Below are 57,671 nucleotides of genomic sequence, written 5' to 3'. Positions count from 1 at the left end.
AACAGGCGTTCATCTGGACCGTGGTGATCGATGCACTGAAAACCATTCTTCCTCTGAGCCTTGCTCTCTACCTAAGCGTCTCCCCTGTCATCCTTGCGGCGATGATTGTGGCCACGGTTGCTGGTCATATTTGGTCGATTTGGCTGAAGGGCCGCGGAGGCAAGGGGGTTGTCGTCTATCTTGCCTGCACTCTTGTCCTCGAGTGGCCGGGACTTTTAATCTTTGGAGGGGTCGCATTACTCGCCAAATCCCTTTCCGTCTCTTTTTCAAAAGTGATGCTTGGGGCCATGATCATCCCTGTGGTCAGTGCTTTTTTCCGAGGGAATCCGGCTGTAAGCTTCGGACTTTTGATTGGATACGGATTGGTTGTCCTTTCCCATTTATACTCTGTCCATCCAGGCAGTAAGAAAGAGGAGGAACATCTATGAAACAACCATTCATCTATAAAGTGGCATCCACCGATGAAGAATACGAGCAGATCCATCAATTGAATTACGCCACCTTCGTCGAGGAGATTCCCCAACATGACCGAAATGAATCTCGTAGACTCACAGATAAATTCCATAATGAAAATACATATATCATTGCTAAAAAAGGAGAGGAAGTCATCGGCATGATTGCTGTCAGAGGCGATCGTCCCTTTTCTCTCGATCATAAACTGCCAGATATCGATGACTATTTGGAAGAGGGGTCTGTTCCCTGTGAAATCCGTTTACTATCGGTGAAAAAAGAATACCGGAAGCGGACGACTTTCTTCGGTATGATTGACCAGCTGGCCAGCTACTGCCTGAAACAAAAATTCGATGTCGCGCTCATTTCTGGTACAGAACGCGAGCTCATCTTATATCGGAAGCTGGGCTTTGAACCATTTGCTCATACTGTAGGGACGAAGGAAGCACTGTATCAGCCCATGAAGCTGACGAAGGAGAATTTCGTCAAGGCGACACAGGCCTATCACCGCATACTCGCACGTTACGAGCCGATTTCCTTTTTATCCGGACCTGTTCCGATGGATGAAGATGTGGCTCAGTCATTGAGCAGAGCGACTCAATCCCACCGTTCAGATGAATTTTTGGAGCTGATGACAAGTGTACAGTCTCTGTTGACTGAGAAAACGAACGCCCCTCATGCTTCCATCCTTGTCGGAACGGGGACGCTTGCCAATGATGTGGTGGCCCAGCAAATCAAGCAGCTTGACGGGGAAGGACTGATTTTATCCAATGGAGAGTTTGGAGAGCGGCTGATCGATCACGCCACAAGAGCAGACCTCCCTTTTCACACCATCCAAAAGAAATGGAACACGGCCATCTCCATGGAAGAAATCCGTTCCGTGTTGGATGAGCGCCCTAACATCCGCTGGATATGGACGGTCCATTGTGAAACCTCTACCGGCTATTTATACGACCTGAAAGCACTGAAAGAAGCAGCAGCCGATTATGGTGTTCACTTATGTCTTGATGCATGCAGCTCCCTCGGCGTCGATGAGGTGGACCTCCGTGATGTGTACCTGGCTTCAAGCGTGAGCGGGAAAGGTCTCGGCTCTTATCCTGGTCTTGCCATCGTCTTTCATCATCACAAACCGTTTCCGAATTCCACGATTCCAAGGTATTTGGACTTAGGCTTATACGCATCAAAGAAAAGTACACCCTTCACTCACTCATCAAACGCTCTTTTTGCAATGAAGAAAGCACTGGAGCTTGATGCATCAGCAAAGGTTGAGTGGATGCATCTGCTGCGGTCGGAATTGGAAAACCAAAGTTGGACGGTTATTGGCGACAAGACGTATTCGAATGGGATCGTCACCATCGCCCTTCCCTCTAAGCTTTCTTCCGTCACGTACGGAAATCGGTTGAAGAAGCAGGGCATTCTAGTCAATTATGAAAGCAGCTATTTGCAAGAGCAGAACTGGATGCAGATTGCCTTAATGGGAACGGTCTCTCATGTAAACATCACCCGGTTGCTTGATGCCATGAACCGCTTGAAGGAGACCGAACAGAAAAGAGTTTCTTCATGAAGGCGTACACAGGGCTGATCGCCTTTTACTGGGTCAAAATCGTGCTCCTTATGTACATCGGTTTTCAGCTGCAGCCGACCCATTGGCCCGGACACCTTGTGATGATCCTGACTATTATCGGTCCTGTCATGCTTCTTTTCAGTGTGCCGCTTTTTACACCGGACCGGTTCAGGAAATGGGTATTACCAGCACTCCTGTTTCTCGTGACGTTCTGGTTGTACGCCCACCTTCTGTACTATCGTTTTTATGAAGACTTTATGACCTTGACCATCCTCCTTCAAATCGGGAATGTCGGTGGTTTGAGCCGCAGTACGTGGGAGCTCTTTTCCCCGTGGGATCTGCTTTTATTTATTGATATTTTTGTGTTCGGCTGGTTGTTGTTCAGAAAAGAAACCTTTCAGACGCCTCCGAAAAAGGGGTACCTTGCAGTTGCAAGCTTTCTGACCATCACCATGCTTGCGGCCGGTCTTCTCTACAAGCCGTATGTGCTCACGGAGAATTACAACCGCACCCAATTTGTGCAGACGATGAGTTTGTTTACCTATCAATGGTTCGATGTCGGGCACTCCATCCGCTCCCCGTTGTTCAAATGGTTGTCCGACCCCAGCGATGCAGAGCCGATGCAGGCTTATATCAAAGAGCAGGAAAAGGAAACAACCGGATGGTTCGGGGAAGCCGACGGGATGAATGTCGTGTATATAGGGCTTGAGTCCGTACAAAATTTTGTCCTGGACTTGGAAGTTGATGGCGAGGAAGTCACCCCGTTCTTAAACGAAATCCAGGACGAGAGCTTTTATTTTTCTAACCTATATGAACAAACCGCCCAGGGAAAAAGTTCCGATGCCGAGTTCATGCTTGATACCGGCCTCTACCCGCTCGATGGCGGTTCCGTCTTCGTCCGCCGTCCCGACAATGCGTTTCACGGTCTGCCGGAGATTCTCGGAAACTACCAGTCTGCCGTCTTCCACGGCAATGAGCGATCGTTCTGGAACCGTACGGAAATGTATGACACGTTAGGCTACGACCGCTTTTTTTCAGAAAAGGATTATAAGGTCACCGAAGAAAACTCCGTCAACTATGGCCTAGAGGATCTCCATTTGTTCGAGCAGTCGGTACCCAAATTGAAGGAATTGGATACTCCCTACTTAGCTAAATTCATCACGTTGACGAACCACTTCCCTTTTTTGCTGCATGAAGAGGACCAGACGTTTGAAACGGACGTGACCTCAGAACCCGTTGTGAATCGTTATCTTTCAACCGTTCACTACTTGGATTCCTCTCTTGAAGCCTTTATGGAGAGATTAAAAGAACAAGGGATGTATGAAAATACGATGTTCGTCCTTTATGGGGACCATTACGGAATCTCCACAGAATATGAGGATGGTCTATTTGAACTGCTCGACCAGCCAGAGACGACCTTTTCTCACATCAAGAACCAGCGCGTCCCCGTTCTGATCCATATTCCGGGACTAAAAGGAGAAACGTTCAATAAAGTTGCCGGCCAAATCGATATCCGTGCGACAGTTCTACACCTCCTGGGAAAACGGAGCGCAAACTATATGAGCTTTAGCGAGAACTTGTTGACCGGTGAGCACGACGCCTTTGTCACCTTCCGAAACGGAAATTACATCTCTGAATCTACCATGTATATGAAAGGACAGTGCCTCGATACTGAAAAAGGGACTCCCTTATCCAATCAGGATTGTGAAGAAGGAAGAAGCAAAGCCAGAAGCGAACTGCAGCTCTCTGATCAAGTGATTAAAGGAGATTGGCTGCGGTATAAAGATTAAGGAGTCATGGGACCATGACTCCTTTTTTCTTGCGCGCGTTCCACCGCTCCTTGCGCGCGTTCCACCGCTTCTCGCGCGCGTTCCCTGCTTCTTGCGCGCGTTTCACCACTTCTTGCGCGCGTTCCCTGCTTCTTGCGCGCGTTCCACCGCTTCTCGCGCGCGTTCCCTGCTTCTTGCGCGCGTTCCTGCTTCTTGCGCCCGTTCCTCTGCTCCTTGCGCGCGTTCCACCGCTTCTTGCGCGCGTTCCCTGCTTCTTGCGCGCGTTCCCTGCTTCTCGCGCGCGGCTCACTCTTCTTCCGCGCGACTCACTCTTCCTCCGCGCGACTCACTTTCCCTGCTCGCGGCTCACTCTTCCTGCATGATATACATTTTCCCACCCCAGCCCATAGGTAAGCCTCTACACATCATCCACCGCCCTCATGAATAGGATAGGTACAAGGACAGATGTTTCACTTCGCAAAGGAGGAACCGTATGATCCAGGTATCCGGGAGGCCCTTTCAACCAGATGATTCGTGGAAAGCAGATACAACGGAAACGACGATCATAGAAGCCTTACAAAAAACTCCTAACCTCTACTCTTTTTCATCAGAAAAGGAACTCATGTTTGAAATCAAAAGCAGAAAGAACATCATTGTGAGCGCAAAAGAAATGAACAATGGAGAATCATCCTTTGCCACTTTTCGCACGGCACGCTGCAACCCTGAATATTGGCAGCTAACGACCGCTGGCGGATTTTTGTTGAGAAGGCAGGTTTCCCCTGCTGATGCCATCCGGGATATTTTCACAAACAGTGCTCAATATAAATTCGAGTGTGCGACCGCTTGTGTCATCAACTTTTATCACGGTCTCCTCAAAACGATGGGCGCCTCTTCCTTCAACACGCTCTTTCCAAACCTTTATTTATACAGCTGGCATACCGATGACGACCTCGGTCTGTATTCCTTTTTTGCCAACCATTATGTTCCTGGAGATGTTGTGTATTTCAACAATCCTGATGTGAATCCAAGTACTTCATGGTTCAGAGGCGTCAACGCAATTGCCATCGGAGACAATGAATTCTTCGGACATGGATTCAGTATACGGACTTCTGAAAAAATGATTGAAGGCCTGAATACAAAAAGAAAGCCCGACAGTCAGCAATCCGCTTACTTGTCAGGCTTGATCACCCGTCCTTCCTTCCAGTCATTATCCAGGTTCTCAGGCGGACGGACGATTCACAAAACAAGACCCTTCCTTGTCCACCACAACAAGACTTCCGTGTCCTACAGGCAGTATTTGTATGAGTTAAGTTATAAACCGAAGTATTGAGATTCACGTTGGCTTGAACAGCTCACGATTTTATACCTTTCCATGATGAACACTCCCCACGGGTAAAAATACTCACTCACAACGGGGAGTGTATCTTTTATGCCGAGGTTTATTTTTGAGGAAGCAGGGTATAAGTGAATCATTACTTATGACCCAGGAGACTATTTATGAATAAAGATAAAGAACTATTAGATCGAATTTCCATGAGAGAGAAAGATGCCTTTGATCAGCTGACTCAGAAGTACACCTTTTACCTGCACCGTTTAATCAGCAGGAGCATCCATAACCCCCGGGAAGCGGAAATCCTTCTGACTGAGATCTTCAAATCTATTTGGAAGAGTCCCCAACACTATTCGCGGGAGAAACATGTTTCTGTAGGCATAACCAAAGCTTGTCTACAAATGGTGGACAAAAAGGTCGGAAAGAGCCCGGTGGGTCAGAAGCCGTCTCCCATGCAATAGGATAGTCAAGGAGCCTTTAGTTCCTCATCCTTCCCGTTAAAGATCCTGTCCGTTAAAGATCCTGTCCGTTATGAATGGAATGGAAAACCCGCTTCTTCATTCCGGATGGCGGGCCTCCTTTTCCCCTCCTTTTACCTGCTTCTCCTTTCCCCTGTAACACTTTTATTTCCTCATTGCATGTTGGACAATGATTCAGATGTTTTTTAAACACTGTTCTTTCCTTTTCATCCAATTGATTCCTTAAATAGTGGACGATTTCTTGGCATAGCTCCTCATTCAATAGTATTCCTCCGTTCTTCCTTTAAATATTTCCGTAATTTCTCCAACGCGAGTCTTATCCTTCCTTTGACCGTTCCAAGGGGAATGCCTTGCTTCTCTGAGATCTCGTTCTGAGAGGCTCCCTCCATATAAGCGAGCTGAATCACCTCCCGTTGATCCGCAGGCAACCTTCTAACCGCTCGTCTCAAGTAATCATGATCCTCTTTGACTGTCAGACTTTCTTCCACATTCCATTCCCCCTCCTCTTCTGTGTCGTTTGAATTCCACTCCACTTCCGTCACGTTCCTTTTACGGACAAGGTCGATCGCAGCGTTTCGAGTGATTGTTAAAAGCCAGCTTGAAAATTTCCCACGTCCCGGATGATAAGCTCCTTTCCGGCTTCCTTTCCACAGCTTCATAAATACATCATGCATGACCTCTTCGGCGCCATGTTCATCATTCACAATTTGAAAGGCGAAGTAGTACAGAAGCTTTTCATAACGGGTGTAAAGGATCTCAAGGGCTTGTTTATCTTTAGAAAAGATTCTTTCATACAAGTCTAGATCTGTCTGTTTACTCATCTAAAGTTCTCCTTTGATGCCGTGTTACCTTTACAGCTTTTGAAACCTGTAGCCTGCACGGTTCACACAGCATACGATGAAAGAAGCCATTTAGATCATTTTTCTGCTACATAAAATGAAAAGAAATCCCGCCTTGTGATTTTTCAGCTGTCCTAAACTGAATGAGCGCTTATTTGGAGTCGATTTTGAAGAAATCATTTGGAAGAACACCTCTTTGGTACACCCGTGACATGCACCCATTTTTAAGGTTGACGGGCTCAACTTTCTGTTAGGCGAGTACAATATAGTGACAAAGAAACAAAAGGAAAGGGATGTTTTCACATGGAAAATGTTAATGCTCCGTACACGATGGGCGCTAACGTAAACGCACCGTATATGGGGGCAAATATGCCTCACATGCCGTCTGCGCCTATGTACCACTGCCGTCCACGTCGAAACAATTTTGTTTTGATTGTGGTATTGTTCATTCTTTTGATCATTGTCGGCTGCAGCATTAAGTGGTAAACCCTTGATGAATTGTCCATGTTTATCAAAACGCATGGACGGAAGCCTGACAAAAATAAAAACCTAAAAAAGGACGATGGCTCTTCATGAGCCATCGTCCTTTTCACATTCTCTTACTTCATATATTTATATTCCATCAAACTGTTCAAAATATAGATCTCCTGCAACAGTTCTTCCCCGACGTTCGTCTCCAGAACCTTCTTCCTCTCAAGCTCTTTATCTACCAATCGCTTCACAGATAATACATCCGTTCCATCCCGCAGCACTTCTTCCTTTGAGTTGAAGCGTTTATGGGCGACCAGCTGCATGCCGAAGGAATTATACAGCAGCGTATATCCGGCAATGCCTGTGGTCGATTGATAGGCTTTCGAGAAACCTCCATCAATCACGACCATCTTCCCGCCTGCTTTGATCGGATCTTCCCCTTCAATCTCTTTGACAGGCGTGTGGCCGTTGATGATATGGCCCTGGTCAGGATTGAGCTCGAATTCTGCAAGGATCTTCCGGCAGACATCTTCATCTTCCCTCAGATAATAGTAAGGATTTTTTCTCTCTTTGTGTGTCGTTTTATCAGCGATGAAGTAGCGCTCGAACGTCGTCATTTCCCTTTTTCCGAACAAGGATGAGTACTGCCCTGTCCATAAATACCAGACCATATCGGTCGCTAGGTCATCGGTTTCTTTTGGATTGGCGAACGAATGACGCAGGTAATGCTCAAATATATCGAGAAGCTCACGTCCGGCATAGGATTTGTCTTCAATCGTCATTTTTTCCATATTTCCTTCTTCATCGACCGGGATGCACCCGTGAATCAGCAGGTTGCCATTGTATTTCAAATACAGGCTTCCCTTTTTCACAAGGAACTTCATGTGTCTGGCAAGCTTTTCTGAATGCTGGATAGAAAACAACAGCTTCTCGATGACCTGTTCTTCTTCCTCCAGGAGACGGTTCGGGTCTTCGGGGTCAATGGTTGAGAAACAAGGATTTTCAAGCGGATACCTCTTGTCGTGGAGAGTGATTTCCTCCCGGTCATAGTCCACTTTTTCAAGCAGCAGGCGCTCAGACATGTGGAAATACGGGCGCCTTTTAATAATCGAACTCTCAAGCTTGAACTGGATCATCGCGATGGCCTGATGCATTTTCGTAATCTGTAGCTGCTCATGTTCCGATGGTTTATCATCGGTATGGATTTTAGGTCTGAACGCCGCATGATCGCCGTAATATTTCTCCGCGAGATTGAGGAGCGGCCTCAAGTTAATGCCGTACGCATCCTCAATGATTTCCAGATTGTTATAGCGGGCGCAGATGCGGAGGATGTTAGCCAGACACACTTTCGATCCGGCAAAAGCACCGATCCATAACACATCGTGGTTGCCCCACTGGATATCAACCGATGGGTAATGGATGAGTGTTTCCATGATTTTATCCGGCTCGGGTCCCCGGTCGTAAATATCGCCGACAACATGTAGGTGGTCTACTACTAATTTTTGTGTAGCGTAAGCAAGACCACTGATCAGCTTGTCCGCCTGACCGAGAGAAATGATCTGTTGAACGATTTTCTTATAGTACGATTCTTTATTTGTTACATCATCCGTCTTGTAGAGCAGTTCTTCTATGATATAAACGAATTGCGTCGGCAGGGCCTTACGCAGCTTGGAACGTGTGTACTTGGAAGAAGCATAGGAAATGAGTTTGATCATCCGGTCGATCGTGTGCGTGTACCACATTTCCAACTCTTCATTATTATCAAAACCGTTCTTGATCCGTTTGATTTTTTCTTCCGGGTAGAAAACGAGTGTCGCGAATTCGTCCAGTTCCTTCCCAGCCATCTCCTCTTCAAAAAGATCCCTGATTTTTTCTTTGACTCTCCCTGATCCATTTCTCAATACGTGCTGGAACGCCTGGTATTCCCCATGAAGATCACTGACGAAATGCTCCGTTCCTTTCGGCAGGTTAAGGATCGCTTTCAGATTGATAATTTCCGTGACGACTTTTTCTTCGCTGTCGTATTTTTGAGCAAGTAAGTCTAAGTATTTTGTATTCAAGGTATGTATCCCCTTTCAAAATTCACTACGAGATCCTATTTAAAGACGAACGCTCTGACAAGCCTTGTTATTCTTTTTAATTATTTCAAACGATTCTGTCTAAGACAATACTATTTGATAAAAAAGAGGGAGATCCCAATTAGGAAAGTCCCTCCATCTGTTAATTAAGCATTGGAATTCGCTTGAACCTCATTGTTCTTTGCAAATTCATCCTCTTCAGGGTTGACCCGTTTCCAAATGAGATTCTGGAAGACAATCCCCACGCAACCAATACCTATTAAACCAATACCAATGATTTTAAATGCCGTCGTTACACCAAACTGGTGAATGAGCAGGCCTCCCAGAAGCGGACCGATGATGAACAATAAACTCAAGGTAGAGTCCACGATGCCGGATACCCTCCCAATCGCTTCTTTAGGAGGCTCTTTTTGAATCAGATAATTGACGGCAGTAAAGGCGAGGCCATTGCCGATTCCACCCAGGAGCCCAAGACCGATGACTACAAATAGTATGGTAGAGGTGTTAAGAAAACCGAATCCCCCAGTCATGATACCGATAAGAAGGCTTCCTGTGCCGAAAAACCATCCGTATTTCTTAATTTCATCCAATCGATTCAAACCAAGGACAACGAGCAACGACCCAATCCCGATGGCTGAAATAACCCATCCGGTGAGCTCTGCTCTTTCAGGAAAGACCTCACTGAACAGGGTGACGAACTGCGCATCAATCATCTGAATCGTCAAAGTAGTGACGATTCCGTATAAGAGGCTGGCCGTCAGAATCCGACTGGTCAATACATAGCTCCAACCTTCCTTCCACGATGTCCAGAATCCAACGGTTCCACCTGGAAATTCTAGCTTTTCTTTTGCCTCCTCTTTATTGGGACGAATGAACAGAAGAATGACTCCTGAAAGAAGAAAAGAAGCACCATTGATCGCGATTGAAAAAGATGGTGAGGAAGCGGCAGTCAAGGAGCCACCAATTAACGGCCCTACCACTTTCACGAGTTGAAACAGGCTTCCGTTTATCGTTACCGCCTTCATGATGGCCTCTTCATCCACGATCCTTCTCAACAACCCCTGCTGGGCAGGTAAACTGATGGCCCCCGCCGTATTCCTTAGGAAAATCAAAGCAAGAGCGAGAAATGGAAAAGGAGTAAAAACGAGCACCAATGTCAGTATCCCTCTCATCCAATCGGAATAGACCAGGATTTTCAGCTTATCCCGACGATCGGCAAAAACACCAGCGAACTGTCCGAGCAATATGCTGGGAACGGCGTACATCACTGGGATCAAAGCAATCAGTAAAGGATCCGCCTGCCACGTGTATCGAAATAAAATCAATACCGCTACGAAGTCAAACCAATTTCCCAAATTAGAAAGTGCGTTCGCTGAAAAAAACGTAACAAAGTTCCTGTTTTTCCAAATGGAGTGTTTCTGTTTCATCTTTCATACCTCCCCGTCGTTCTTGCAAAAAGGATAACGGAGAAATATCAGAAGAATATCAGAGATTATTATTTTTTCTCAAATGAACATCCAATTGGTGTTCAATGCGCGTTTTCAAATCAGAAAATCTGTATTCATCTGCGAGTTCCTGCCACATCTCTTGGTATGTAAAAAGTAAACGGCTCTCCGGCCGGAATTCTTTGATGAAAAAGAGGATGACGTTCAAGCTGATCAGTAAACCTGGGATATACTTCGCTTCCTTGAACAGCTTGAATCCTTTTTGAAAAAAACGATCTGCTTCGGTTTCTTCCTGATTCCAAAAGCATTGGAGTCCTGTTAAAATGACAAACGTTGCTTGTTCCCGAGAGTAAGGATACTTTTCCAGCATCTCCCTCACTTCCTTCATCTTTTCCTCTATGGACGATTTTTCGTTTTTTAAAAATACTAAATAAAGTTCGGTTAATAGAATGAAAGGATACATATTCTGCAGCCCTCGATGTTCGATCTCATCCTTTGAAGCGCTGAGCTGGTGTTCTGCTTCTTGAATCCTTTTTGTAAAGATCAAGAGACTCAACCGGTTCAACAATCGTATTTCTGTCCTGTGGAATTCGGGGAGTTTCTCTTCCTCTAATGCCCTTGTGAAATAATCCAGACTTTTCTCTTGATCGGGTTGAATGTACGAATAGATATGCAATAAATAATAACAGCGATCCCAAAACGCACGTTCATTCCTCAGAAACCACTGAAAATCCCCCTTCATGAAGTGGAGGTAACACTGATTTTCAACATCGAGTTCAAAACCGAAGATATCCTGGTTCTCCTCCAGCACCTTCAATGCTTTTCCCTGCCCATAAAGATGGTACTTATGAAAAAGCACTTTCGCACTGGAAGCAACTTCCTGGTCCTGCGTGAGTGGGCTTTTGTGAACTTCCTCATCCACTTTTAGCAGGTATCCTTTTCCCCTTACTGTAGCAATGTTCAAGATAGAAGCGAGCGGTGTCAGCTTTTTCCGGAGCCGATAGATATGGTCATCCACGGTGCGGTCTGTCGGATTTTCCATCGACCACACCGCATCAAGAAGGTCCTCTCTTGAAAATACTTGAAACGGCCGCTCCCATAAATACTGCAGCAACTGATATTCTTTTGGGAGCAAAGATACTTCTTCTGAAGCATGTTTCACTTTCAGCTCATGATCGATCCATTGTAATTTTTCCATTTGTTCCACCTTCACTTTTTCGGCTCAGTCCTTGAAACACATTCCATTCCAATGAGCTCTGAGACTAGAAAGCACCATTTTCATTCGGTGAGTCCTCCGGCAGCGGCTGCCCGATGTCCCACAACTCCACGATTGTCCCTGCTTCAAAGCGCATGATATGGACTACGGCTACTCCTGTATCTTCCTGCTGTTGTTTAATATGAGAATGAACGACGACCATATCTTTTTCTTCGATCGCACGATGGACTTCAAGCGTCTTACGAGGATTTTTGGCGTCGTCCTCTTCCATTGCGCTCATCAGAGAATCTTTATCACCTTGGAAGTAAGGATTGTGATGGGAAAAATCAGAATTGACATACCTTTCATACGCTTCCCTTACCTCTCCACCTGCCACTTGCACCAAAAATGATACCGCTCGTTCTTTGTTGGAAAATGCCTTACTGTTCTGTTGAGCATTCATAGATACGCACCCTTTCATCAATAGGTCATCGATTAAGTTATGTACCTCTCAATTATTTCAAACGCTTTCAAAATACTCAAGATGTATGAAAAAAGCGCAACCTTTTTAGAGGTTACGCTTTCTGCATGATTTGTTTATGAGCTAAAAGGGGACGGGCACACCCATTTAGGAAAGGAGGTTCACAACCGTTCTTCCTCTTACTTTTCCTTGTAAAATATCAGCCAGGGTATCAGGAAGTTCTTTTAGTGAAACTTCCTTTTCAATTTCTCCTAAATCATCCGGCTTCAAATCCGTAGCCATCCGCGTCCATAGTTTCTCTCTCAATTCTTTCGGACAATAAACAGAATCGATGCCGAGCAGATTCACTCCTCTTAGGATGAATGGGAACACCGTTGTCGGCACTTCCACACCTGCAGTCAAGCCACTCACAGCAACGGCACCGCCATATTTCGTGTTGCTCAGAACAGAGGCCAGTGTTTTACCTCCCACGGGATCGACCACACCAGCCCACTTCTGCTTACCGATCGGGCGGATTTTCTCAGGGGTGACTTCTTCCCGGGAAATGATCTCTTGTGCGCCCAACGTTTTCAGATATTCATGCTCCGATTCTTTTCCTGTACTAGCCGTCACATGGTACCCGCGTTTGGCAAGCATGGAAACAGCCATACTTCCGACACCGCCGGTAGCTCCGGTCACAAGAATCGTTCCGTCTTCCGGCGTTATGCCGCTTTCTTCAAGACGGTGGACAGATAGCGCTGCTGTGAAGCCTGCTGTACCGAAAGCCATCGCTTCTTTCAACGTCATATTCTCCGGCAAAGGGACGACCCAATCGCCAGGGACACGTGCATATTCACTGTATCCACCATAGTGGGAAACGCCTAATTCATAGCTCGTCACGATCACTTCGTCACCTTCCTGATAACGGTCATCCTCGGACGAGACAACGGTCCCGGCAAGGTCGATCCCCGGAACGAAAGGATAGGACTGAACGATTTTGCCATTCGGAATACTTGCCAACCCATCTTTATAGTTGACGCTGGAATAGTGGACGTGAATCGTCACATCCCCTTCCGGCAGATCTTCCAAAGTCAACGATTCCACATTCACTGAAAAATCTTCCTCTGTTTTGTTCACGACAAGTGCATGGAATTCTTTTGTCATTCGAACATTTCCCCTTTCTGCTTCCTCATTTAACTAGATTATAAATCTATCATAGACCATTTTATACTGACCGGTCAATTTATTTTGACCGGTCAGTATAAAAGATTCGAATATCCTCTCCTTTTCTTGTATAATAAACAGAGCATCCAATGGAGGTTATATTAGAAAATGGCAAAAAAAGCAGAACAGAGACGCAAACAGATATTAAAAGCTGCCTTCCAAGCCGCAACCGAAAAAGGCTATGAATCCGTCACCCTGCAGGATATCGCCAATTATGCCGATGTCAGCAAAGGAGTCACGAACTACTACTTTAAAAATAAATCCGATGTTTTCACGCAATTGTTTGAATGGATCACAACCCGCATCTATGAAAAAGAAGCCGCATCCGTTGGTGAACAGGAAACGGCAATTGGGAAACTTGAAGCATACATCGACCGCGTGTTCATCAGTCCAGAAGAAAATAAAAATTTCTATCGTGTCTACCTGGACTTTTTATCCCAAGTGAAAAATAACGATTCGTATAAAGAGATCAATCAAAAATTCTACGAAAACTGCTGGTCCATCGGCCGAGAGATCATCCATCAAGGATTGGAAGAAGAAATCTTTGAAGTCGATGATGTGGAACAAACAGCGATCAGTATCCGCTGTATGATTGACGGAAGTTTGATTCAATGGCTGATGAGAGATGACGATCTACTGCATGACTATTACCGGACGACCTGTTATGAGTCCATTCTGAAAATCCTTCAATACAAAAAATAAAGCGACCGTTAGTCGGTCGCTTTTTATAATATTGCCCGCAAGGTATTATTTTCCTCTATATCTTTTGATTTACCTCTGTTCCGTAACGGACTCCTTTAAACTATTTTAGTTCTTCATCCGTTCCTTTTCTGTCGACAAACGTTTCATACAAATTCGCAGACCGGTTTTCCTCTAGACTGCTTTGATAAAAATCAATTTTTTTATTTAATAGATCCAGGTTTTTCTTGTAGATCTCTATCTGCTTTTTCACTTTATCTCTATGGTTGGTCAGGATATCAATCATTGCCACAGTACCTTCTTCTCCTGATTCCCACAATTTCGTATAGTTCTTCAGGTCTTCCATAGACATGCCTGTTTCTTTCATGTGCAGGATAAACTCTGCCCATAATTTATTATGTTCGGAATAATTACGGACATTGTTCTTGTCACGATCAGGTACAACTAACCCCTCTTTTTCGTAATATCTTAACGTATGTTCACTGACACCGATCAATTTTGAAAGTTCTCCAATACGATACCCCATGGTTTACACATCCTTATTGTCTTTTTCACTTACAGGACAACTTTATAAAAATGTTCCTGCAACCGTTCTTTTTGTTTTCTACCTATACATTACTACTTAGAGTTAACTTTAAGTCAAGGTTACGGCCGAATGTTCCTTTTACATTTTATCCCTTGCCTTAAAGTGTACACGAAGGTCTATACTTTTCCTTGAAAACTTGATTAAAAGAATTGGGAGGTTAAGAACATGGCAAATGAAGAGTTGCGGAACAGCACGATCTTTCCACTGGGACAGAAAGTCGAATCAGATAACTTCATCGGTGACGCTTACTTGCAGATGGTGTTTACAGATGAGAAGCCACTCAATACAGCTATAGGAAATGTAACCTTTGCTCCGAGAGCCCGTAATAGTTGGCACTCGCATACAGTGGGGCAAGTCTTATTGGTTACAGGCGGGCAAGGCTGGTACCAGGAAGAAGGAAAACCGGCCCAGTTCCTCGAAACCGGCGATGTGGTGAATATTCCTGCCCACGTAAAACACTGGCACGGGGCGACAAACGAAAGCTGGTTTGTCCACTTAGCCATGACACCAGGAGAAACCGAGTGGATGGAACCTGTCGATGACGAGTGGTACGACCATTTGTAAAAGCAAATAAAAAACGGAAAAAGTCAATCTTATCATGTAGAGGTTGGCTTTTTTCTCGTCAGCTGTAACCAGTTGCCTTAGAGTCCACTCCAAGGGGTAAAATGGGAGTAATGATCTTATTAATGAAAGAAGGAGGACTCCTATGGACATCAACGGATTTTTAGACCATTTGAATAAAGGCAGGACTGTAGAAGGTGGATCAGAGGTCCATCAAGTCATGCACCAAGTCTCACAGGAAGCATTGAAAGTAACTGCTGAGCTGAACGGGAAGTATCATCCTCCTGAAAAAGTTCGGGAGCTATTTTCCGAGTTGATTGGAAAACCCGTCGACAGCAGTTTCGCCATGTTCCCTCCCTTTTCCAGCGATTGTGGCAAAAACATCGAAGTGGGGAAGAATGTCTTCATCAATTCCGGCTGCCGCTTTCAAGACCAAGGAGGGATTATCATAGGAGATGGAGTGCTTGTGGGACATAATGTCGTATTGGCCACGCTGAATCATGACGTCCATCCTGAGAAGCGCAGCACGCTCCACCCCGCTCCTATTAAAATCGGAAATAATGTCTGGATCGGTGCAAATGTTACCGTGCTCCAGGATGTGACCATTGGTGATGGAGCCATCATCGCTGCAGGCTCCGTCGTTACGAAAGATGTTCCATCGAACGTTATGGTCGGAGGAGTCCCTGCGAAGGAACTGAAAAAAATTGATACTTCTCAGGAGTAAAAAATAGAAATCGGTCTCCTGAAGCGATGGGAAGCTATCTAACGAATTTATGAAAGCGTACAAGTGAAATAGTTTAGAAGACAGGTGCTGATGCGCCTGTCTTTTTTTAAAGAAACTGGCAGGATTATATTCAAATAAAAAGAGACCGATTTCTCGGCCTCTTTTTGCTGTTCCAAAATCGATGTTTTTTAGTGAAACTTTCAGATTTAGACTATTACAACTTCCCACCGAATACAGGCATGACACTCGCCTCACCGTAATCTTTGATGGTTTCGATATTTTTCAGGAAATCCATGTCCTCATCAGAAATGGTGAAATCTACATCTGCATTATTCTTCATATGTTCCGGATTTGCTGTTTTAGGAAGTGGAAGAAGTCCAAGCTGCAAGACATACCGAATGCTTAATTGAGGTACAGAAACTCCGTATTTTTCTGCAAGGTCTACCACTTTTTCATTTTTTAACAATTCTCCGTGAGCGATCGGTGAATAAGCTTCCACGAGAATGTCTTGCTCCTGCGTATATTGAATCAATTCGAACGGTGTATTGCTAATATGAGCGAGGATCTGATTGACCATCGGTTTGACGATACAAGCACTAAGAATGTTTTCAACATCTTCTTTTTGGAAGTTCGATAAACCGATCGCACGTATTTTCCCTGCTTGGTACGCTTCTTCAAGAGCTTTCCATGCTTCACGGTTTCCTTCAAAGTAACGATCTTCACCTCCGAAGTCCTTCCATGGTTGTGGACTGTGAATGATCATCATATCCACATAATCCAGTCCCATCGTCTCCAAGGATTGATCAATGGCTGAAACGGCTTCGTCATATGATTTGACTTCCGCAGCCAGTTTTGTCGTAATGAACAAGTCTTCCCTGTCCACACCACAAGTGCGAATGCCTTCTCCGACACCACTTTCATTCTGATACGCCTGAGCTGTATCAATATGACGATAACCGATTTCCACAGCATCCACCACAGCCTTTGCGACATCCTCATTGTCAATCATCCATGTTCCAAGACCTAATTTAGGAATCTCGATTCCATTTGATAACTTATACGTTTCCTTCAACATCATAAGAACATCTCCTTTTTTTAGTTCGTGTTGACCGGCACGCAACCTCTGTGCCAAAAAATCAAAGACATTCAAGTCAAATGTGATTGATTTACGTGAAGTATATTGCCTAGAGTTAACTCTAGGTCAAGAATAAACCCCTGAAATCATTTATGTTTATGATAAAGAATAAAACGCCCAATTCTTATGATCCCGCTCTTTAACGAGTGAGGTCAGGCTGGATAAATTCAAGGAAATCCTAAATAATCATCCCTGTCGTTTATCTACTTGGAAACCAGGACCTCTTTCAATCGTACCCATATGAAAAGAGTCCTTGGAAGTATAAATCTCCTCAAGGACTCTTTTCTATGAGACTGGCATCATCATTTGATAGTACTTATATAACGCCTGCGTCCCATCATTATCTCCACCTGCTTCACTCAGTTCCTCATACAACTGCTTCGCAAGTTTCAATCCAGGAACAGGAATCTGCATGTTCTCCGCAGAATCAATGGCGATCTTCATATCCTTAATAAAGTGCTTTACATAAAATCCCGGATCAAAATTACCGTCAATCATCCTCGGACCGAGATTGGATAACGACCAGCTTCCAGCAGCACCGAACTCAATGCTGCTCAACACTTTCTTCGGATCGAGACCGGCTTTTTCTGCATATGTAATAGCTTCACAGACACCTAGCATCCCGGATGCAATCGCGATTTGGTTGCTCATTTTCGTATGCTGCCCTGCTCCCGCTTCGCCTTGGAGGACGATATTTTCACCCATCGCTTGAAAGACGGGCAGGACTTCGTCAAAATACTCCTGATTCCCACCGACCATGATCGTGAGCTTCCCGTTTCTTGCGCCAACGTCCCCGCCGGATACAGGAGCATCATACGCATGAATACCAGCCTTTTCAGCTTTTTCAGCAATCTCCTGTGCCAAATCAGGAGAGGACGTAGTCATATCAATCACATACGAACCCGGCTTCGCATTCTCTATGATCCCATCTCCACCGAAATAAACTTCCTCCACATCGGAGGGGTATCCAACAATGGTAATGATGAAATCAGAGTGCTCAGACAGGCGAGCCACACTTTCCTTCCAGTTTGCTCCTTCTGCTACCAGGTCGTCCGCCTTTCCTTTCGTACGTGTAAACACATTCAGATCATATCCAGCCTTCATCAAGTTGCGTGCCATGCTTTTCCCCATCACACCTGCACCGATGAAACCAATGGTTTGTTTAGTCATCTGCCTCTTCCCTTCTTAAAACGAGTTGTCTCAAGTATAGCAACTTCAGCACTCTAAAGAGAAGGGAAATGCCAAACCCTGACACTAGATGGAAGAGTGTTTGTCCTTCTTATGCCGCCACAACATGAAGACGAACTGACTGATGAAAATACCAATAAAAATTCCTATAAACGATGGCCAGTCAACGATAAATTCATTGAGCATATACGTAACCATCACACCTAATAGTCCAGCAATGACCGAATAGAGGAGAAACTTCCACTTTTCCAAAATGATATCCCCCTTTTTAAACGCCCATAGTTGCCCCAGGCACCTTTGGACATCTATTACCTGAATCTTGCATACCCAAACTCTCCCAAATAAAAAAGCCGATTCCCCTTGGTTATATGGAGAACCGCCCTCTTATTTCGTTATCCTCTTCTTACATGAAATAGCCATTTGGAAAGTCGATGATCCTTCCCTGCTTTGTTAAGGAATGGTCAAGTCAGGAAGCCTCCAGGATCAACCTTCGCATAGATCTATCATTCATTTCGATATAAAAGGCTTCAGCAAGTGGCTCAGCCCTTTCAAGACACCCATGTTCGGGCGAGTCACAATCTTCCTTATCAATGGATTATGAAGAGACTTCGTCACTAAATCCAGCTGATGATTGCTCAATCTTTCAATCCCCCTGCGGAGGACAAGGGAATCTTCATAATCGTTGAAGAGCGGTTTACATAATTTTTCATAATCCCCATGACCGCAAATATCCTGCGCTGCGTAAATACCAGTCAGAATGGACCCTGTCTGACCAAAACCCAGGAAAGGAGTAATAGCTCCGAAACAGTTGCCGACAAAGAACGTGTTTCCGATTCTTGGATAGTGGCATTTTCCTACGATATAATCGTTGATCGTAAATTCGTGTTCCATGATTAGTTTCTGCTCGAGCGTCTGGGAGGCTTCCTTCACCATAGCTTCCCAGAACTCCCCTCTTTTATGCAGCCACTCGTCTTTATATTGCGGAAAGACAATAACAAGAGTCGCTTGAGTATTAGAGTGAGGGATCAAGTAGCCCATACCTTGGGGAGCATAATCGTTATTGAACCAGGTATGGACCTCATTCCGGACAAACTCACCTTTGACGATGGCACCCGCAAAAGCTGAAGGGAGAGCGATGTCAAAGGGCTGGATCTGCTGCGTATCCTTTGGATCACCGGTTGCTACGACTACATGGGTATATTCCTTGGAAATATTTTCATAACTCGCATGGCTGTCATAATGGATATGGCTATGCACCAGCTGTTGAGCCAGTTGTTTCTCGTAAGAGTCCTCATACCTGCCTCTCATATTCACAAAACCGATATTTCCTTCAACATAGGAAGATTCGTTCTCAGAATGAACAAAGATCTTCTGTACATTGCTGGCCGGCTTGAAGTGGATATCATAGGTTTCAGAAAAGAATTTCACCGAATCATTGATGGGTCCATGAAGAATAGGCGTCATTAATTCTGCAATATCGTAACCTAAACCTATTTCGTTTCGTTGCTCAAAAATATCAGCCGAATGGCCGTGTTTCTCCAATGCCACGGCACACGAAAGGCCGGCAAGTCCTGCTCCGATGATCGCTATTTTCACAACGCTCCCACCTTTTTTTCCTAGTGTTCCTAAAACCTGCTGATTTATGTATATCCTGTCTTTACAGGGCATGCGCCGATACATTCTTTCTCTATGCCACATAATACAACTATAGAGTCCTCCCTAATCCAAGATATAATAAGGCTGTTGTTAATCTTCTGTTCACTTTTACGATGTAACATAGAAATTGGTGGAGAAAGGATGAATGTGATGACCTCAATTTTAATCATCGATGACGATTCTCACATCGTAAATCTTGTAGGGGTGACTCTAAGGGAAGCTGGCTTCCATACATATAAAGCCGGAAATGGTTTAGAGGGCTTGGAACTGCTGGAAGAATCGGCGATTGATTTAGCTATTGTGGATGTGATGATGCCCAAAATGGATGGGTACACGCTTACCAGAAAAATAAGGGATACGTACGATATTCCGGTCATTTTACTCACAGCGAAAGGTGAACTCTATGATAAAGAGCAGGGCTACACGGCTGGAACGGACGATTATATCGTTAAACCTTTTGAACCAAAGGAATTAATTTTCCGGGTTCAGGCCGTCTTACGGAGATATGATAAACCGAGCAATTATGTCATTCAATTACAGGACGTGAAGATTGATCAACGAAACTATGAAGTACAGATCGGTAAACAGCACTTGCTTATGCCTTTGAAAGAATTTGAATTATTAGCCTTATTAGCCTCCCGCCCGAACCAGGTCTTCAATCGTGACGCCTTGATTGAGAATATATGGGGGCTGGATTTTGAAGGGGATGAGAGAACGTTAAACGTTCACATTAAGAGAATCCGTGAACGTCTCGGCAGACTCACCTCTACGATTCGAATTGTTACGGTCCGTGGTGTCGGATATAAATTAGAGGTGACTTTCTCATGAAGTCCTTGTATTCCAAATTTCTGGTGACCACGTTATTCATCATGTTACTCAGTTCGATTATCGGTTTTTTTATGGCCAATGCCTACTATCAAAATAACCTGAAACCGGAAAACGACTCAAAAAACATGAAAATTGCCAGCAGAATCGCTGAATACGCAGAAACACAGGAGAACCTTGATCAGTATCTCGAGCATACTGCTTCTATAGGATATCAACTTTTCGTAGTCGATCAGCAAGGAGAAAGACGTTCTTTTGGTGGATCTTTTGATGAAAAAAATCTATCATCAGCGACGATCGAGAATGTCCTTAGTGGGCAGGTTTATCATGGGATGAGAGATTTCCCCAAGAAAACTTTTGTGACCGGTTTTTTTGCGAATGAGCTGAAAAATTCTGTAGGTGTGCCATTGACTCACAACAGCACTACGTATGCTCTATTCCTGCGGCCGAACATCAAGCTTTTGTTCAATGAAATACACATTCTCATGGGGTGGATGGGTTTGGCTGTTTTCCTACTCAGTTTAGTCGCTGTACTCATTTGGGCGGCGATGATCATACGCCCTGTTCGGAAGTTATCTCATGCTACGAATAAAGTGGGAGAAGATGGATTTGACGTCCGTCTTGACATCCACAGGAAGGATGAAATTGGACGTCTGGCCCAAAATTTCAAGCATATGATTTCACGGCTGGGAGAGTTAGACAAGTTGAGAAGAACGTTCGTCTCCAACGTATCGCATGATATTCAGACGCCTTTATTGAATATCCAGGGATACAGCCGTTTATTAGAAAGCCACACGCTTTCTGAGGAAGATCGAAAAACGTACTTAAAAGTGATTCAGGAGGAAACAAAGAGGATGTCGACTTTATCCAAGCAGCTGTTAACCTTATCATCACTCGAACCAAACAGGCACCCGTTTTCTAAAAAACCCGTGGATGTCACCGGCCAATTGAGAAATCTCCTTCATAAGTACTTTTGGCTGATCGATGAAAACCAACTGTCATTGACCTACTCTCTTGATGAGGTGTGGGTGAAAGGAAATCCGGAACTCCTTCATGCTGTTTGGGAAAACCTGTTGACCAATGCGGTTAAATATAATAAACCGGGCGGGAATATTGACATCGTGGTGAATAAGTCAGGCGATCAAATCGAAGTCACTTTTACAGATACAGGGATAGGTTTAAGACCCGGAGAGAAAGAACAAATCTTTGACCGCTTTTACCGTGCAGATTCTGCCAGAACCAAACAAGGGACGGGCTTAGGATTATCCATCGTGAAGGAAGTGATCGACCTCCATGGAGGGAGCATTTCAGTAAATAGCCGCTTGGAAGAAGGAACGACATTTAAAATTCTTCTTCCCCATATGTAATGGATCATTAACCTTTTGTTCACTTACCTGATTTAAAGTAATCAGTGAAGAAAACAAAAGGTTTTTTTAGAAAGGGTGGAAGGATTCATGTATATGGCTTGGAAAGAAATGAAAAAGAATAAGGTGAAGTTTTTAATTGTAGGCTCCATCGTTTCCCTCATCAGTCTGTTGACGTTCATCATTTCCGGTTTGGCGGATGGACTATCACAGGACAACGTATCCTTGATAAAAAATATGCCGGAAGGAACGTTTTATATGAGCGGGGATTCTAATGATTCCTACACCCAGTCTCATATAGACGAGCAGAAACTGGAGGACTTTAAAACAGAAGATGAGCATTCCTTCGCTTTTTCACTGCAAATGGGGGCTCTGAAAACACAGTCCGACAATCAACAGAGTGTCGCTTTCCTGACCGCTACAGAAACGCCGCTCCTTAATACTGTGAAAAGTGGAGAAGTCATCCTCGACCGCTCATTAAAAGGCGAAGGCATAAAGATCGGTGACAGACTGTCCAGTCCACAGTCTGAGGAAACGTTTGAAGTCGTCGACTTTGTCGATAACCAGAAGTTCAATCATTCCCCTGTGGCATTGATCCATTCAAAGGATTTTAACCGCATGTTCAGAACAAAAGAATATCAGCTGATCTATAGTGAAGAGATAGCAGAAAACAAGGGAGGATTACAGGCCTTCTCCAAGAGTGAATTCTTGTCGACGATCCCCAGTTATCAAGCGGAGCAAATGACTTTGAATATGATTGTCTGGTTTCTCGTTGTGATCAGCGGGCTGTTATTTTCCATCTTCTTTTATATGATGAATGTCCAAAAAATAGCTATGTATGGCATACTCAAAGCTCTAGGCATTCGTACAGCTGATTTGTTCCAAATGATCTGGAGTCAAATGGCCCTGATCACCATGACTTCACTACTTGTTGCTGCTTTGATAAGTCAGGCTTTTCAAGTTTTCGCTCCTGATACCATGCCCTATCACTTATCAGTCTCAACCACTGTCCAACTATCCATTGTATTTTTCGTGGTGGGATTTTTAGGAGCAACTGTATCAGGATTACAGATTAAACAAATTGAACCTTTACAAGCCATTCAACAAGGGGAGGCCTGACATGAGTCGATTACAATTAGAGCAGGTAAGAAAGTCATTTATAAATGGAGAAACAGAAGAAGAGGTATTGAAAGGCGTGGATGTGACACTCGAAGAAGGAGAAGTCACTGCTTTAATAGGGGCTTCAGGTTCTGGAAAAAGTACACTCTTGACCATCGCTGCCGGTCTGCAACGACTTTCTGAAGGCCGGGTGTTATTTAATAATCAAAATCTAGCCGAATGGAAGGCAGAACAAGTGAGAAAGATTAGAGCTCAGCATTTCGGGTTCGTATTCCAAAGCTCCCACCTTGTCCCTTTCCTAACGGTTGAAGAACAACTTTCGATCATGATGGACATCGCTGACCGTCGTGGCATCAAACAGGAAAAACAAAAACAGATCAAGAAAATCCTGGATGAAGTAGGGATGTCCCACCGACGAACTGCCTACCCCTCTTCCCTTTCCGGTGGAGAAAAACAAAGAGTCGCAGTGGCACGTGCCATCATCCATGAACCTACCATCCTTTTCGCGGATGAACCGACGGCCAGCTTGGATTCAAACCGGTCAAGAGAAACGATGGCGTTGATTCAACAGGTCACTAAAACTCAGAATATGGCGACACTAATCGTGACTCATGATGAAGAAATGTTGGATTACACGGATCGTATTGTGAAAATGAGTGACGGGAAAATCGTTTCTTGAAAGGAAGAAGAGGTCGGAGTGCTTTACTCTGACCTCTTTTCTTACGCTTTATCTTATATCAAGAAGCCCACGGCTATTAAGCGTTCCTGTTTTTCGACTGCTTCCAATGCAAGTATTGATTGTATTTATGGATTCTCTTATTTACATAATGAATAAGCGGGCTGGATAAAAGTAAAATGAGGGCTGCATAAACATAAAAAGCTCCCTCAGAAACAATGGATAATCCTCCGAACATCACGTTGCCAATTAGATATACGAATAAAATCAAAACCGATGAAACCGTATACTTCACACGTAACGTATAACGACTGTTCACTAAGATCTTAAAATGAATGAAGAACGTGATGGAGCAGGAGACTACAGCAATCAACACGCTCATTGCATAACTAAACATCTGTGAAAATAAGGGCTGTCCGGTCACAAGAAGCAAGGATGCGCGGATCATCACACCGACACATACCGATAGAATCAGAGCTTCCAAAAAATATTTACGCAATTTCCTCACCTCATTCCTAAAAACGCTTTAAAAGACTTGACGTAACTCTTGGAAACTTCCACTTCTTTTTTTGACCCTGCAAACGTTAATAAAAGTCTTCGGTTGAACCATGGAATGACTTTCGTCACCGCATTGATTTGCACAATAAAAGACCGGCTCACTCTGACAAACTGGTCGCCGGGCAGGCGGTTTTCCAGTTGAAACAACCGCTCTTTCAGATGATAGGTTTCCTCAGAGGTATGACAGAGAACGACGGCATCCAGTGCTTCAAAATATAAAATATCTTCATGGGGTAGAATGTAATACGCATCATTCAACATCCCTGTCACCTTAGATGTCACAGATTTGCCCACATAATGATGTAGTAAATCCACCAGCCCATCAAGGTTGTCAGGATGAAAAACGATGCAGGGGAGCAATCCCTGGTGCAGCCCCTCTTGTACAAGATACACATCGGCACTGGCGTATAACTCAACCCCGAGCTCCTGAACTTTTGCAGCAACGTCCTCCCGGATCCTATCCTCACAAACTAATCCTATTTTCATGACTACTCCTTTATCAATGGCGTCTTTTTTTAACGATAAACACTAGAAGACCTATAAACACAACGAGAACCATTCCACCAAAATACTTTCCTGCAAACGCATAAAACGTGTGCGTTCCCTGGACAGGCATATGGCCACGCATCACCCAGTGCTCGGTAGTAAAATGATTCATTTTCGCCAATGTCTGCCCTGTATAATCGGTCATCATGGACATACCGTTAACCGTTTGGGTAACGGTATTCGCTCCATTTTCAATGCCGCGGAAATTCCCCACAATCGTATGATAGGGCGATATTTCTTCCCAGTCTGCCGAAGGGATGAATAAATGGTCGATGTCTTTTTCCCCCACCTGATTGACGACGGAAGGGAAGTCTTTATCCCAGCATATGATGCCCGTTAACCGACCATAAGGCGTATCAACAGCCTGGATCTCCTTCCCTTTCGTTACCGTCTGTTCAATAAAATTGCCGCCATATTTATAGTGTTCTAAGGCAATCTCTCCGTTCGGATCGATGACATACAAGACATTTTCATTCTTTTTGGCGTCCTCTGTAATCACATAAGGAACGGTAATGATGTACACCTCATGTTCTTCCGCCATACGCTGCAAACGACTTAAGTAGGAGGAGCGCTGAGATTCATCCATCACGGCGGTTCCTTCTGAATGGTGAATGATTTTCGCACCCGCTTCTGCTTCTTCCGTGGTCCGTTCCATTAAGGTTTCGATTTGCTTTTCTGTTTTCTCGGTAAAATCCTTATTTCGCAAATTAAAGATCTCCAGGACCTCTTCATTGTTACGATCCAACGTATGAATGCCTGAAACGAGAACCGTTTGATGATCCACTGATCCGTTGACTCTCAAACTCCCCCAGACTATGGTAAGTAAAAGAACCATGACTGTTGCCAGGGCGACTCCCTTTCTGTGTACTTTCGGCCGATCAAGCGTCAGCCAATACACGATGGCAGCAACCCACGTAAGGACGAATGTGAGCCCCGTCACCCCGATGATTGAGGCTACTTGCGCCATTGGCAGGAAATGGGCCTGCGAATACCCAAGGACGCCAAACGTACCAAACGGGTTCAAATACACATTCGTATAGTCTAAAAGGGTATAGGAGCTAGGGAAAATCAATGTGACCAGAAAGGATCGGGCCACCCGGTAACACAGTTTCTGCAAAACGAAGGGCAGCGCATATAAAGCCCCCGCCACCGCAGGGATAAAACCGAATAGAGGAATATCCAATTCCGGAAGCATACGGTTAAAACTCAACTGATTCCCCAGAGCCATGATGAGCGTAAGAAGAATCCACGCCCAACGGCCCCTCAAGTCCTTTACGGCAACCATGAAAACGAACGGAAACACCCAGGCAGCTATGGCAATCAGATATTTCCCGTTACTTAACATCATAAGTACTGTCCCTAATAATAATAAACTAAAAATGTACCTTTTCTTCAATTATATTCCCTCCTTTTCACTGATACTCTTATTCTAGGAGCTCAGCGCGGCAGAGGAATCTGTTTATGAATAGAAGGGACAAAAAGCACGGTCAAAGGTACAAATCGTAAAGTGAAAAGGGCAGACTCCTGCACGATTCGTAACTGCTTGGAAAATTCCTTTTATACACCCACGAAAAAAGGCATAAGCCTTCAACGAAGGCTTATGCCTGGACTCAACTAACTCTCAAGAGTCCTCTTCCTGACCTTTCAGTAAAGATAGAGGAGCAGATTTAATGTGCAGATCTCTTTGAGGGAAAGGAATTTCAATCCCGTTTTCATTCAGCTGCTCATAAATGGAGAAGTTCAGCTCACTTTTCATCCGGATCACTTCTTTCGGATCGGATATCCATAGAAACAGTTCAAAGTCCAATGACGAGTCACCGAACCCTTTAAAATTCACGAAAGGCGCTGGTGATTCAAGGACGAAGGCGTGCTCCTGCCTTGCCAATTCGGCAACCACAAGCAGGATCCTTTTCACCTTCTGCACATCACTTCCATAGGCCACCCCGATGGGAATCGTCAAACGAAGCCTCGGATCCGCAAACGAACGATTCACTACTTTTTCCTCTAAAAAATAAGAGTTCGGGATGATGATGTGTTCATTCTCCAGCGTACGGACGACTGTCGCACGCATGCTGATTTTTTCAACATCCCCGATGACATCGTCAATAAGCACCCTGTCTCCAACTTTTATCGGTCGTTCAAAAAGGAGAATCAAACCGGATATAAAGTTTGAGGCGATGTTCTGCATACCGAAACCGATCCCCACACCTAAGACGCCGGCAAAAACGGTAAGAGCACTGAGATCGATACCGACCGTAGTCAAACTGACCAATACAGCGACGACCATAATGACATAATGGACGATCCGCTCCATCGTGAACTGGATGCCCTTATCCAAATGATGACGCTCAAAGAAAAACGGCAGCAGATGTTCATTCAGAACCTTTGACAGCCTGTAGGCAAAAGTGATGATCAGCACGGCTATTATGATTAAAAACAGTGTAATCTCTACCTGACCGATGGTGAATAGCGGATACAGGAGCCAGGCAGAATCAGAGAAATAGAAAATCACGAATAAAAGCAGGCCATTGAACACCACCCAATTAATCAAAGAGAAGGCGGCTCGCTGAATACTTCCCTTATCCCGGAAGACCCGGTTGATCAAGAAGCTCAACCCCAAGCGGCTCAAGAATAAAAACAATAGGAAGCCCAGCACGATCAGTATATCTGACCAGGGCCAGTCATTTACCTGGAAGATTGACATAAGTATTCACTCCATAAAAGTCTATAATCCTGTTATTCCCTCTTAGAGTATATTAAACAAAAGAGAAAAAACTCCTCCCCTTCCACGCATCGGCGATAAAACTACACCAGCCTTATTTGCAAACGATCGTAAAAATTCAAATGATAGACACAGCAATTTTGAGTTTACTATTTTCTTCCTTTATAAGAAAAGTATATAATACTACACAGGCTATACCAACGATTGTCCCTCCCCTACTCTCGTACAGCAATGGTTCATGAGACAAGACGAGTGACCGGAGCGGGAACCGACCTCACGTACGAGGAATTTTTTCATACATAGGTGATACCCATGATTTTAAAAGAACTGATATCCAACGTAGCCCTATTAATTGCCTCCTTATTCGTTTATTCACAGTCCACACATGCCATTCCTTTGAGCCGTTCTTCTACGATGAAGACGAAAATCGTCTCAGGTATTCTTGCAGGTATTTTAGCGAATGTCCTTATGCAGTACAGCATGCACTTTGATACGACCATTGTGGATCTCAGGCACATCCCTGTCATTTTGGTGGCGTACTATGGCGGGCCCGTTCCTGCTCTTGCCTCCATGTTTCTCGTCATTATCGGCCGGTTCTTTATCGGCTTCAATACATCATCGATGCTTGCGCTGTTGCTCATCGTTTCGATTACACTTTTCACGTTGACTATAACTAAACTGAACATGTCCAAACGGAAGAAGATTTTCCTGACACTTACTTCATCAAACGTGATCTTCACCTTTATGATTGTTTACCTCTTAGAAAATCCAGGGACCTTGTCCTTCCTGATTCCGTCTTTTTGGATCATTTCGTACATGGCTGGTTTTATCTCTTTCTATGTGATCGAATTCGTCCGTAGAAGTCAGAACATGTTGAATAAATATAAAGCAGAAGCAGCGACAGACGGTTTGACTGGATTGAACAATGTGCGCAAGTTCGATGAATCTTTCAACAAGATCGCCGCGCAAGCCGTACATAATGAAGAAAAATTGTCGCTATTGTATATCGATATTGACCATTTCAAAAAGGTCAACGACACCTATGGCCATAAAGAAGGGGATCAGGTGTTAATCGAACTAAGCCGGATTCTGAAAAATACCGTACGCTCCTTCGATATTGTGAGTCGAAATGGTGGAGAAGAATTCACCGTCATTCTATTGGATTGTCCGACAGATCGTGCCATGGAAATCAGTGAAAGAATCAGAGAAAGAGTGGAAAGTCACCCCTTCCTGTTAACCACCGGACAGATGATTCACATTACCGTTTCCATCGGGCTCGCCTGCTACAATGAGACGACGATACAGCCGAAACTATTAATCAAAGAAGCGGATCACGCCCTTTATGACGCCAAGCAAACGGGCAGAAATAAAGTGTGCATCACCTCAGGACGGGAATGGGTGAGTCATCGAGCGTAACTATTTAAACAGTTGCGCTCTTTTTTGTCTTGTAAACCAGTGAAGAGGCGGGGGAATCTTCATACAGGACTCCATGGTTTGCGATCCACCAAATAAAATCCGGGCAGCCACATATATTTAGAACCATACACGCTCCTGCAATGAAAGGGTGGTAGATGTGGAAAGAAAAAAGCGTCCGAACATTCTTTTCTTGATGGTCGACCAGGAAAGGTATCCATCTGTGTACGAAACAAAGGAATTGAAAGAGTGGCGGAAAGAAAATTTAGTGACGCAGAACTTATTACGCAAAAATGGGATGGAGTTTTTGAGCCATTACGCCGGGAGTACGGCCTGTTCTCCCAGCCGGGCCACGCTCTACACCGGCCAGTACCCTTCCCTTCACGGTGTTACGCAGACCACCGGGGTAGCAAAAGGTCCGTTCGATCCGGATGTTTTCTGGCTCGACCCAAACACGGTACCGACCATCGGTGATTATTTCCGCGCCTCTGGTTATCAGACGTATTGGAAAGGAAAATGGCACGCCTCCGATGAGGACATCTTAGTACCCGGCACTAAAAGTGCCTTTCCAAGCTATGACCCGAACACAGGAGTGCCAAATGAGCAAAAGGAGAAAATTTACGGGGATGCAGACCGGTTGGACCGCTTTGGATTTTCCGGCTGGATCGGACCTGAACCCCACGGAACGAATCCACGTAATTCCGGCTCTTCGGCAGCTCTCGGAACCAGCGGACGGGATGAGGTTTATGCTACTGAAACCATCGAGCTGATCCGGGATCTCGAGAAACAGTCCAGTGAAAAAGATTCGCCCTGGTTCATCATGTGTTCCTTCGTCAATCCGCATGATATCGCACTGTATGGGGTTCTGACTGCTCTTTCACCAGCATTCCAATTCAATATCGACCCAACACTACCTCCAATCCCGCAGCCTCCTACTCATCAAGAGTCACTTTCAACGAAACCGGACGCTCAGGAGAGTTACCGGGTGACGTATCCCCAAGCCTTACAGCCGATCATCGATCAGCCCTTTTACCGGAAGCTCTACTACAGTCTGCAAAAGAAGGCGGATGAAGACATGCACAGAGTCTTCCGGGCTCTTCAGAAATCTTCCTTTTATGAAGATACCATTGTCATTTCCACATCGGACCATGGAGAGTTGCTTGGAGCCCACGGCGGCCTTCATCAAAAATGGTATAACATGTACGAAGAATCCATTCACGTCCCGCTTATTATCCATAGCCCGAAACTCTTTGCTCAAGAAGAGCAGACCAGCATGTTAACAAGCCATGTCGATCTCCTTCCTACGATGCTCGGCCTTGCAGGGATGGATGCAGGTCAACTCCGGGAGAAATTGAGCCGCTCCCACACCGAAGCCCAACCCCTGGTTGGAAGAGATTTGACTCCTCTAATCAAAGGAAAGTCACATTTTTTCAGAGCCAACGAACCCCTCTATTTTATGAGTGATGACGATATTACCAAAGGGTTAAATCAAACGACTGCAGCCGGGGTTCCTTACGAGTCCGTTGTGCAGCCCAATCATATTGAAGCCGTCATTACAAAGGTGAAGACCGGGCAGAATCACGAGGAAGAAACGTGGAAGTTCGCCCGCTATTACGACAACCCCCAATTCTGGAGTGACCCTGGGTGTAGTGATATATTGAAGAAGAATGGCAAAGCCATGGAGGTAGACGATAATATCCAATGCTCCTGTTGTGTGACCACAACGAAAACAGAACCTGTTCCGTCTCAATACGAACTCTATAACCTAACGACAGACCCGCTGGAGGAGAAGAATTATGCCGCCCCTCAGTACGCAACGCCAGAGTCAAGGATTGTTGAAGGATTACTATTGAATACGTTGGAGCAGCAATGCACCCAGAAAAGACTGGAGCCTTCAAGTGGTGAAGTGCCTGGCATGCCTACATGCAATTGCCAGGAAGATTAGCGAGATCATAAAAAGGATGAACGCTCCTAACATTCATCCTTTTTATCCCTGCAAGAAAAATGCGCCATGGTGTGTCTTGTTATATTCTCCCCATTAAAAAAAAGCAAACCCATGGCCAGTAGGTTTGCCCGCTTCAAGAAACAAAGTCTTATAAGACCATTCTCATCTCAATATCACGATCTTTCTGCTCAACTTTCTTAAACCCTACTTTTTCATAAACACGAATGGCTGCTTTGTTTTGTTCACCCACCTCTAACCGTACCTCATTCATGTCTTGGTCATAGTGATAAATGCCAAAGGCTATGCCCTGCTTCACGTAGGTTGCCCCTAACCCTTTTCCAATCCAATCAGGTCTCAAGGCTAACCCGATTTCCATGATGTTTCTGTTTACATTGAACTCAAACAATCCTACAACTTCCTCATCGACGAAGGCGGCATATCCCTCACATCCACCAGGCCCTTTTAACTGACCTGTTTGCTGAAATGACTCAAAATAAGGCTTCATTTCCACTTTTTCTACGAAGTTTTCATAATTCCATGAATCGATTTGTTTCACATCTTCCATCTTAATCGGCCTGAACTTGAATTCCATTGAACCGCTCCTTACCTACCATTTCCATGGTTACGCTCTCGATTTAATAAGGTCCTGCGCTGCTCTAATATCTTCTCCCTTGTCTTTTTGATAGGAACAGAAGGACAAGACTATATCCAAGACTGCCTCCAACAACAGTCAATATCAACTGTTCACTATCAAAACCGGAGTGGGTGAACATGTCGGTCAAGACTAAACCAAGAAGCACGCCAATGAACAGCAGAACTGCTTTCTTCCAATTCATGCTTTCAACACCTCCTCTTTGCTCTTCAGTGTTCCTTAAGACCAACCAAAATGGGGTCTTCCGGAAACGTTCAAATCTAGTGATCGTTCACTCTGAAAATGGATTCGATGCCTATGTATTGGCGGATTTTGTTTCTTTTATTTCCCCTTCCCATTATTTCAGACCCCTTCCTAGTACTCAAGGAGCATTTTAAAAGCGCAATCCTATGCAGGACTGCGCTTCATCTAGTCTCCATCCCTTGCCATCACTGGTTTCTTAAATGTATACACTGGCACATGTTCCAGCTACAGGTTCATAATAGCAGTGATTTTTATATCTGCCTGTAAACTGCTGTCCATACCATGTAGGAGGACACGTGGCATTTGGATTGAAATACCATAGGGCATATTTTGCCGGGTGCATTCTCCAATAATCCAGATTCTTCTTGGCTAACCTTTTTTCAGTGGATCGAGCCCGGTTATAAAAAAGATTTCCTTTCTGGACCGCTTCGAAAGAATAATTCCCTCCCTGGACTTGAAAGATGACATCCCGGATGTTTCTTACATCCGTAAAGTCCAGGCAGTCCGCGGCCGCCCGGTTTACAATGACATTGCCGACGTACAACATCCCCTGTTTTCCTTCACCCACGGCTTCCGCCCGCATCATCCGGGCCATCAGAGCAACATCTGAATCTGTATATTTCACTCTCACCATTTTTACTCACCCCAACATATTCTATGAAAAAAAGCTGGGTTCATGTCATGATTCATCAATGGATGAGCTCTGGACTGCCTCGCTGGTTAAAGAAGCCAAGTTTTAGTCAGGAAGCGAAAAAGGCCCCTACTTATAAAAACCGGAGAACCTTTTATTACTACCATTTAAGGTGTGGGAATCACTCCACCAGCTGCCTGAGCATCGTTGATATTAAGGTGTTCAAGTTCCAACGTGTGGCAGGGTGGTTCACATCTGTGATATTCCATCCAAAAAGAGAGCAAAAATCAAGCTGACCAAAGTAAATCCGGCTAGCGGAATGGCGAATGCGGCATTATTCTTCATCTCTAATCCTGATAAAATCACACCAAAACCACAGAGAACGACCCATACCGGAAGGAAAAGCATGTCTGCCACTCTTACGGGCAGCCAACCATAGAAGCCTTTTAACCATAAAACCCAATGGGTAAGCAGTAAACTGCCAATCACCAAAGAACTCTTAAACGGCAAAGGTCCTCTTCCTTGTTTTTTCACGATATGTAAGGGCCCAAGCACCATCAGGAATCCCACCACTATAAAAAATCCAAGTAGTATTACAGATATCCCCATCTCATCACACTTCCTCTCTTCCCAGAAATGAAACGCCTCTGTCATGCCCATGCCTTCTATGGCTCACAAATATAACTTTCCATAACGCTTCCGAACCCTTGGACGTCTCTCCTCACCACTGAAGCTGCGACTTTCTGCAGGGTGTTTCTTGACCCGTTTCAAAGTCGCTACAATAAGAAAACTTACAATAACTAATAACAGCCAAGAACTCACTTTCCCCAGATGAACGAGACTCCAGGCATCCGCCTGGTTCGGGTATTCCCATGCACTGAAATAAGTGGCGATATTTTCTGCGACCCATATAAAAAAGCCGATCAGCACAAAAGAAAGCGCAAGGGGCATCCGGTAACGCGTATCATTCACCTCGTAGCGGACCCATGCTTTCCAAAAAACAAGAAGGACAAGGCCTGACAGCCACCATCTGATATCGATCCAATAATGGTGGGTGAAAAAATTCAAATAGATCGCTGAAGCCAGCGGAACGACAAGCCACGCTGAAGGCCAGCGTACCAACTCAACCTTGAGCCTTCTCCACGCCTGACAAAGATAACTCGCCACACTTGCATACATGAAGCCGCTATATAATGGGACCCCGAAAACTTTCGAGTAGCCTTCTTCCGGGTAAGACCAGGAACCCATATGAACTTTGAACAGTTCGAGAGCAAGCCCAATCACGTGAAACAACGTAATCACTTTCAGTTCATCCCTTGTTTCAAGTCCGGAGCGTACCATCCACCATTGCATGAGAAGACAGATGATGAGCAGCCAGTCATACCTCGGCAGTAAAGGCATCGGAAGCCATTGTGTAATCGCCAAAGAAGCAAAGATAACGACAGGAAACAAGCAAGACAACGCTTGCTCCCAACCAAAGTGTAAGAGTTGTTTCACCGCTCTCATCTGACCCCTCCTAATCTTCGTCTTCCTGATATTCCAGAATGTCCCCCGGCTGACAGTCAAGCGCCTGACAGATCGCTTCCAAGGTTGAAAAACGCACCGCCTTCGCCTTGCCATTTTTCAAAATAGAGAGATTCGCCATCGTGATTCCGACCTTCTCCGAGAGCTCGGTCACGCTCATTTTCCTTTTTGCAAGCATCACATCAATATTGATAATAATCGCCATATGGATCACCTCAGACCGTAAGATCATTTTCAGATTTAATAGTAATGGCTTCTTTCAGAAGTCTTTGCAGGACAGCAGCAAAGACGGCGATGACGGCAGAAGCTAGGATGATGACCATCGCAATGACAATCAGACCAGGAGCGTCATCGAGTTCAGCGACCGTATAGATCACCGGCATGAGCACAACGTATAGAACGCTGATGGTGACAGCACAAAATTTGATGACCCTTAGTGCTTTGACCGATAAGTCTGAGAACGCCTTGTTGCTGTCAATATAATTCAGAAGCTTAAACGCTTGATACAGCGCAAAGTAAAAAGGGATGGCTGTCAAATACATATAAATGAAGACCACCGGTTCAATGATTGGAAAATCAGACAGCAGCACGCCCGCATATTCCGCAAATTCAGGAACAAAAAAGATACACAACGCAAGAACAGGCAGACCAATCAAAAAGACCGCCAGCTTCAAAAAGAGTGTAGATCCACGTTTCATAAAAAGCACCTCATCTCCTAATATCTTTTCTTATCATACAATTATATTTATTGTTTATCAATAAATATATATCTTTTATAGATATTTTATTATCGATTTGAAGGCACATAACCTTTGACTGTTTCCATAAAAAAACGCAGACCTCCTGTAACTCAGAGATCTGCGCTATTTATTTGTGAATACTGGGAGGGGCACCTCTTTGGAGCGGTTCACCTACCTTTGGGCCGGTTCGACACCTCTTTGGCGCGAATCACCACCTCTTTGGCGCGACTCACCTTCCCTTTGGCGCGACTCGCCTTCCCTTTGGCGCGACTCACCACCTCTTTGGCGCGACTCGCCTTCCCTTTGGCGCGACTCACCCTCCCTTTGGCGCGAATCACCTTCCCTTTGGCGCGACTCACCCTCCCTTTGGCGCGAATCACCCTCCCTTTGGTGCGACTCGCCACCCCTTTGGCGCGAATCACCACCCCTTTGGCGCGACTCGCCACCCCTTTGGCGCGATTCACCACCTGTCAGGATGCGCCGGTCATCTGTCCTCAAGAAGGATGGATCGATTCAATTCAGTCACCGACGAACAGCCGCTTAAAGCCATAGTGATATCCGTGTCTGCCAGTAAATTTCTCAACACCTCATGCACCCCTTGTTCACCGGCTACAGCAAGGCCATACATGCAAGGCCGTCCTACCAGGACAGCTTCTGCTCCGAGAGATAATGCTTTGATCACCTCAGCTCCCCGGCGGATTCCACCATCCATAAGCACAGGGAGCTCTTTTCCTACCGCTTCAACAATAGGCGGAAGAGCGTCCAACGAGCTCACAGCTCCATCCACCTGCCTTCCACCATGATTGGATACGATGATTCCATCCACGCCGTATTCCAATGCTTGCTTAGCATCATCCGGATGAAGAACGCCCTTCAGCAGGATGGGTAAATCGGTATGCTCTCTTAGGAAAAGCAGGTGCTCCCAAGTCAATCCCGGGTTTCCGAATGTTTTCGTCCAATGCATCACGGCCTGTGTGGGGTCCTCTTCAGGAGGTGATGCGAGTCGAGACCGAAAGACAGGGTCGGTAAAGTAGTTTCCGACACCCTCGCCAATCAAAAAGGGCAGGTACACATTTTTCAAGTCTTTTTCCCGCCAGGCCATCATGGGCGTGTCCAAGGTGACGACAATCGCATCATATCCTGCTGTTTCTGCCCGTCGCACAAAACTTGCTGTCACTTCTGGATCCTTATTCCAATACAATTGAAACCATTTAGGAGCGTCCCCCATCACTCCGGCTATTTCCTCCATCGTTTTTGTAGAGGCAGAACTTGCGATGTAAGGAATATTCAATGCTGCAGACGCCTTGGCTGAAGCTAATTCTCCCCCTTCATGAATAATCGACTGCACACCAATCGGCGCCTGCAGGAGGGGAGTCTCGTACTTTTTCCCGAATAATTCAATGCTTAAGTCACGATCCTCTACATTTTTAAGCATCCGAGGGACGATTTTCCACCGGGTAAAGCTGTGGTGATTATCTTTCATCGTCTCTTCACCACCTGCGCCTCCCGCTACATAATAGAAAGGGCCATCCTCCAGAACTTCTCTCGCTTTCGCTTCCCAATCTTCATAGGATACGGGAAGCCTGTCAGGATCAGGCTGAGTCATAGTCCGATAAACTTCAAATTGAACTTGATTTCCGTAATTGGACATTCTTTATCCTCCTTAGCGATCTCGTTTCAACTTGTGAATTTCCCTATTATTCCCTTTTATCCTAACATAAATTGTAAACGCTTTATAAAAGATGTTACACTCCCTTTTCATCCACTTCGTCGTACTTCATTCCTTTCCCTATAATAAGTTCATTTCTCTTGTAAACGCTGACATTGGTTTACAGTTCTGCTGATAAGGTAAAAGATAGATGTTTAAACTAATTCCTTCTACTAATAAGAAAGACCTAAAAAGGAGTGCATGTAGAATGAGTCAATCTATTCCTGAAATTCAACTGAACGATGGTCTCACCATTCCTGCCTTGGGATTTGGTACGTACCGCCTGAACGGAAACCGAGGTGCTTCAGCTATTCAAAGTGCCATAGACACAGGCTACCGCCTCATTGATACCGCTTATAACTATGAAAATGAAGCGACGGTAGGAGAAGGGATCCGCCGCAGTAGCATTCCGAGAAATGAATTAAGAATCACATCCAAACTTCCTGGTCGCTACCATGAATACGACAAAGCCGTAACGGCCATCCAGGAATCTCTGTTCCGTGCCCAGCTGGACTATTATGATCTTTACTTAATCCATTGGCCGAATCCAAAAGAAGATAGGTATGTAGAAGCATGGCAGGCATTGATTGACGCACAAAAATGGGGATTGATCCGCTCCATCGGTGTATGTAATTTTCTCCCTGAACACTTGGACCGTCTCGAACAGGAGACAGGCATCTTACCGAGCATGAATCAGGTTGAGCTCCATCCCTTTTTCAACCAGGAAGAACAAAGAGCCTATCACAAGGAAAAACAGATCCAAACACAGTCCTGGAGTCCGTTGGCGCGTGTTCAGAACATCCTCGACAATGAGACCATCCAATCCGTTGCTGAACGACATGAAAAAACGGTTTCCCAGATTATTCTGCGCTGGCATTATCAACTCGGTTCTGTCGCTATCCCTAAGTCCTCTTCTCCCAAACGACAGAAAGAAAATCGTTCTGTTTTCGACTTTTCGCTAAATGAAGAGGAAATGGACCGCATCAATCAATTGACTCGACCGGATGGCAGAATGAATGATCAGGATCCTGCCACTTACCAGGAATTTTAAATAAGCTCAATCGAAATACTCTCCACCCTTAAACATTAATAAAGAGAAGCAGCACTATACCCACGTGCTGCTTCTCTTTATTGTCCAACGAATCTCTTTCCCACTTCTTTCCTCATGGAGGACCAGACAGATAGAAATGGTCCCTCGTCGATTACATACAACCGCCGCCATTTGATGAATCATTTTTTATAAAGAAAGAATACTACCTCTGTACCAAAAATAAAGGAGTGTACGAATATGGGTATTTTAAGTGGAAATCAGCAACAGGAGCCGCTTCATTACGGAGAGGTCTTCAGCCTTTGGAGCTATTTGTCAGTGGCAAAAGGTGATTCTGCCAGCTATCAAACCTTGTATAATCACGCGGGTGACAAAGAATTGAAACGTCTTCTGGAGGAGCTTGTCCAGGGAATCAGACAGGAAACACAGGAAATTGAAGATATCCTGAAAGTGAACGGAGTCGTTCTTCCCCCTTCTCCACCTGAAAGATCTGTAGCGGACCTTGAAGACATTCCCGTAGGCGCACGCATGAATGATCCTGAGATCAGTGCAGCCATTTCGCTGAACATTGCTCAAGGTCTCGTCGCCTGCAGTCAGGCTATCGGTCAAAGCACGCGTGAAGATATTGCCATGTTGTTCGGTAAGTTCCATATGAACAAAGCTCAGGCCGGTGCCAAAGCACTTCGACTAAACAAAGAAAAAGGCTGGTTGGTTCTGCCTCCTCAGCATAAAAAGAACTGATTAACTTAAAGTCCTGCCAACATTACCACAAGGGCCTCCCTTGTGGTAAAACTTTAATTTTTTATGAAAAGAGGGATGGGTTTGAATGAGAAAGTAGACAAGATCTATTTCACCCTTTTAGCAAGTACCATTTTGTCCACCATACTAAGTATCGTAGTGATTACTCTTTCAGTAAAACATGATCAGAAAGTGAATGGAAAATAACTGGAACTACCCTTTGGTTACATACAACAAAGTAACCTCACATTCACAGCTGGAACGAATCTATAGGAAAGAAGGATGATCGATGAAAGCTGTTACCTACCAGGGAAAATATTCGGTAGCCGTCAAAGAAGTGGAAGCTCCAGGGATTCAAGATAAGGAAGATGTGATTGTCCGTATTACATCAACCGCCATTTGTGGTTCTGATCTACATTTATATCAGGGAAATTTCCCTCTGCCGATCGGCTATATCATTGGACATGAACCGATGGGAATCATTGAAGAAGTTGGTCCTGATGTTACAAAAGTAAAAAAAGGAGACCGTGTGGTTATCCCCTTCACCGTTGCCTGCGGGCATTGTCCTTATTGTGAAAGCAATCATGTCAGTCAATGCGACCAATCCAATCCTCATTATGATTCCGGCGGTCTTCTCGGATACTCAGAGAAATTCGGAAATTATCCAGGTGGTCAAGCAGAATACCTCCGTGTTCCTTTTGGAAACTTCACACCATTTAAGGTTCCTGAGGACTGTGAACTGGATGATCCATCGTTGTTATTTCTTTCAGACGTCCTTCCGACTGCATATTGGAGCGTTGAAAATGCAGGTGTTAAACCAGGAGATACAGTGATTGTCCTTGGTTGTGGTCCGATCGGTTTAATGGTTCAAAAATTCGCTTGGCAAAAGGGAGCAGAACGAGTCATCGCTGTCGATCACCTTTCCTACCGCCTCAACCATTCCAAAATCAACAACCGGACAGAAGTATTTAATTTCACAAAGCACAAAGACATGGGAGAAGTACTTAAAGAAACGACTAAAGGTGGAGCCGATGTTGTAATTGACTGTGTGGGCATGGACGGAAAGAAATCCCCACTGGAATTTATGGAGCAAAAACTTAAACTCCAGGGTGGAACACTCGGGGCGATCCAAATCGCCTCAAAAGCAGTGCGGAAATGTGGAACCGTGCAGCTTACAGGGGTCTATGGAGGAAATTACAATGCATTTCCACTTGGGGCATTTTTTTCGAGGAACATCCAAATTAAAATGGGACAGTCTCATGCACGCTCTTATATGAAGCCACTTTATGAACAAATTGTACGAAACGAAATTGATCCTAAGGTTATCCTGACACATGAACTGCCTTTAGAAAAAGCAGCAGAGGGTTATAAGAAATTTAACAATCGTGAAGATGACTGCATCAAGGTCATTTTAAAACCCTGATCCCTTAATAGGACAAAATACTAAGAATAAAGCAGAAATTTCAAGAGTCCAGGTTCTCTTGATACCAGAGGAATAATTTCAACACAATGACACACCTTATAACTTGAGGAGGTGCCATACATGACTCATGTAAAATTACTGGCCCTGAAATTTGTCATCACGTTAGGCATTCTGTTTATCATCTTAGGTTTAGGATTTGACGTCTCTTTCGGAAACGTCTTTCTCATATCTCTTGTTGTCAGTGCTCTTGGCTATTTAGGAGACGTGATGATTCTAAAGAAATCCAACAATACGATGGCTACGGCCGGGGATTTTGTGCTTAGCTTCGCTGTTATATACTTTATGACAGATGCACTCACCGTCGGAGACGATGTATTTGAAGCCACACTGATTTCGGCGATTTCCTTAGCGATCTTCGAATATTTCTTCCACCAGTCAGTGGCAAGAAGCCTCGATCAGGAAAAGGAAGAAAATCACGAAGTACGCTCCACTGGCCAACTGCAAACGGAGGCTTCGGAAGAACTTTTTCCGTATGAAGAAGAGGATAAAGAAAAATAGGAGCTTGACCAAGGGAAAACATACCGTGTTTTCCCTTGCTTCATTTCACCTGCATTTTCAAGGTCCCACTACTTCCATTATTCCACACGGACCATTACCTTCTTAAACTCTTCCATAAACTTTTGATAATGAAGATTGATGGCAATCTTCGTATCCCCTTTAGGACTGGAAGGGCGAACGTCAATATAGGAAAGCCCTCTTGTTTCAATTCCTTCAGCTACATTGGCATCATAATATATGTAATCGACTAAATCTGGATTTTTCACAAGCATCACTGTCAATAAATCATGGATGGGAGCTCCCTTTATGCTGGGAACTTTTTCTTTATAGAAGCGATAGTAGTATTTAAAGATCGGGCCGAGGATGAAACAATAGATATTGTTCTTAGATCGAGCGATTTCCTCTACAACATCCGGCGTAATAACAGCAGAACGCGTAACATTCAAGGGTGTGACTGTTAGATTTTCAGCAAATGTAAGGACATAGTTGGAAGAAGTCGGATCCCCGAAGAAATTAGCTTCCGCGAGAGCCGTGATATTTCCAGGAACGAAAAAAGCTCCTCCCATGACATAAAAAGACTGAACGAATTTTATTTGTTCAGGGAATAATATAAATACAGTGGCCAATGTCGTTGATCGTCCCGTACTTACAATAATCAGCTCATCCTTGTACCTTTCCATAAGCACTCGGATGGTATCAAAAGGGGAGACCTCATAGGTCATGTCTTCAGGGGGACGGATGGGTCCGATGCCTTCTTTCCCATGAATTTCGGGGTAAAAGAATACTTCTTCCTGCTGCACTGGATTCGATGCCCCAGGGATGATTGGGATATCATCTCTCCCCGCTAATTGCACCAAATAAGCCGCATTTTTCGTGGCTTGTTCTCTTGTTATGTTTCCATAACCGGTAACAATGCCGACGATATCAAGTTCAGGATCCAACATGGCGTACATAATCGCTAAAGAGTCATCGATCCCCGGGTCACAAAATAAAAGAATTTTCTTCGTCATAAACTTGTCCTCCTCTACCCTATATCTTATTCAAGAAGAAGGAACGCTTATGCCGCTTAGTAGGAGGAACCTGTACCTTCAACGTTCTCTTGATGATTTTCAATAAACAAATCCTTTATTCGGACATCTCTTCATCCCAACTGTCCTTTCTTAATTTATAGATATAGAGCACAGGGACCAGGAAACTTATAAAGATGATCCCTCCGATGAGAAGGCCATTCCATATCGTATGACCTTCTGAGAAAGAAACAAGCATTCCAACAATCACCGATAGGACCCCGACAATCGACAACGATACATATAAAGCTTTCAGAGGAGACTTGGGCGTCTTTTCATGATCCACACTTATACTCATCGATAAATAGGCATTGACGATGACAGAGATCATGAATACGAACCAGAGTGGGTTGTCCGTCATTCCATCCAATCCTTTTGTAAAAAGATCATAACCCAACAGGGCTAGAATCCCGAGGTTTTGGACGATGAATACAACGCGGATATTCTTCAGATTCTTCAACTGCAGACGTTCATCTTTAATCTTCTGCATAACACATTCTCCTTTTCCATTCATTAAAGTTTTGATTTATTCATAGAAAAATTTCGAGTTACCCATCCATTAACCATGTCTCATCCACTTCTTGCTGCTTTATGTAATTTTCATAATTAACCATAATTGTTATTACCTTCTCCCACACTGTAACATATAATTTACATTACGGAATACTTATTTTACAAAAAGTGGAACGATTCGTATATATCCATTTAAGAAGATAGGGATGAAGTTCCTGAAAAAATTTAAATAGAAGCTCTATCAATCTAAAATATAGGCATCAATTAAATTATGTTTGAACAAAAATTTTGACTTTACTATATAATTCATGAATGATGGACGTTACGGAGTATTTAAGGTAAATTCAAACGTTCAACTATTATATAAATATAGGAAAAGGATTTTCGTTGTAGGAAATAGAACTTAATATATAGAAGAAAGTGCGTTTCATCAATCAAGTACTGAGGGGGAGCAAAATGACGCCGTTAAACGAAGTATTCGATCAACTGTCCTTAGGTGTGATGGCGATTGATTTAGACTATCGGATTACTCATATCAACCAGCAAGGGACACGTCTTTTAGAAGTAGAGGAGAAGGATGTCCTCGGCCAAAGCGTCTACGACCTCTTTCCTGATGCTCCTGAAGAAGTCCGCCACGTGGAGCGGACATTGAGGACTTCTGAGGAGCTCACCTTTGATGCAATCCCCTATAAATGGGGAAAATATGATTTGTATTTATCGATCCGCACAAGGGTTTTACAGGAGAATGGCAAGGTTTATGGGGCGATGGTGGAATATAGTGATGTCACAGAGTACTATGATAAAGAACAGCGTATGTTGAAGTGGATGGAAGACATGTCTGTGAACGTCATTCCGCTGTCTAAAGGTCTTGTTCTTCTTCCATTACAGCCAATTATGGATCAAATCGAATTCCAATATATTCTGGACAGAGGCTTACATAATGTTACCCATATGGGTGCACACCAAGTGATTATTGATTGTTCAACAATCAGCACGGTGGACATTATTTTCTTTGATAAACTATCCAAACTGATTCAGTCTCTCTCTTTGATGGGAATACACACGACCATCTCAGGGATGAAACCAGAACTTGCAAGGACGTGGGTATCCTCTGACCTTCCAACAATCAAAGTCAAATTTTTCTCGAACTTACAAGTGGCTTTAAAAGAGTTATACAAACAATAAGATTTGAACGTTGTATGTAAAAGTGAATGTTCTTACAACCGGAGGTGATCGGCATGTTCTTTCGCATCTTCCACAAAACCAGCCGCCCAATGAAAATAGCCTTACTTTCAGGTTCCTTTTTATTGTTGATTGCTGGAATAATGGCCCTCCTCATTTAACACACCATAGACACAACCTTCCCCTTAAAGGGGTTTGATTTGTGTCGACTCCTTGGTTACCCTGTTGTCCAGGAGAGTATTTTCTCAGACCACTCAATATAAACATAAATTAAATGAATTTCACAAATAACGAGCCCATAGATTTCCTTTTCATTTGTCCGGCCTACTCATCCCCCATATCCCCTGCCTATTCATTCTCTATTTGTTTGGTCCCTTCTATTCCGTTTTTTTCATTATTAAATGAAACCCTAATCAAGTCCTGTTCGTATCATAAAATGAAAAACGCCACGGCTACTTGTGCAATCCAGGAGGGGTTTAAATCATTATGGATATCCTGCTCATTTTCACAGCTGTTGTCTTTTTGATTGTTGCATCAAGCGTGATTTATCACAGGTATCGGTTAACAAAAGAACAAGATTTTTTCGTTCCCATGGGGAAAATGGTTGAGGTTGATCATCATAAAATGCACGTGTATCAAGAAGGAAAAGGGCCAGAGACGCTTGTCTTCCTTTCAGGAAACGGCACTAGTTCTCCGGTATATGATTTTAAGTCCCTCTATACGTTGTTAAGTGACCATTACAGAATTGCTGTCGTAGAGAAACAGGGCTATGGGTTCAGTGCGATCACTGATAGCCCCCGTGATGTTCACACCATGATGACACAAACACGAATGGCCCTGGCGGAAGCAGGTATAAGGGCTCCTTATATTCTGGTCCCCCATTCGGCTTCAGGATTAGAAGCCATCTATTGGGCGAACAAATACCCAGGGGAAGTAAAGGCGATTATCGGTCTGGATATTGCGGTACCGGCGGCCTATGAAAATCTTAAAATCAATCTCCCACTGTTCCGCTTCGCATCATTCTTAGCAAAGGTTGGAGTGACCAGATGGGTCCCCCAGGCGTCCGAAAGTTCTGCGATGAAGCATGGGATATTGACAGAAGAGGATAAAGAAATAAACCGTGCGGTCTTTTACCACCGAACGGCCACAAAGAATATGCTGAATGAAGTAAAACAAATCCATTCTAATGCTGAAACGGTCGGGAACCTTCCTATTCCTGATGTTCCCATCTTATTGTTTGCCTCGAATGGAATGGGAACGAGCTGGGATCAGGAGACATGGTCTAAAACTCAACGGGCCTTTATACAGGATGCAAGACAAGGAAGAATGATTGAATTAGACGTTTCCCACTCTGTTCATAATATAGAGGCCCGTAAGATCGCAACCGAAACGAAAAAATTCTTGAAACAAGAAGCAGCGGGATAAGCTCTCCAAAGCAAATCCCCCCAGCCCGTATGCTGGGGGGATTCTGCTAAAACGTTTGCCTTGATGCGGATGATTGTAGGATGCCCTCTTCCTTTAACAACGCCTCAATCGCCAAACAAGCTTCCTTTAAAACCGCTTCTTTCCATTCCTCTTCTTGCGGATAGAACATGTTCATAAGTTCTTCCCAGACCCACTCCCTGCTTTCAGGGTGTTCCGTTCCTTCCCAGTAAAGCTGGTTCTCTAATATAATCGTCGTAAACTCCCGGAGCTCAGCTTCACGGCTGGTCCCGAATGTGCCAAATTCGAACAAGGCGGAGAATAGGGATGTAGAAGGATATTCAGAATCTCTTAACTCATAAAAATAATTGGTAGAATCCCCTTTCACGTCATCCGGGGAATACACTTGGATATTTTCCATCCCGTAAGTCGACTTCAATTCATCTTCCTTTTTCCCATGATTCTCAGTAATGACCATGGTCACTTCATTGGTCGGTCCAAGGGCTGTGTGCCAGTCCATGTGAATGACATGATTGAACCGCTCCAATAAATGCTTCTGCCAGGTTTTGATATAGGAACCAGAAGGCTCTTCTTCATATCCGCCAAAATAAACCCCGCGCTCGAACTGAAACTGTCCCATTCCTTTGGCCTGCTTGATGCCTTTATACCCCTCATTCATCATTCCTTTACTTAAAGCTTCATACAGTTCTGTCTTCTCTTTGGAAATCAGATCCAGCGGTTTCTTCGGGAGAAAGATGTGGCTTTCTTTCTCATAGTTCTCATTAAGATCATAGGGGATATCGGTTTCCTCTAAAAAGTAGTTCCGGTTCAAATCTACATTATTTTCCGTAACTCTACGAAAATGTCGCATTCCCCAAGGGTTAATGGCATGCACGAAACATACCCCTGTAGTGGATGGATCGATGGAACTGAGGTACTGGTCCACGAACAAGTGGAGAACAGCTGCCCCCGCGTATCCTTCGATTCCATGTTCCCCTGATGTCAGCATAGCCACTTTGTCGTTGGAAGAAGTCGCTTCCGCATAAATGACGTCGATCGTGTTGTCTTCATTTTCACCAATCGAATGCTGATGGAGTTTGGCTTCCGGCCAGACTTTCTGAACTTTGCTCAATAAACCCCTGAACGTTTCTCTGGATTCTTCATAATTATTTTTAAAATAGTTATGGATATCGATCATACTCACCATCCCTTTATAGTAATAGACGAGACTTATAAACCATTCATCACTTTCTCTAGTAAAGATACCTTTCATTCAAAATCTCGAAACCTATGTTTATAAAAAAGCCTGCCCCCTGCTTACATCCAGCAGGGGGCAGGCTTTTGAGTGACGTTCAATAGGCAAGCTTGAATTTGTGATGGTTCACACTCATAAAGGCGTCATAAAGCCGGCGGGCCAAATCTTTCCCATGTGCTTCAGGGACCGAAGCACTCCATACGGCGGGATGACTGTCGATGTGATGGATCTCCTCTAGAGGCATCCACTCTTTTTCATTCAACGAAGCGTTCTGCTTCCTTTTCATTTCTTCCTTACCGAAAATCAAATGAATGGCTGCTTTTTCAATCTCCGTTTGGATGGCTTGTATTCCCAGCTGATCTTTGGATTGATCAAGGTATGTGATCACCTGGTTAAGATCATCTTCCTTGATAACGAGGATAAATTCCTCAGGTCGTGAATGAACAGACGTGGTTCCGATGACATCCGTATCCTTCAACCACCTCCACAGTTTTTCCTTTTTCAACCGACTTCCCGAAAGACGCAGGTGACAGAGGTTGGTTTGATACGTAACCCCGGCGACAGAAGCGGGCGATGGATCATTGGATATCCAGGTCCCTGGCTTTTCACAGAAGCTGGAACGAACAACCAGCGGAACTTGATATGCTTTTGCATGAGCGACTGCCCGTGGATGAATCACCCCCGCTCCCATTTCAGCCATGGTGAGCAGGCTGTCGTAATCCATGGAGGAATATTTCTGTGCGTTCGGAATCACACGGGGGTCTGCCGCATACACCCCATCAACATCAGTGCAGATGTCACAACGATCCGCCTTCAACGCTGCAGCCAAGGCAGTAGCTGTCGTATCGGAACCACCTCGGCCCAGCGTGCAGACTTCCCCGTTCGCCGCTCTTCCTTGAAATCCAGCGACGATGACAATCTTACCTTCTTGCAGCTCTTTCTTAATCTTTCGGGTATCTATAGACGTAATTTCGGCATTCCCGTGGCGGTGTTCCACTTCAATCCCTGCCTGCTCGCCTGTGATGGCGATGGATGCCAGACCTTTTTCCTGAAGGGCGAGTGCCATCAGAGCGCATGACACTTGTTCTCCTGTAGCTAAAAGCAGATCCTTCTCTCTTCCGTTTGTACAGGAAGAAACTTCACGGGATAGTTGCACCAGTCGATTGGTTGTATCGCCCATCGCTGAGACAACCACGACCATCTGGTTGCCTTTTGCCTGTTCCCCAATGATTCGATCGGCAGCCTGTTTGATTTTCTCCGTTGTTTTTAATGAAGTTCCGCCGTATTTTTGTACTATGATTGCCATGATCCATCCCTCTTTTCGTCAGACCTTCTGTTCTTTAAAAGCAGCCAGTGCATTGGTTACGCAGCCGAATTCCGATGCATGTGGACGATCATCTCCATCCGCGTATCCATAATCGACCATGCGGTTGCGGTTGAGGCAAAGCTTCGTCATTTCGGGTTTGAAGAAATCGAAAAGCTCAAAGCGTTCCTTCAATTCCGGGAACCTGCGCTGGTAATCGCGGATTGATTCTGCCAGCAGCTGCCAAAAGTATTCTTCTGCCAACAGCTGATGCTTTTCTAAGATGTGGCTTAAATAACGAAGATGGCAGATGAATAGTCCAGTAAAAATAAACTGCGTCAATCCTTCCGGTGGTTCTGTACGCAGTACCGTTTTCATCTCTTCCGTTACGTGCTGAAGCTCAGGAAACGGCTGGTCGGTCACGTTCACGTCATCGACAAAATCCTTGACGGCAAGACGATGCGGCTTATGATCTTTCAGTACGAGAATCGTGTTCTGCCCGTGGGGTGAGAAGACCGTCCCATATTTATATAAGTAATGAAGCAAAGGATCCATGACCACTTGATAAAACTTCTTTATCCAATCCTCCGCATCCAGTCCAGAAGACTCAATTAACGATTGAATGAAAGGTTTCCCGTGATGATCTTCGTGAACCAGTGCTGCAAGTGTAATGGCCTGTTCACCGTCTTCCAGATACGTATAGATGCTTTCACGCCAAATTGACCCTAGCATTTCCAAGTATTGATACGGAGCATCTTTAACCGCACCATAATGTTTATGATCGACATTGATGCTGGCATTTTCTCCTGGCAGAATCACCCGGCACTCGTTCTTTAAGAAGTCGTCCTGTTCATAAAGTCCTTTGATCCATTCCGTGACTTTTGGTGCGATCACAGTCCGCTCGGAAGGCAGGCCGCGGTATACAAGAGTATTCAGGATGCTCATCGGAAGCTTGACATGATGTTTCTCTTTCGTACTCCTGTTCACAAACGTACGGATCGACTGTTGAGGAAGGTAAGCGTCGTCACCATCTCCCACAGCAATGATCTCCTTTTTCGCGATTTCTTCCGGGAAGTTTTGGATCAGCTGATTCTTCCACTGCCATTCATGGACAGGGAAAAAGTAAAAGTCTTCCGGAGCACGGTTTTGTTTCCTCACTTCGGAAAAGAATCGCTCTCTCTCTTGTCCACTCAACTCCTCATCCAGCAGCTTTTCATAGCTGAGGTTCTGAACCGAATGAAAGGTTGCTAGATTTTTATGTGCCGCAATCCAGTTAAGCTTCACTTCCTGCTGATGCTCAGGAGCAAAACGCAGGTAATCATCATAACCGAAACCGATTCTTCCTTTGTTATAGGTGATCCACGGATGACCCTTCATATATCCTTCCAACTCGGCATAGTCAAGATCAATCAGCTCATCAGATGAAACCTCTGTCTTTTCCATCAGATGAACATCCGCGATCAGCGTGGCGTTCATCTCTTTGATTAAATGACCAATTGTTTCTGCAGACATGCCGATGATTTCCTTTAAATCAACCAGCAATTCGATGGCATTGTCCGCTTCTTCTTCCAGTCCTCCTTCGACCTTTTTCAGATCGTCAGTAGAGACATCAAAACTGTCGAACAGTCGTTTTTCAGCTGCGAACCTGTACGATTTATCGGCGGTGACGGACAGTTCATAGGCCCTCGTTTTCCCCTCTGCACGTAAAACTTCCGGGTGGATCATATCTTCATACATATATTCTGCGAACATTTTCGCCATCAATTGTTGATTGGCTCTCTTCCAATTCTCTCTGTTCAATTGTTCATGAATGTCCGGTTGAAATAACACACGGATCCCCTCTTTTCTATGATTGATGTTGTGTGACCAAGGCTTTTTTCGTTCCAAACGTTTGGAAGACGTTGTTTTCCTGTATGGAATAAACGTTTCTTTGAGCAATTCTGTTGATGATCACCGCATTGCGGTGTGCACCAAGCCCAAGATCAGGTGCGCCGACGCCGTGGGAGTGAAGTTCGCCATTTTGAATGAAAATGTGTCCCTCCGCCGTAAGATTTGTAGCGAGGTCATAGCCTTTGTTCACGGTAAATCTGCCATGATCATCCCAAATGATGCGCTCCTTTAGGCCTGAGAAAAAGGCAGGCACACGTGGTTGATACCCTGTTCCTAAAATGACCACATCCGCTTCCATCTCCACAGCTTCATCTGTGACTTTCTGATAACCTTTTAAGCTTAGATGGTCTGCTTTCTGTTCGATGGTCGTCACTTCGGTCATCGCCTGAAGATGAATCGACGGATCAGCATTGCCGACCGTCCGTTCATACAGATGGTCATAAATGGCGGCGATCGTTTCTGAACTGATGCCTTTGTAGAGAAGGTCCTGCTTATGTAACAGCTCGTCTTTCTTCCATTGAGGCAGCTCATAGAAGAAATCGATGTAATCCGGAGAAAAATACTCAAGCCCAAGCTTCGAGTACTCCATCGGGAAGAATCCCTGCGACCTTGTGTACCATTGAAGCGAACCGCCTGTTTCCTCCTGGTGTTTCGCCACATCAAGGAAAACTTCAGCCGCGCTCTGGCCAGATCCAATCACTACGACAGACTTGGTTAAGTCACTCGATGCTTTTCTTTTCAAATATTCGGACGTATGGAAAACGGATGCTCCAAGTGCACCTTGAAGTGCCTCCGGTACCCGCGGCTCCGTGCCAATGCCCATCACGATGTTTTCAGCGGTGTACGTGTGCTCCTTTCCCGTAGAAGAGTCATGAGCGGTCACTTGATAAAGGGTCTTTCCTCCGAGATCAGCCGTAGTGACACGGATCACCTCGCTGCCGAACCGCAAACTGCCCAGTCGTTCACTGACCCAGCGGCAGTAATGATTGTATTCCTTTCTCGGGATATGGAACTTTTCCAGAAAATAAAAATTATACAAACGATTATGTTCCTGCAGGTAATTCAAAAAGCTGTGCTTATTCGTGACATCCGCCATACTGACAAGGTCAGCGAAAAAAGGCACTTGCAGCGTCGTTCCTTCCATCAATAGATGAGGATGCCACTGGAATTCTTCTTCCTTTTCAAGAAAGAGGGCCGAGACATCATCGACCGTATCCAGGAGGGCAGCCATTCCTAAGTTGAACGGTCCAAGTCCAATGCCGATCACATCAAAGATCTGCTTTTCTGTCTTCATCATTCCACCTCTTTTCAAATGCTTCTCGTTCACAAAACATCAGCTGCGCCTCTTTATCCGGAAGCCTTATGGGCGCGATCGGTGCGAACCCGCACCTTTCGAAAATATGGATCATTTTGTCGTTCCGGATATCCGGTTCTGCCACGACTTTCGTTGTCAATTTCTGCTGAAACTGGAAACGCACCATCGCTCTCAGAAGAGGCAGGGCAAAGCCTGAGCCGAGGTAAACTTTTTCCCCGATCAACAGATGGATGCCCTGATCGCTGGCCTTTGCAGAGTATGCGTTTTCCAAGACATCCCCTTGAACCCAGTAGGCCTCCCAATAGCTCATCACTTCCCCGTCGATCATCCCGAGGTAAAGCGTCTGGTGGGTGTCGAGCAGTGCTTTCCGGTAATGCTTTTCAAACCGGTCAAACGGCAGATTCAACTGCCAAAAAGGATGGACGTGGTCTTCATTCATCCACTTGTGAACTAGCGCAATATCGTCCATCCGAGCCTTCCGAAACGAAATCGTGCGCTTGATGGTCTCATCATACATTTCAAAATCAACGCTCATGAACGGCTCCCACCTTTACTGCAAGCGGATTCTCAACGGCTGTATAAACCGACTGCGCTTCCATCGGCCCGACCAGTTCATCCATATCATACAAACGTGTCAGCAGATTGGCCTTACATGGAAGCTTGCTTTCTTCCAAAAGCGTTTGAACAAACAAGGATGGATGATGGTTCATTAAACGTTTGCGAAGAAGATCCATCAATTTTTCTTCGTCGGCTAATCGACTGACACCGAACCCGTTGATCAGTCCGAATAAATGATTGAAAAAGAAATAATAGCGAAGCCGTTCATCCGCCACCTCATCCTCGCAGATTGTATCACTCTTGCTGTTTAACGAAGGGAGCAGTTCCATCAGGTGATCCGCTTTTGAGCGGCTGAAGTAATAGCCCTGGTTATCTCTGTAATAAAAAGCCGAAGGATAGCCATTTTCTAAACGGACAACGGAGTTTTGCTGGTGGGCTTCAAGGGCGATTCCATAGGTGTGATGAAGCCATAGAATAGGATCCAGACTGATCGACAAATACTGGTCAAACCACTCCAGACTGACTTCTTCCAGCGCGCGCCCTTCTTTTTCCGCAAGACTATGGATGATGGCAGAAAGTCTGGACGGCCCTCCGTAGGCATGATCCTGGACAAGCCCGGCGATAAGAGTCGCCTGCTCGTTGTCCTGATCAAAAGGATTTTCCCTCAAGGAAACTTCAAATCCTGATGTTTCTTTCGATAAAGGAATGTTGATCGCCGCGGGGTCTTTCATCATATGGAAATTCGGATGATGATGGCTCAATTGCTCTCCCAGTTCTGTATCGAGCAAACGGGACACTTCCACCCCCCGGGCCAGTTCCTTCGGCTGGTTCGCCCTCAGAGAATTCGTAATTTTCACCGGTACAGAAAACTTATACATGAACCGTGAAGCTTCACTGTACAACGTCCGGAATGAAGAAGTAGCCGTAAACCCGGCACCCGCTGGACCAAGATGTGTAACATCCCCGGAAGCCAGATACCTTTGAACTTCCGGATCTTTTAAAACCACCGGCACTTGCAGTGGGTGCATAGGAAGTAAAACGCGTCCTTTGTTCCATTCCTCCACCAGCGGTTCCGCGCCGTCCTTATCCTTGACATCTTCGAAGATGCAGGCGGAAGCGGTGCGTCCCAGACTGGAGTCTTCCTCAACAAGCTCGGGATTCACACTGAAATAGTGGAGCTGAAACCTCCCTTTATACTCAGGGGAATATTCCCGGTCCTCGACATCGGTCAGGCCTTGTTTGCTTTTCGGAGTCGGATGCAGTAAATGACCAAATAACAGCGACTGCTCTGCCTCGATATAAGTAAAATCCTCTTCCATCAGCTTGTGACGATCCTCGTACCTTGCCGCTACATAATCCTTCATTTTCTTGCAGCTGAGCAGCACACGCAGGACAAGTTCATCCTCTGACCATTCCTGTCCGTTGCCGATGAGCCATTCCTTCACAAGAAGGGTCGTCATCGTGACATAGTCAAGAGTGTTGGACTCTTCGCTTCCTTCCGATTGAAAGATCATAGGGAAGTCAAACAGGTGCCTCCCCGTTAACGACCAGTAGTTCACAGGTACATGGATGATCACATGCTGTCTGACCAAAGCGATGCGTAACATTTTAACGTCCCCAGAATTCTCCCATTCATAGTTGCCTGTTTCTCTTAAATAACAATTAAGAAAGCTTTGCATTGTCGCCTTCTCGGCAATTTCTTTTGCTTTATTCACTGAGGTGTCCCTCCTAAAATCTGTTTCGCTGTATATTCAATTTCATCGATTACGGATAGCACATCTTCTTCGGATGTACGTGGATTTAAAAGCGTGAACTTCAAGTATGTTTCTCCTTTGACCGATGTTTTCGCGATAACAGCTTCTCCTTTATTAAAAAGCGTCTGTTGGATATTTCGGTTTAAATCACTTACCGTCCGGTTTCCATCCGGCTGGTATTGAAACACGACCGTCGAAAGTTCAGGGAGCGGGTTTTCTACATGGAAATGATCACGATGCTCCAATTCCTCTGCAGCAAAGCGTGCCACTTCCATTGTCCTGTCCACCATCCTCCCTAATAAACGCGTACCCAGAACTTTCAAGGTCATAAGAACCTTCAGCGCATCAAACCTGCGCGTCGTCTGGATGCTTTTATTCACAAGATTCAATATGCCTTCTTCTTCATCTTCTACAGGGTTTAAATAATCGGCATGATGAGATAAAAGCCGCAGGTGCTTGCGGTCTTTGACGAGAAACATCCCACAACTGATCGGCTGATACAGCCATTTATGGAAATCAAGGGTCACCGAATCCGCCCGGTTTATTCCAGCCAGCTTATCTCCATGCTGCTCACTAAGCAGAAGCCCAGCACCGTAGGCGGCATCCACATGAAGCCAGAGACCCTTTTCTTCACAAAGACCAGCAAGACTTTCAAGCGGATCGATGCTCCCGTAGTCTGTCGTGCCGCACGTGCTGACAATCGCAAAAGGGAGAAGCCCTTCCAGCTCCAACCGCTCCACTATACTCCTGAGCTTCTCCGGATCCATCCGATGGTCCTCGAGGACGGGAACCGGAACGACCGCCTGTTCACCAAGACCTAGTTGTGCCACTGATTTTTTCACAGAGAAATGAGCTTCCGCAGAACAAAGGACTCTCATCTTTTTGAACGGCTCAGGAAGCCCATCCCTCTGGACAGCATGGTTCCATTTCGATAGACAAAAAGAATCGCGGGCGAGCAGCAATCCCATATAGTTGGACTGTGTCCCTCCACTTGTGAAGACCCCGTCTCCTCTTTCCGAAAAACCGATAAGCCCTGAAAAGTAATCGGTCAAACCTTCTTCGACATAAGTCGCTGCCGGGCTCTGATCCCATGAATCCATCGATTGGTTCAGCGCTCCGATGATCAGTTCAGCCAGCACTCCGGGTAAAACCGGGGGGCAGTGTAAATGCGCCATGCTCCTTTCGTGGGAGACGTGAAGACTGTTTTTTATCACCGGCCCTTCGATTTCCCGGAGCACTTCATGAAGCGACTGCGGTTCTTCTGGAAGATCAAGGACCATACGAAGCTCCTGCTGGATGTCATGAACGGTCTTTCCTTCAAATGGTCGCTCCATGTCCTGGAAAACTCCGGCCAGGGCATCGACGACGAGTTCGACATGGTTCCGAAAATGCTCTCCTGCCTCTTCTCCGTGTTGAAGGAAAAACGAATCGAATGCAGCTGCTGATTTATTCGTTGTCGTTATCATATTTTTCACCCCGTCACGGAGGCAGCTACGGCTTCGTTGAAGATGGATAATATGGTATCGACCTGCTCCTCGGTAATCACAAGGGGTGGTAAGAATCGAAGCACAGCCCCATGGCGGCCTCCACTTTCAAGAATCAATCCACGGTCAAAACAGGCTTTCTGGATACGGTTCGTCAACTCTGGATCCGCTGGATAACTGCCGGCCAGCCCTGGTTTCCCTGAAGGATCGACGATTTCCACTCCAAGCATCAAACCACGGCCGCGCACATCTCCAAGCTGCGGGTAATGCTTCTGCAGTTCTGTCAATGACCTGTAAATTTTCTCGCCCATGGCTTTTGCATGAGTAGAAAGCTGGTGCTCCTTAATATATTTTAGGGTGGCCGCTCCTGCCGCCATCGCCATTTGGTTGCCCCGGAAGGTTCCGATATGAGCACCAGGCTCCCATGCATCAAGGTCACGGTCATAAACGACCACCGATAACGGAAGACTGCCGCCTATGGCTTTCGAAAGGACGAAAGCATCCGGCACGATGCCGGCATGTTCGAAGGAGAAGAGTTCTCCCGTCCGGCCGATCCCTGTTTGGACTTCATCGATGATCAACGGGATTCCCCGCTCTTTGGTGATCCGGCGCATTTCCTGCAGCCACTCGATAGGGGCTGGAATGGAACCTCCCTCTCCTTGTACGGTTTCAAAGATCATCGCCGCCGGAGGTAGAATTCCGCTTTCTGGGTCGTCCAGCAATTGTTCAATGTAAGTGGCACTCAGCTCAGCTCCTTCTTTCCCCCCTTTTCCAAATGGACAGCGGTAATCATAAGGGTATGGAAGGAAGTGCGTATCCGGCATCAGACCCTGTACACGCTCTTTCGGCCCGAGGTTTCCACTGATAGCCATCGTGCCATGGGTCGCGCCATGATACCCTCCTTGGAAAGTAAGAATGCTTTGTCTACCTGTCGCGGTTTTGGCAAGTTTCAATGCCGCTTCAATTGCATCCCCTCCCGTCGGTCCACAAAACTGAACCTTCGCACGATCACGGAACCCTTCCGGAAGACTGGAAAACAGCTCATCCACAAACCTTTCTTTCACTTCTGTCGTTAAGTCGAGCGTATGTAATGGCAATTTATCGTGAAGCACTTGTTCCATCGCTTCAATGACGACCGGATGATTATGTCCTAAAGCCAATGTTCCCGCACCGGCCAGGCAGTCGATGTAACGGTTCCCCTCCATGTCTGTGATGTAGATCCCCTCTGCTTCCTGAATCGCTAACGGGAACCGTCGCGGGTAGGATCGTGCATTCGACTCTCGTTGATTTTGTTGATTCAATAATTCCTCGTTGGATTTCTTTATATCGACACTCATGTCATTCCACTCCTTTTTGTCTTGCTTCATCGCCTACCGTTATACTATTTGATAATGATTATCAATGTCAATACTAATTGAAAACCATTATCATTCTCAACTACGCTCTTAATTCTTGATATAAAGCGGTTTTCAGCGATAAAAGACGGAGATTATTTTTCTGATAATTAAGGAAATCGTCATGAATGAAAACAGGCGGTTTTAACTACACGCCCCTCCTTTTCTAGGATTTTCTTCCCCTGTGTAAAATTGGGCAAAAAAGACCACCTCCTGGAATGGAGGTGGAACCCGTTATCTATGGAGCCTTTCTTTTAAAGTCCTTGTTATACTCTCCAGCGCTTCTGCTGAACGGTCGACGACGCCCGCCATATTGATAAAACTGTGCACGAGATCATCAAAATGGTGATGAGTTACGGTGACACCTGATGCGTGGAGTTCCTCCGCATAAGCAAACGCCTCTTCTCTCAGAGGGTCGTACTCTGCTGTGACCATTATTGTTGGCGGTAACCCGGCCATTTTTTTGAGCCTAAGAGGGGAAACAAACACATCCCGCCCCTCTTCCTCCCGATTCAAATAATGCTGGAAGAACCACTTCATTTTTTCATTTGTCAAGTTGTACGTATAATTCGACCTGTAGGATTCCGTGTCAAAGTTATAATCCAATACAGGGGTAATCAGGAACTGATGGGAAATCTCAATGCCGGGTTTATCCATAAAATAGATCGCTGAAGCAGCTGCCAGGTTACCTCCTGAGCTTTCCCCTCCTACAGCCAGTCGATGAGAGTCTGTATTCCAATGACCGGCCTCATTGGAAACCCACGTGATCGCATCCAAAGCATCGTGAAAAGCCGCTGGATATTTATGTTCAGGTGCTAAACGGTAATCCACTGAAACGATAACGGTTTTCGCATGACACGAAAAATAACGACAGATGTTGTCTGAACTGTCGATATTTCCGAAAACCCAGCCACCCCCGTGAAAATAGACGAGCACAGGAAATGGTCCTTCCCCTTCAGGCGTATAGATTCTTACTGGAATTTCATTTCCTGCTCTTCCCATGAAGGAAGAATCATCCACGTTTACACCGTCGACAGGCAGCTCTTTAAAATATTCTCGAGCCACTTCGTAGTAATCTCTGGACTGTTTCGGAGTTAATTGATCAAGCGGAGGATGTCCAAGCTCGGCCATCCTGTTTCCAATGGTGTGAAGTAAACGCAATACTTGAGGATCTACTTTCATACCAACAGCTCACTTTTGGACGAAGCCATCCTGGTCAACATCTCGATTTCGACACCATTGTCTCGAAGTGAATGTTCAAACGCTTCTTTCGCTCCCACAATTAAGGATGCTTGTTTCCCTTGAAGATCAATGCGGCCCAGATTTTCTCCCCCAACTTCTTTCAAAATCGGAATTACGATCCGGTTCCGGCGGTCAGGTTCCCCGATGATCCTTTTAGCGGGATAACGATCAAATAAGAAATAGATCATCGCACGAACAAGCGACAAACCGTCCTCTTTATTCAACAAGTGACGAGGTCCAATTAACAGATGCATACCTAAATCACCACTTTGATCATGGTAATAGCCTTTAATTGGATCCTTTTCAATCGCATAAGCAATCAAATAACAAACAGGCTCTCCATTGTATGTACCTATGTAACCATCCTTATGGTCAGCTTCTACAGACTTACGCACCCATGAACGGAGCTCTTCCACTGGCAGATTCAGCTTCCAAAACGGGGAAATGTGCTTCTGATGCATCCAGTCATAAAGCAGCTCCACGTCTTTTTCTTCCAAGGTACGAAAACAGAAAATATCTTCCTTCGCTCCATCTTTCAATTTTAGTTCTGACCAATTTTTTGATTCGTTCATTCCTTACCCTCCCGAAATAATTGATAACGATTTTCATTATCATTAATTGATGATTATAAAGTAAGGTGAAATAAAGAGCAACAGATCTTAAGTCCCAGAGTTTTTCAGAAATCTTGAAAAAGAAGGGTTCCTCCCTTGCTTCCCTTGCATAGAAAGGATCATAGGCTTAAGTGCACCAAAGTGCGTTCCATTTACCTAAAAAGAAAAGGACTTCCTCAACGTGAGAAAGTCCCTCTCTTGTTAATCTTCACTGTTCTGTTCATATTCCGCGAGCGTTACAGCAATTTCATCTTCAATATCTTTTACAGAACCAAGATAATTGTTCAATACAATCGAAAAAATTAACTCTTCCCCATCAGCTGACGTTACATATCCAGATAGCGATGTTACTCCCGTCAAGGAGCCCGTTTTAGCCCGCACGTTATCTTCGGCAG

General features: G+C 45.0%; 59 protein-coding genes (2 of these 59 only partly in view). 22 read left to right on the top strand and 37 right to left on the bottom strand.

All coding sequences use genetic code 11. The features are described from left to right. The 5 genes from VKA52_RS18925 to VKA52_RS18905 all read left to right on the top strand — a co-directional run. Positions 1-428, top strand: the 3' portion of a protein-coding gene (locus VKA52_RS18925) for a glycerol-3-phosphate acyltransferase (RefSeq protein ID WP_326316843.1). It extends 142 nt beyond the left edge of the window; the window shows 428 of its 570 coding nt (coding positions 143-570); the start codon falls outside the window, past its left edge; it ends in the stop codon at positions 426-428. Further along, a complete protein-coding gene (locus VKA52_RS18920; RefSeq protein ID WP_326316842.1) occupies positions 425-2,014 on the top strand; it encodes an aminotransferase class V-fold PLP-dependent enzyme in 1,590 nt (529 codons plus the stop codon). The genes VKA52_RS18925 and VKA52_RS18920 overlap by 4 nt, the downstream gene beginning before the upstream one ends. Then, positions 2,011-3,804, top strand: coding sequence for an LTA synthase family protein (locus VKA52_RS18915; protein ID WP_326316841.1), 1,794 nt, complete (start codon positions 2,011-2,013; stop codon positions 3,802-3,804). Before VKA52_RS18920 ends, VKA52_RS18915 begins: the two co-directional genes overlap by 4 nt. A gap of 472 nt (positions 3,805-4,276) precedes the next feature. Beyond that, positions 4,277-5,113, top strand: coding sequence for a protein-glutamine gamma-glutamyltransferase (locus VKA52_RS18910; RefSeq protein ID WP_326316840.1), 837 nt, complete (start codon positions 4,277-4,279; stop codon positions 5,111-5,113). A 167-nt stretch (positions 5,114-5,280) separates the two neighbouring features. Continuing rightward, positions 5,281-5,574, top strand: a complete 294-nt coding sequence (locus VKA52_RS18905; RefSeq protein WP_326316839.1) for an RNA polymerase sigma factor — start codon at positions 5,281-5,283, stop codon at positions 5,572-5,574. Positions 5,575-5,626: 52 nt separating this feature from the next. On the opposite strand, the gene VKA52_RS20815 is transcribed toward VKA52_RS18905, so the two are convergent. Together VKA52_RS20815 and VKA52_RS18900 are read right to left on the bottom strand one after the other, a co-directional pair. Then, complete coding sequence (locus tag VKA52_RS20815; RefSeq protein ID WP_442788864.1) at positions 5,627-5,854, bottom strand: zf-HC2 domain-containing protein; 228 nt, start codon at positions 5,852-5,854, stop codon at positions 5,627-5,629. Continuing rightward, the gene (locus tag VKA52_RS18900) at positions 5,847-6,413 is read right to left on the bottom strand and encodes an RNA polymerase sigma factor (protein ID WP_326316838.1); all 567 of its coding nucleotides are present in this window, start codon (positions 6,411-6,413) and stop codon (positions 5,847-5,849) included. The genes VKA52_RS20815 and VKA52_RS18900 overlap by 8 nt, the downstream gene beginning before the upstream one ends. 321 nt (positions 6,414-6,734) lie before the next feature. On the opposite strand from VKA52_RS18900, the gene VKA52_RS18895 reads away from it, so the two are divergent. Further along, a complete protein-coding gene (locus tag VKA52_RS18895) occupies positions 6,735-6,917 on the top strand; it encodes a YjcZ family sporulation protein (RefSeq protein WP_089650981.1) in 183 nt (60 codons plus the stop codon). Positions 6,918-7,030: 113 nt separating this feature from the next. On the opposite strand, the gene VKA52_RS18890 is transcribed toward VKA52_RS18895, so the two are convergent. The 5 genes from VKA52_RS18890 to VKA52_RS18870 all read right to left on the bottom strand — a co-directional run bounded on the left by VKA52_RS18890 (position 7,031) and on the right by VKA52_RS18870 (position 13,244). Beyond that, positions 7,031-8,962, bottom strand: a complete 1,932-nt coding sequence (locus tag VKA52_RS18890; RefSeq protein ID WP_326316837.1) for a fructose-1,6-bisphosphatase — start codon at positions 8,960-8,962, stop codon at positions 7,031-7,033. A 164-nt stretch (positions 8,963-9,126) separates the two neighbouring features. Next, complete coding sequence (locus VKA52_RS18885; RefSeq protein ID WP_326316836.1) at positions 9,127-10,407, bottom strand: MFS transporter; 1,281 nt, start codon at positions 10,405-10,407, stop codon at positions 9,127-9,129. A gap of 58 nt (positions 10,408-10,465) precedes the next feature. Continuing rightward, positions 10,466-11,623: a winged helix-turn-helix domain-containing protein gene (locus VKA52_RS18880; RefSeq protein ID WP_326316835.1), complete on the bottom strand. Its 1,158-nt coding sequence runs from the start codon at positions 11,621-11,623 to the stop codon at positions 10,466-10,468. A gap of 64 nt (positions 11,624-11,687) precedes the next feature. After that, complete coding sequence (locus VKA52_RS18875; RefSeq protein ID WP_326316834.1) at positions 11,688-12,083, bottom strand: nuclear transport factor 2 family protein; 396 nt, start codon at positions 12,081-12,083, stop codon at positions 11,688-11,690. Between the two features lie 165 nt (positions 12,084-12,248). Then, positions 12,249-13,244, bottom strand: coding sequence for an NADPH:quinone oxidoreductase family protein (locus tag VKA52_RS18870; protein WP_326316833.1), 996 nt, complete (start codon positions 13,242-13,244; stop codon positions 12,249-12,251). Positions 13,245-13,412: 168 nt separating this feature from the next. Between VKA52_RS18870 and VKA52_RS18865 the strand changes: the two genes are divergently transcribed. Then, positions 13,413-14,006: a TetR/AcrR family transcriptional regulator gene (locus tag VKA52_RS18865; protein WP_326316832.1), complete on the top strand. Its 594-nt coding sequence runs from the start codon at positions 13,413-13,415 to the stop codon at positions 14,004-14,006. Between the two features lie 100 nt (positions 14,007-14,106). Here VKA52_RS18865 and VKA52_RS18860 read toward each other — a convergent pair whose 3' ends face one another. Further along, positions 14,107-14,529 carry a MerR family transcriptional regulator gene (locus tag VKA52_RS18860; protein ID WP_160912447.1) on the bottom strand — a complete coding sequence of 141 codons (423 nt, stop codon included), beginning with the start codon at positions 14,527-14,529 and terminating at the stop codon, positions 14,107-14,109. Between the two features lie 225 nt (positions 14,530-14,754). Here VKA52_RS18860 and VKA52_RS18855 point away from each other — a divergent pair, with 225 nt between their 5' ends. Together VKA52_RS18855 and VKA52_RS18850 are read left to right on the top strand one after the other, a co-directional pair. Further along, positions 14,755-15,153: a cupin domain-containing protein gene (locus VKA52_RS18855; protein ID WP_160912445.1), complete on the top strand. Its 399-nt coding sequence runs from the start codon at positions 14,755-14,757 to the stop codon at positions 15,151-15,153. Between the two features lie 142 nt (positions 15,154-15,295). Then, entirely contained in the window at positions 15,296-15,874 is a 579-nt protein-coding gene (locus tag VKA52_RS18850; RefSeq protein WP_160912443.1) for a DapH/DapD/GlmU-related protein, read from the top strand. 214 nt (positions 15,875-16,088) lie between these two features. Here VKA52_RS18850 and VKA52_RS18845 read toward each other — a convergent pair whose 3' ends face one another. From VKA52_RS18845 to VKA52_RS18830, 4 genes are all read right to left on the bottom strand, one after another. Next, on the bottom strand, positions 16,089-16,952 hold the full coding sequence (locus VKA52_RS18845) for an aldo/keto reductase (protein WP_326316831.1): 864 nt from the start codon (positions 16,950-16,952) through the stop codon (positions 16,089-16,091). A gap of 342 nt (positions 16,953-17,294) precedes the next feature. Beyond that, positions 17,295-18,179, bottom strand: a complete 885-nt coding sequence (locus tag VKA52_RS18840) for an NAD(P)-dependent oxidoreductase (RefSeq protein WP_326316830.1) — start codon at positions 18,177-18,179, stop codon at positions 17,295-17,297. 84 nt (positions 18,180-18,263) lie between these two features. Beyond that, positions 18,264-18,449, bottom strand: a complete 186-nt coding sequence (locus VKA52_RS18835; protein WP_326316829.1) for a hypothetical protein — start codon at positions 18,447-18,449, stop codon at positions 18,264-18,266. A 255-nt stretch (positions 18,450-18,704) separates the two neighbouring features. Next, entirely contained in the window at positions 18,705-19,793 is a 1,089-nt protein-coding gene (locus tag VKA52_RS18830; RefSeq protein WP_326316828.1) for an NAD(P)-binding protein, read from the bottom strand. Positions 19,794-20,003: 210 nt separating this feature from the next. Here VKA52_RS18830 and VKA52_RS18825 point away from each other — a divergent pair, with 210 nt between their 5' ends. From VKA52_RS18825 to VKA52_RS18810, 4 genes are all read left to right on the top strand, one after another. Further along, positions 20,004-20,681, top strand: coding sequence for a response regulator transcription factor (locus VKA52_RS18825; protein ID WP_326316827.1), 678 nt, complete (start codon positions 20,004-20,006; stop codon positions 20,679-20,681). Next, complete coding sequence (locus tag VKA52_RS18820; protein ID WP_326316826.1) at positions 20,678-22,045, top strand: sensor histidine kinase; 1,368 nt, start codon at positions 20,678-20,680, stop codon at positions 22,043-22,045. Before VKA52_RS18825 ends, VKA52_RS18820 begins: the two co-directional genes overlap by 4 nt. An 87-nt stretch (positions 22,046-22,132) precedes the next feature. Next, positions 22,133-23,161 carry an ABC transporter permease gene (locus VKA52_RS18815; protein ID WP_326316825.1) on the top strand — a complete coding sequence of 343 codons (1,029 nt, stop codon included), beginning with the start codon at positions 22,133-22,135 and terminating at the stop codon, positions 23,159-23,161. A 1-nt stretch (position 23,162) separates the two neighbouring features. Continuing rightward, positions 23,163-23,840: an ABC transporter ATP-binding protein gene (locus VKA52_RS18810; RefSeq protein ID WP_326316824.1), complete on the top strand. Its 678-nt coding sequence runs from the start codon at positions 23,163-23,165 to the stop codon at positions 23,838-23,840. Between the two features lie 76 nt (positions 23,841-23,916). Here VKA52_RS18810 and VKA52_RS18805 read toward each other — a convergent pair whose 3' ends face one another. From VKA52_RS18805 to VKA52_RS18790, 4 genes are all read right to left on the bottom strand, one after another. Then, a complete protein-coding gene (locus VKA52_RS18805) occupies positions 23,917-24,336 on the bottom strand; it encodes a hypothetical protein (RefSeq protein ID WP_326316823.1) in 420 nt (139 codons plus the stop codon). Positions 24,337-24,341: 5 nt separating this feature from the next. Continuing rightward, positions 24,342-24,881: a LytTR family DNA-binding domain-containing protein gene (locus VKA52_RS18800; RefSeq protein ID WP_160912429.1), complete on the bottom strand. Its 540-nt coding sequence runs from the start codon at positions 24,879-24,881 to the stop codon at positions 24,342-24,344. Positions 24,882-24,894: 13 nt separating this feature from the next. Continuing rightward, the gene (locus VKA52_RS18795; protein WP_326316822.1) at positions 24,895-26,337 is read right to left on the bottom strand and encodes a nitrilase-related carbon-nitrogen hydrolase; all 1,443 of its coding nucleotides are present in this window, start codon (positions 26,335-26,337) and stop codon (positions 24,895-24,897) included. A 225-nt stretch (positions 26,338-26,562) separates the two neighbouring features. Beyond that, complete coding sequence (locus VKA52_RS18790) at positions 26,563-27,645, bottom strand: mechanosensitive ion channel family protein (protein ID WP_326316821.1); 1,083 nt, start codon at positions 27,643-27,645, stop codon at positions 26,563-26,565. Between the two features lie 330 nt (positions 27,646-27,975). On the opposite strand from VKA52_RS18790, the gene VKA52_RS18785 reads away from it, so the two are divergent. Beyond that, entirely contained in the window at positions 27,976-29,079 is a 1,104-nt protein-coding gene (locus VKA52_RS18785) for a diguanylate cyclase (RefSeq protein WP_326316820.1), read from the top strand. A 157-nt stretch (positions 29,080-29,236) separates the two neighbouring features. Further along, positions 29,237-31,021, top strand: coding sequence for a sulfatase-like hydrolase/transferase (locus tag VKA52_RS18780; RefSeq protein ID WP_326316819.1), 1,785 nt, complete (start codon positions 29,237-29,239; stop codon positions 31,019-31,021). Positions 31,022-31,169: 148 nt separating this feature from the next. Here VKA52_RS18780 and VKA52_RS18775 read toward each other — a convergent pair whose 3' ends face one another. From VKA52_RS18775 to VKA52_RS18740, 8 genes are all read right to left on the bottom strand, one after another. Continuing rightward, positions 31,170-31,613 carry a GNAT family N-acetyltransferase gene (locus VKA52_RS18775; RefSeq protein ID WP_326316818.1) on the bottom strand — a complete coding sequence of 148 codons (444 nt, stop codon included), beginning with the start codon at positions 31,611-31,613 and terminating at the stop codon, positions 31,170-31,172. Between the two features lie 64 nt (positions 31,614-31,677). Continuing rightward, on the bottom strand, positions 31,678-31,857 hold the full coding sequence (locus VKA52_RS18770; RefSeq protein ID WP_326316817.1) for a hypothetical protein: 180 nt from the start codon (positions 31,855-31,857) through the stop codon (positions 31,678-31,680). Between the two features lie 255 nt (positions 31,858-32,112). After that, positions 32,113-32,550: a cell wall hydrolase gene (locus tag VKA52_RS18765; protein WP_326316816.1), complete on the bottom strand. Its 438-nt coding sequence runs from the start codon at positions 32,548-32,550 to the stop codon at positions 32,113-32,115. Positions 32,551-32,796: 246 nt separating this feature from the next. Continuing rightward, positions 32,797-33,201, bottom strand: coding sequence for a hypothetical protein (locus VKA52_RS18760; protein WP_326316815.1), 405 nt, complete (start codon positions 33,199-33,201; stop codon positions 32,797-32,799). Between the two features lie 18 nt (positions 33,202-33,219). Beyond that, positions 33,220-34,053 carry a DUF817 domain-containing protein gene (locus VKA52_RS18755; protein ID WP_326316814.1) on the bottom strand — a complete coding sequence of 278 codons (834 nt, stop codon included), beginning with the start codon at positions 34,051-34,053 and terminating at the stop codon, positions 33,220-33,222. Between the two features lie 10 nt (positions 34,054-34,063). Continuing rightward, positions 34,064-34,276 (bottom strand): helix-turn-helix domain-containing protein, encoded by a 213-nt coding sequence (locus tag VKA52_RS18750; RefSeq protein ID WP_160912412.1) that lies wholly within the window; start codon positions 34,274-34,276, stop codon positions 34,064-34,066. 10 nt (positions 34,277-34,286) lie between these two features. Continuing rightward, positions 34,287-34,769 carry a DUF2975 domain-containing protein gene (locus VKA52_RS18745; RefSeq protein WP_206946118.1) on the bottom strand — a complete coding sequence of 161 codons (483 nt, stop codon included), beginning with the start codon at positions 34,767-34,769 and terminating at the stop codon, positions 34,287-34,289. Positions 34,770-35,295: 526 nt separating this feature from the next. Then, on the bottom strand, positions 35,296-36,462 hold the full coding sequence (locus VKA52_RS18740) for a lactate 2-monooxygenase (protein ID WP_326316813.1): 1,167 nt from the start codon (positions 36,460-36,462) through the stop codon (positions 35,296-35,298). A gap of 265 nt (positions 36,463-36,727) precedes the next feature. Between VKA52_RS18740 and VKA52_RS18735 the strand changes: the two genes are divergently transcribed. The 5 genes from VKA52_RS18735 (at position 36,728) to VKA52_RS18715 (ending at position 40,286) form a co-directional block, all read left to right on the top strand. After that, a complete protein-coding gene (locus VKA52_RS18735; protein ID WP_326316812.1) occupies positions 36,728-37,570 on the top strand; it encodes an aldo/keto reductase in 843 nt (280 codons plus the stop codon). A 237-nt stretch (positions 37,571-37,807) separates the two neighbouring features. Continuing rightward, positions 37,808-38,308 carry a DUF3231 family protein gene (locus VKA52_RS18730; RefSeq protein ID WP_326316811.1) on the top strand — a complete coding sequence of 167 codons (501 nt, stop codon included), beginning with the start codon at positions 37,808-37,810 and terminating at the stop codon, positions 38,306-38,308. 81 nt (positions 38,309-38,389) lie between these two features. Then, on the top strand, positions 38,390-38,512 hold the full coding sequence (locus VKA52_RS18725) for a hypothetical protein (RefSeq protein WP_272482810.1): 123 nt from the start codon (positions 38,390-38,392) through the stop codon (positions 38,510-38,512). A gap of 82 nt (positions 38,513-38,594) precedes the next feature. Continuing rightward, positions 38,595-39,728, top strand: a complete 1,134-nt coding sequence (locus tag VKA52_RS18720; RefSeq protein ID WP_326316810.1) for a zinc-dependent alcohol dehydrogenase — start codon at positions 38,595-38,597, stop codon at positions 39,726-39,728. Positions 39,729-39,848: 120 nt separating this feature from the next. Further along, the gene (locus VKA52_RS18715) at positions 39,849-40,286 is read left to right on the top strand and encodes a YndM family protein (RefSeq protein ID WP_326316809.1); all 438 of its coding nucleotides are present in this window, start codon (positions 39,849-39,851) and stop codon (positions 40,284-40,286) included. A 77-nt stretch (positions 40,287-40,363) separates the two neighbouring features. Here VKA52_RS18715 and VKA52_RS18710 read toward each other — a convergent pair whose 3' ends face one another. Next, positions 40,364-41,296: a nucleoside hydrolase gene (locus tag VKA52_RS18710; protein ID WP_326316808.1), complete on the bottom strand. Its 933-nt coding sequence runs from the start codon at positions 41,294-41,296 to the stop codon at positions 40,364-40,366. A 115-nt stretch (positions 41,297-41,411) separates the two neighbouring features. Next, on the bottom strand, positions 41,412-41,843 hold the full coding sequence (locus tag VKA52_RS18705) for a hypothetical protein (RefSeq protein ID WP_326316807.1): 432 nt from the start codon (positions 41,841-41,843) through the stop codon (positions 41,412-41,414). Positions 41,844-42,322: 479 nt separating this feature from the next. Between VKA52_RS18705 and VKA52_RS18700 the strand changes: the two genes are divergently transcribed. Further along, positions 42,323-43,051: a PAS domain-containing protein gene (locus VKA52_RS18700; protein WP_326316806.1), complete on the top strand. Its 729-nt coding sequence runs from the start codon at positions 42,323-42,325 to the stop codon at positions 43,049-43,051. Positions 43,052-43,534: 483 nt separating this feature from the next. Then, positions 43,535-44,473, top strand: coding sequence for an alpha/beta hydrolase (locus VKA52_RS18695; RefSeq protein ID WP_326316805.1), 939 nt, complete (start codon positions 43,535-43,537; stop codon positions 44,471-44,473). A gap of 46 nt (positions 44,474-44,519) precedes the next feature. On the opposite strand, the gene VKA52_RS18690 is transcribed toward VKA52_RS18695, so the two are convergent. The 11 genes from VKA52_RS18690 to dacB form a co-directional block, all read right to left on the bottom strand. After that, entirely contained in the window at positions 44,520-45,743 is a 1,224-nt protein-coding gene (locus tag VKA52_RS18690) for a M14 family metallopeptidase (protein ID WP_326316804.1), read from the bottom strand. A 79-nt stretch (positions 45,744-45,822) separates the two neighbouring features. Next, on the bottom strand, positions 45,823-47,031 hold the full coding sequence (locus tag VKA52_RS18685) for an aspartate kinase (protein ID WP_326316803.1): 1,209 nt from the start codon (positions 47,029-47,031) through the stop codon (positions 45,823-45,825). Between the two features lie 18 nt (positions 47,032-47,049). Next, positions 47,050-48,858: an IucA/IucC family protein gene (locus tag VKA52_RS18680; RefSeq protein WP_326316861.1), complete on the bottom strand. Its 1,809-nt coding sequence runs from the start codon at positions 48,856-48,858 to the stop codon at positions 47,050-47,052. 16 nt (positions 48,859-48,874) lie between these two features. Next, entirely contained in the window at positions 48,875-50,215 is a 1,341-nt protein-coding gene (locus VKA52_RS18675; protein WP_326316802.1) for a lysine N(6)-hydroxylase/L-ornithine N(5)-oxygenase family protein, read from the bottom strand. Next, positions 50,187-50,735 carry a GNAT family N-acetyltransferase gene (locus VKA52_RS18670; protein WP_326316860.1) on the bottom strand — a complete coding sequence of 183 codons (549 nt, stop codon included), beginning with the start codon at positions 50,733-50,735 and terminating at the stop codon, positions 50,187-50,189. The genes VKA52_RS18675 and VKA52_RS18670 overlap by 29 nt, the downstream gene beginning before the upstream one ends. A 22-nt stretch (positions 50,736-50,757) precedes the next feature. Then, on the bottom strand, positions 50,758-52,506 hold the full coding sequence (locus VKA52_RS18665) for an IucA/IucC family protein (protein WP_326316801.1): 1,749 nt from the start codon (positions 52,504-52,506) through the stop codon (positions 50,758-50,760). After that, complete coding sequence (locus VKA52_RS18660) at positions 52,503-54,011, bottom strand: pyridoxal phosphate-dependent decarboxylase family protein (protein WP_326316800.1); 1,509 nt, start codon at positions 54,009-54,011, stop codon at positions 52,503-52,505. The genes VKA52_RS18665 and VKA52_RS18660 overlap by 4 nt, the downstream gene beginning before the upstream one ends. Positions 54,012-54,016: 5 nt before the next feature. Then, a complete protein-coding gene (locus tag VKA52_RS18655) occupies positions 54,017-55,366 on the bottom strand; it encodes an aspartate aminotransferase family protein (protein WP_442788863.1) in 1,350 nt (449 codons plus the stop codon). A gap of 291 nt (positions 55,367-55,657) precedes the next feature. After that, complete coding sequence (locus VKA52_RS18650; protein WP_326316798.1) at positions 55,658-56,605, bottom strand: alpha/beta hydrolase; 948 nt, start codon at positions 56,603-56,605, stop codon at positions 55,658-55,660. After that, positions 56,602-57,237 carry a GNAT family N-acetyltransferase gene (locus VKA52_RS18645; RefSeq protein ID WP_326316797.1) on the bottom strand — a complete coding sequence of 212 codons (636 nt, stop codon included), beginning with the start codon at positions 57,235-57,237 and terminating at the stop codon, positions 56,602-56,604. The genes VKA52_RS18650 and VKA52_RS18645 overlap by 4 nt, the downstream gene beginning before the upstream one ends. A gap of 240 nt (positions 57,238-57,477) precedes the next feature. Next, positions 57,478-57,671, bottom strand: the end of a protein-coding gene (gene dacB / locus VKA52_RS18640; RefSeq protein ID WP_442788865.1) for a D-alanyl-D-alanine carboxypeptidase/D-alanyl-D-alanine endopeptidase. The gene runs 1,300 nt beyond the window's last position; the window shows 194 of its 1,494 coding nt (coding positions 1,301-1,494); its start codon lies off the right edge, out of view; the stop codon is at positions 57,478-57,480.

It is taken from the genome of Halobacillus sp. HZG1, from assembly GCF_035818575.1.
Lineage (GTDB): Bacteria > Bacillota > Bacilli > Bacillales > Halobacillaceae > Halobacillus > Halobacillus litoralis.
Note: the sequence above shows the minus strand (reverse complement) of the source record. Positions and strands in the feature narration are given on the sequence as shown.

Coding starts and splice junctions, on each gene's coding strand:
- VKA52_RS18720 (WP_326316810.1), top strand. CDS start 38,595: ATGAAAGCTGTTACCTACCAGGGAAAATATTCGGTAGCCGTCAAAGAA.
- VKA52_RS18685 (WP_326316803.1), bottom strand. CDS start 47,031: ATGGCAATCATAGTACAAAAATACGGCGGAACTTCATTAAAAACAACG.
- VKA52_RS18860 (WP_160912447.1), bottom strand. CDS start 14,529: ATGGGGTATCGTATTGGAGAACTTTCAAAATTGATCGGTGTCAGTGAA.
- VKA52_RS18770 (WP_326316817.1), bottom strand. CDS start 31,857: ATGAATTGGAAGAAAGCAGTTCTGCTGTTCATTGGCGTGCTTCTTGGT.
- VKA52_RS18825 (WP_326316827.1), top strand. CDS start 20,004: ATGACCTCAATTTTAATCATCGATGACGATTCTCACATCGTAAATCTT.
- VKA52_RS18870 (WP_326316833.1), bottom strand. CDS start 13,244: ATGACAAAAGAATTCCATGCACTTGTCGTGAACAAAACAGAGGAAGAT.
- VKA52_RS18920 (WP_326316842.1), top strand. CDS start 425: ATGAAACAACCATTCATCTATAAAGTGGCATCCACCGATGAAGAATAC.
- VKA52_RS18675 (WP_326316802.1), bottom strand. CDS start 50,215: ATGATGAAGACAGAAAAGCAGATCTTTGATGTGATCGGCATTGGACTT.
- VKA52_RS18815 (WP_326316825.1), top strand. CDS start 22,133: ATGTATATGGCTTGGAAAGAAATGAAAAAGAATAAGGTGAAGTTTTTA.
- VKA52_RS18905 (WP_326316839.1), top strand. CDS start 5,281: ATGAATAAAGATAAAGAACTATTAGATCGAATTTCCATGAGAGAGAAA.
- VKA52_RS18740 (WP_326316813.1), bottom strand. CDS start 36,462: ATGTCCAATTACGGAAATCAAGTTCAATTTGAAGTTTATCGGACTATG.
- VKA52_RS18760 (WP_326316815.1), bottom strand. CDS start 33,201: ATGACAGAGGCGTTTCATTTCTGGGAAGAGAGGAAGTGTGATGAGATG.
- VKA52_RS18775 (WP_326316818.1), bottom strand. CDS start 31,613: ATGGAATTCAAGTTCAGGCCGATTAAGATGGAAGATGTGAAACAAATC.
- VKA52_RS18790 (WP_326316821.1), bottom strand. CDS start 27,645: ATGTCAATCTTCCAGGTAAATGACTGGCCCTGGTCAGATATACTGATC.
- VKA52_RS18695 (WP_326316805.1), top strand. CDS start 43,535: ATGGATATCCTGCTCATTTTCACAGCTGTTGTCTTTTTGATTGTTGCA.
- VKA52_RS18855 (WP_160912445.1), top strand. CDS start 14,755: ATGGCAAATGAAGAGTTGCGGAACAGCACGATCTTTCCACTGGGACAG.
- VKA52_RS18820 (WP_326316826.1), top strand. CDS start 20,678: ATGAAGTCCTTGTATTCCAAATTTCTGGTGACCACGTTATTCATCATG.
- VKA52_RS18645 (WP_326316797.1), bottom strand. CDS start 57,237: ATGAACGAATCAAAAAATTGGTCAGAACTAAAATTGAAAGATGGAGCG.
- VKA52_RS18875 (WP_326316834.1), bottom strand. CDS start 12,083: ATGAATGCTCAACAGAACAGTAAGGCATTTTCCAACAAAGAACGAGCG.
- VKA52_RS18730 (WP_326316811.1), top strand. CDS start 37,808: ATGGGTATTTTAAGTGGAAATCAGCAACAGGAGCCGCTTCATTACGGA.
- VKA52_RS18845 (WP_326316831.1), bottom strand. CDS start 16,952: ATGATGTTGAAGGAAACGTATAAGTTATCAAATGGAATCGAGATTCCT.
- VKA52_RS18705 (WP_326316807.1), bottom strand. CDS start 41,843: ATGCAGAAGATTAAAGATGAACGTCTGCAGTTGAAGAATCTGAAGAAT.
- VKA52_RS18660 (WP_326316800.1), bottom strand. CDS start 54,011: ATGATAACGACAACGAATAAATCAGCAGCTGCATTCGATTCGTTTTTC.
- VKA52_RS18785 (WP_326316820.1), top strand. CDS start 27,976: ATGATTTTAAAAGAACTGATATCCAACGTAGCCCTATTAATTGCCTCC.
- VKA52_RS18910 (WP_326316840.1), top strand. CDS start 4,277: ATGATCCAGGTATCCGGGAGGCCCTTTCAACCAGATGATTCGTGGAAA.
- VKA52_RS18755 (WP_326316814.1), bottom strand. CDS start 34,053: ATGAGAGCGGTGAAACAACTCTTACACTTTGGTTGGGAGCAAGCGTTG.
- VKA52_RS18915 (WP_326316841.1), top strand. CDS start 2,011: ATGAAGGCGTACACAGGGCTGATCGCCTTTTACTGGGTCAAAATCGTG.
- VKA52_RS18700 (WP_326316806.1), top strand. CDS start 42,323: ATGACGCCGTTAAACGAAGTATTCGATCAACTGTCCTTAGGTGTGATG.
- VKA52_RS18880 (WP_326316835.1), bottom strand. CDS start 11,623: ATGGAAAAATTACAATGGATCGATCATGAGCTGAAAGTGAAACATGCT.
- VKA52_RS18765 (WP_326316816.1), bottom strand. CDS start 32,550: ATGGTGAGAGTGAAATATACAGATTCAGATGTTGCTCTGATGGCCCGG.
- VKA52_RS18885 (WP_326316836.1), bottom strand. CDS start 10,407: ATGAAACAGAAACACTCCATTTGGAAAAACAGGAACTTTGTTACGTTT.
- VKA52_RS18710 (WP_326316808.1), bottom strand. CDS start 41,296: ATGACGAAGAAAATTCTTTTATTTTGTGACCCGGGGATCGATGACTCT.
- VKA52_RS18650 (WP_326316798.1), bottom strand. CDS start 56,605: ATGAAAGTAGATCCTCAAGTATTGCGTTTACTTCACACCATTGGAAAC.
- VKA52_RS18745 (WP_206946118.1), bottom strand. CDS start 34,769: ATGAAACGTGGATCTACACTCTTTTTGAAGCTGGCGGTCTTTTTGATT.
- VKA52_RS18655 (WP_442788863.1), bottom strand. CDS start 55,366: ATGAGTGTCGATATAAAGAAATCCAACGAGGAATTATTGAATCAACAA.
- VKA52_RS18715 (WP_326316809.1), top strand. CDS start 39,849: ATGACTCATGTAAAATTACTGGCCCTGAAATTTGTCATCACGTTAGGC.
- VKA52_RS18850 (WP_160912443.1), top strand. CDS start 15,296: ATGGACATCAACGGATTTTTAGACCATTTGAATAAAGGCAGGACTGTA.
- VKA52_RS18865 (WP_326316832.1), top strand. CDS start 13,413: ATGGCAAAAAAAGCAGAACAGAGACGCAAACAGATATTAAAAGCTGCC.
- VKA52_RS18810 (WP_326316824.1), top strand. CDS start 23,163: ATGAGTCGATTACAATTAGAGCAGGTAAGAAAGTCATTTATAAATGGA.
- VKA52_RS18800 (WP_160912429.1), bottom strand. CDS start 24,881: ATGAAAATAGGATTAGTTTGTGAGGATAGGATCCGGGAGGACGTTGCT.
- VKA52_RS18895 (WP_089650981.1), top strand. CDS start 6,735: ATGGAAAATGTTAATGCTCCGTACACGATGGGCGCTAACGTAAACGCA.
- VKA52_RS18690 (WP_326316804.1), bottom strand. CDS start 45,743: ATGAAAGGTATCTTTACTAGAGAAAGTGATGAATGGTTTATAAGTCTC.
- VKA52_RS18840 (WP_326316830.1), bottom strand. CDS start 18,179: ATGACTAAACAAACCATTGGTTTCATCGGTGCAGGTGTGATGGGGAAA.
- VKA52_RS18900 (WP_326316838.1), bottom strand. CDS start 6,413: ATGAGTAAACAGACAGATCTAGACTTGTATGAAAGAATCTTTTCTAAA.
- VKA52_RS18750 (WP_160912412.1), bottom strand. CDS start 34,276: ATGGCGATTATTATCAATATTGATGTGATGCTTGCAAAAAGGAAAATG.
- VKA52_RS18735 (WP_326316812.1), top strand. CDS start 36,728: ATGAGTCAATCTATTCCTGAAATTCAACTGAACGATGGTCTCACCATT.